The sequence below is a fragment of the Flavobacterium sp. FlaQc-28 genome (genome assembly GCF_044007415.1).
Taxonomy (GTDB): domain Bacteria; phylum Bacteroidota; class Bacteroidia; order Flavobacteriales; family Flavobacteriaceae; genus Flavobacterium.
In genome coordinates this window covers 1211103-1266640 of the sequence record NZ_JBIPCM010000001.1, presented here as the reverse complement: position 1 = coordinate 1266640, position 55538 = coordinate 1211103, and the positions used below count along the sequence as shown (strand labels likewise).

General features: G+C 33.6%; 72 protein-coding genes (2 of these 72 cut by a window edge). 11 read left to right on the top strand and 61 right to left on the bottom strand.

Annotated features, from left to right (window positions below; genetic code table 11):
• Both ACHRVL_RS05735 and ACHRVL_RS05730 read right to left on the bottom strand, forming a co-directional pair.
• Window positions 1-820, bottom strand: the 5' portion of a protein-coding gene (locus ACHRVL_RS05735) for a DUF1501 domain-containing protein (RefSeq protein WP_395411015.1). The gene continues 350 nt to the left of window position 1, outside the view; 820 of the gene's 1170 nt are visible here — the first part of the coding sequence; it begins with the start codon at window positions 818-820; the stop codon falls past the left edge of the window.
• A 12-nt stretch (window positions 821-832) separates the two neighbouring features.
• Complete coding sequence (locus ACHRVL_RS05730) at window positions 833-2200, bottom strand: DUF1800 domain-containing protein (RefSeq protein WP_395411012.1); 1368 nt, start codon at window positions 2198-2200, stop codon at window positions 833-835.
• Window positions 2201-2324: 124 nt separating this feature from the next.
• On the opposite strand from ACHRVL_RS05730, the gene ACHRVL_RS05725 reads away from it, so the two are divergent.
• Both ACHRVL_RS05725 and ACHRVL_RS05720 read left to right on the top strand, forming a co-directional pair.
• Window positions 2325-3485, top strand: coding sequence for a tyrosine-type recombinase/integrase (locus ACHRVL_RS05725; protein ID WP_395411010.1), 1161 nt, complete (start codon window positions 2325-2327; stop codon window positions 3483-3485).
• 76 nt (window positions 3486-3561) lie between these two features.
• Window positions 3562-4413 carry a hypothetical protein gene (locus tag ACHRVL_RS05720; protein ID WP_395411009.1) on the top strand — a complete coding sequence of 284 codons (852 nt, stop codon included), beginning with the start codon at window positions 3562-3564 and terminating at the stop codon, window positions 4411-4413.
• Window positions 4414-4500: 87 nt separating this feature from the next.
• On the opposite strand, the gene ACHRVL_RS05715 is transcribed toward ACHRVL_RS05720, so the two are convergent.
• The 45 genes from ACHRVL_RS05715 to ACHRVL_RS05495 all read right to left on the bottom strand — a co-directional run bounded on the left by ACHRVL_RS05715 (window position 4501) and on the right by ACHRVL_RS05495 (window position 35176).
• Window positions 4501-5166: a hypothetical protein gene (locus ACHRVL_RS05715; protein WP_395411006.1), complete on the bottom strand. Its 666-nt coding sequence runs from the start codon at window positions 5164-5166 to the stop codon at window positions 4501-4503.
• A 15-nt stretch (window positions 5167-5181) separates the two neighbouring features.
• A complete protein-coding gene (locus tag ACHRVL_RS05710; RefSeq protein WP_395411005.1) occupies window positions 5182-5556 on the bottom strand; it encodes a YcbK family protein in 375 nt (124 codons plus the stop codon).
• Between the two features lie 12 nt (window positions 5557-5568).
• Window positions 5569-5862 carry a hypothetical protein gene (locus ACHRVL_RS05705; RefSeq protein WP_370432537.1) on the bottom strand — a complete coding sequence of 98 codons (294 nt, stop codon included), beginning with the start codon at window positions 5860-5862 and terminating at the stop codon, window positions 5569-5571.
• A gap of 19 nt (window positions 5863-5881) precedes the next feature.
• Window positions 5882-6226 (bottom strand): hypothetical protein, encoded by a 345-nt coding sequence (locus tag ACHRVL_RS05700; RefSeq protein ID WP_395411002.1) that lies wholly within the window; start codon window positions 6224-6226, stop codon window positions 5882-5884.
• A gap of 43 nt (window positions 6227-6269) precedes the next feature.
• The gene (locus tag ACHRVL_RS05695; RefSeq protein ID WP_395411000.1) at window positions 6270-6998 is read right to left on the bottom strand and encodes a hypothetical protein; all 729 of its coding nucleotides are present in this window, start codon (window positions 6996-6998) and stop codon (window positions 6270-6272) included.
• The gene (locus tag ACHRVL_RS05690; RefSeq protein WP_395410998.1) at window positions 6998-9235 is read right to left on the bottom strand and encodes a pyocin knob domain-containing S74 family peptidase; all 2238 of its coding nucleotides are present in this window, start codon (window positions 9233-9235) and stop codon (window positions 6998-7000) included. Before ACHRVL_RS05690 ends, ACHRVL_RS05695 begins: the two co-directional genes overlap by 1 nt.
• Window positions 9236-9248: 13 nt before the next feature.
• Window positions 9249-9887, bottom strand: coding sequence for a hypothetical protein (locus tag ACHRVL_RS05685; RefSeq protein WP_395410997.1), 639 nt, complete (start codon window positions 9885-9887; stop codon window positions 9249-9251).
• Between the two features lie 7 nt (window positions 9888-9894).
• Window positions 9895-10410: a hypothetical protein gene (locus ACHRVL_RS05680; protein WP_395410995.1), complete on the bottom strand. Its 516-nt coding sequence runs from the start codon at window positions 10408-10410 to the stop codon at window positions 9895-9897.
• 5 nt (window positions 10411-10415) lie between these two features.
• On the bottom strand, window positions 10416-10634 hold the full coding sequence (locus ACHRVL_RS05675; RefSeq protein ID WP_395410994.1) for a hypothetical protein: 219 nt from the start codon (window positions 10632-10634) through the stop codon (window positions 10416-10418).
• Between the two features lie 2 nt (window positions 10635-10636).
• Window positions 10637-13408, bottom strand: a complete 2772-nt coding sequence (locus tag ACHRVL_RS05670; RefSeq protein ID WP_395410992.1) for a PKD domain-containing protein — start codon at window positions 13406-13408, stop codon at window positions 10637-10639.
• Entirely contained in the window at window positions 13408-15876 is a 2469-nt protein-coding gene (locus ACHRVL_RS05665) for a hypothetical protein (protein WP_395410990.1), read from the bottom strand. The genes ACHRVL_RS05670 and ACHRVL_RS05665 overlap by 1 nt, the downstream gene beginning before the upstream one ends.
• Window positions 15877-16090: 214 nt before the next feature.
• Window positions 16091-16387: a hypothetical protein gene (locus ACHRVL_RS05660; protein WP_395410988.1), complete on the bottom strand. Its 297-nt coding sequence runs from the start codon at window positions 16385-16387 to the stop codon at window positions 16091-16093.
• Window positions 16388-16464: 77 nt separating this feature from the next.
• Window positions 16465-16809, bottom strand: a complete 345-nt coding sequence (locus ACHRVL_RS05655; protein WP_395410987.1) for a hypothetical protein — start codon at window positions 16807-16809, stop codon at window positions 16465-16467.
• 1 nt (window position 16810) lies between these two features.
• A complete protein-coding gene (locus ACHRVL_RS05650) occupies window positions 16811-17230 on the bottom strand; it encodes a hypothetical protein (RefSeq protein ID WP_395410986.1) in 420 nt (139 codons plus the stop codon).
• Between the two features lie 5 nt (window positions 17231-17235).
• Complete coding sequence (locus ACHRVL_RS05645) at window positions 17236-17577, bottom strand: hypothetical protein (protein WP_395410985.1); 342 nt, start codon at window positions 17575-17577, stop codon at window positions 17236-17238.
• Window positions 17577-18125: a hypothetical protein gene (locus tag ACHRVL_RS05640; RefSeq protein ID WP_395410984.1), complete on the bottom strand. Its 549-nt coding sequence runs from the start codon at window positions 18123-18125 to the stop codon at window positions 17577-17579. The genes ACHRVL_RS05645 and ACHRVL_RS05640 overlap by 1 nt, the downstream gene beginning before the upstream one ends.
• Window positions 18118-18423, bottom strand: a complete 306-nt coding sequence (locus tag ACHRVL_RS05635) for a head-tail adaptor protein (RefSeq protein ID WP_395410981.1) — start codon at window positions 18421-18423, stop codon at window positions 18118-18120. The genes ACHRVL_RS05640 and ACHRVL_RS05635 overlap by 8 nt, the downstream gene beginning before the upstream one ends.
• A 33-nt stretch (window positions 18424-18456) precedes the next feature.
• Window positions 18457-19017, bottom strand: a complete 561-nt coding sequence (locus ACHRVL_RS05630; RefSeq protein ID WP_395410980.1) for a head-tail connector protein — start codon at window positions 19015-19017, stop codon at window positions 18457-18459.
• A gap of 17 nt (window positions 19018-19034) precedes the next feature.
• Entirely contained in the window at window positions 19035-19379 is a 345-nt protein-coding gene (locus tag ACHRVL_RS05625; RefSeq protein WP_395410979.1) for a hypothetical protein, read from the bottom strand.
• Between the two features lie 11 nt (window positions 19380-19390).
• Window positions 19391-20674 carry a phage major capsid protein gene (locus tag ACHRVL_RS05620; RefSeq protein WP_395410977.1) on the bottom strand — a complete coding sequence of 428 codons (1284 nt, stop codon included), beginning with the start codon at window positions 20672-20674 and terminating at the stop codon, window positions 19391-19393.
• 4 nt (window positions 20675-20678) lie between these two features.
• Window positions 20679-21347 carry an HK97 family phage prohead protease gene (locus ACHRVL_RS05615; protein ID WP_395410976.1) on the bottom strand — a complete coding sequence of 223 codons (669 nt, stop codon included), beginning with the start codon at window positions 21345-21347 and terminating at the stop codon, window positions 20679-20681.
• The gene (locus ACHRVL_RS05610) at window positions 21334-22557 is read right to left on the bottom strand and encodes a phage portal protein (RefSeq protein WP_395410974.1); all 1224 of its coding nucleotides are present in this window, start codon (window positions 22555-22557) and stop codon (window positions 21334-21336) included. The genes ACHRVL_RS05615 and ACHRVL_RS05610 overlap by 14 nt, the downstream gene beginning before the upstream one ends.
• 75 nt (window positions 22558-22632) lie before the next feature.
• Window positions 22633-22785 carry a hypothetical protein gene (locus tag ACHRVL_RS05605; protein WP_395410973.1) on the bottom strand — a complete coding sequence of 51 codons (153 nt, stop codon included), beginning with the start codon at window positions 22783-22785 and terminating at the stop codon, window positions 22633-22635.
• Window positions 22786-22956: 171 nt separating this feature from the next.
• Entirely contained in the window at window positions 22957-23214 is a 258-nt protein-coding gene (locus ACHRVL_RS05600; protein WP_395410971.1) for a hypothetical protein, read from the bottom strand.
• A gap of 19 nt (window positions 23215-23233) precedes the next feature.
• Window positions 23234-24967: a terminase large subunit gene (locus ACHRVL_RS05595; protein WP_395410969.1), complete on the bottom strand. Its 1734-nt coding sequence runs from the start codon at window positions 24965-24967 to the stop codon at window positions 23234-23236.
• 8 nt (window positions 24968-24975) lie between these two features.
• Window positions 24976-25218 carry a hypothetical protein gene (locus ACHRVL_RS05590; protein ID WP_395410967.1) on the bottom strand — a complete coding sequence of 81 codons (243 nt, stop codon included), beginning with the start codon at window positions 25216-25218 and terminating at the stop codon, window positions 24976-24978.
• Window positions 25215-25424, bottom strand: a complete 210-nt coding sequence (locus tag ACHRVL_RS05585; protein WP_395410965.1) for a hypothetical protein — start codon at window positions 25422-25424, stop codon at window positions 25215-25217. The genes ACHRVL_RS05590 and ACHRVL_RS05585 overlap by 4 nt, the downstream gene beginning before the upstream one ends.
• A complete protein-coding gene (locus ACHRVL_RS05580; RefSeq protein WP_395410964.1) occupies window positions 25421-25597 on the bottom strand; it encodes a hypothetical protein in 177 nt (58 codons plus the stop codon). The genes ACHRVL_RS05585 and ACHRVL_RS05580 overlap by 4 nt, the downstream gene beginning before the upstream one ends.
• 15 nt (window positions 25598-25612) lie before the next feature.
• Window positions 25613-26074: a P27 family phage terminase small subunit gene (locus tag ACHRVL_RS05575; RefSeq protein ID WP_395410962.1), complete on the bottom strand. Its 462-nt coding sequence runs from the start codon at window positions 26072-26074 to the stop codon at window positions 25613-25615.
• Between the two features lie 109 nt (window positions 26075-26183).
• Window positions 26184-26369, bottom strand: a complete 186-nt coding sequence (locus ACHRVL_RS05570; protein WP_395410960.1) for a hypothetical protein — start codon at window positions 26367-26369, stop codon at window positions 26184-26186.
• A 143-nt stretch (window positions 26370-26512) separates the two neighbouring features.
• Window positions 26513-28033: a replicative DNA helicase gene (dnaB, locus tag ACHRVL_RS05565; protein ID WP_395410958.1), complete on the bottom strand. Its 1521-nt coding sequence runs from the start codon at window positions 28031-28033 to the stop codon at window positions 26513-26515.
• Window positions 28033-28728 carry a helix-turn-helix domain-containing protein gene (locus ACHRVL_RS05560; protein WP_395410957.1) on the bottom strand — a complete coding sequence of 232 codons (696 nt, stop codon included), beginning with the start codon at window positions 28726-28728 and terminating at the stop codon, window positions 28033-28035. The genes dnaB and ACHRVL_RS05560 overlap by 1 nt, the downstream gene beginning before the upstream one ends.
• Window positions 28729-28739: 11 nt before the next feature.
• Window positions 28740-29186, bottom strand: coding sequence for a hypothetical protein (locus tag ACHRVL_RS05555; protein WP_395410955.1), 447 nt, complete (start codon window positions 29184-29186; stop codon window positions 28740-28742).
• Window positions 29161-29799 carry a hypothetical protein gene (locus tag ACHRVL_RS05550; RefSeq protein WP_395410953.1) on the bottom strand — a complete coding sequence of 213 codons (639 nt, stop codon included), beginning with the start codon at window positions 29797-29799 and terminating at the stop codon, window positions 29161-29163. Before ACHRVL_RS05550 ends, ACHRVL_RS05555 begins: the two co-directional genes overlap by 26 nt.
• Window positions 29800-29938: 139 nt before the next feature.
• Window positions 29939-30253, bottom strand: coding sequence for a hypothetical protein (locus ACHRVL_RS05545; RefSeq protein WP_395410952.1), 315 nt, complete (start codon window positions 30251-30253; stop codon window positions 29939-29941).
• 11 nt (window positions 30254-30264) lie between these two features.
• Window positions 30265-30975, bottom strand: a complete 711-nt coding sequence (locus ACHRVL_RS05540) for a hypothetical protein (RefSeq protein WP_395410950.1) — start codon at window positions 30973-30975, stop codon at window positions 30265-30267.
• 1 nt (window position 30976) lies between these two features.
• Window positions 30977-31396, bottom strand: a complete 420-nt coding sequence (locus tag ACHRVL_RS05535) for a hypothetical protein (RefSeq protein ID WP_395410948.1) — start codon at window positions 31394-31396, stop codon at window positions 30977-30979.
• 12 nt (window positions 31397-31408) lie between these two features.
• Window positions 31409-31705 carry a hypothetical protein gene (locus tag ACHRVL_RS05530; RefSeq protein WP_395410947.1) on the bottom strand — a complete coding sequence of 99 codons (297 nt, stop codon included), beginning with the start codon at window positions 31703-31705 and terminating at the stop codon, window positions 31409-31411.
• A complete protein-coding gene (locus ACHRVL_RS05525) occupies window positions 31692-32729 on the bottom strand; it encodes a reverse transcriptase domain-containing protein (RefSeq protein ID WP_395410945.1) in 1038 nt (345 codons plus the stop codon). The genes ACHRVL_RS05530 and ACHRVL_RS05525 overlap by 14 nt, the downstream gene beginning before the upstream one ends.
• Window positions 32730-32865: 136 nt before the next feature.
• Window positions 32866-33243 carry a hypothetical protein gene (locus ACHRVL_RS05520; RefSeq protein WP_395410942.1) on the bottom strand — a complete coding sequence of 126 codons (378 nt, stop codon included), beginning with the start codon at window positions 33241-33243 and terminating at the stop codon, window positions 32866-32868.
• 11 nt (window positions 33244-33254) lie between these two features.
• A complete protein-coding gene (locus tag ACHRVL_RS05515; RefSeq protein WP_395410941.1) occupies window positions 33255-33737 on the bottom strand; it encodes a hypothetical protein in 483 nt (160 codons plus the stop codon).
• 1 nt (window position 33738) lies between these two features.
• On the bottom strand, window positions 33739-34221 hold the full coding sequence (locus tag ACHRVL_RS05510; protein ID WP_395410940.1) for a hypothetical protein: 483 nt from the start codon (window positions 34219-34221) through the stop codon (window positions 33739-33741).
• A gap of 9 nt (window positions 34222-34230) precedes the next feature.
• The gene (locus ACHRVL_RS05505) at window positions 34231-34395 is read right to left on the bottom strand and encodes a hypothetical protein (protein WP_395410937.1); all 165 of its coding nucleotides are present in this window, start codon (window positions 34393-34395) and stop codon (window positions 34231-34233) included.
• A 142-nt stretch (window positions 34396-34537) separates the two neighbouring features.
• Entirely contained in the window at window positions 34538-34696 is a 159-nt protein-coding gene (locus ACHRVL_RS05500; protein ID WP_395410935.1) for a hypothetical protein, read from the bottom strand.
• A gap of 216 nt (window positions 34697-34912) precedes the next feature.
• On the bottom strand, window positions 34913-35176 hold the full coding sequence (locus ACHRVL_RS05495; protein WP_395410933.1) for a hypothetical protein: 264 nt from the start codon (window positions 35174-35176) through the stop codon (window positions 34913-34915).
• 171 nt (window positions 35177-35347) lie between these two features.
• Here ACHRVL_RS05495 and ACHRVL_RS05490 point away from each other — a divergent pair, with 171 nt between their 5' ends.
• From ACHRVL_RS05490 to ACHRVL_RS05480, 3 genes are all read left to right on the top strand, one after another.
• Window positions 35348-35698, top strand: coding sequence for a hypothetical protein (locus ACHRVL_RS05490; protein WP_395410930.1), 351 nt, complete (start codon window positions 35348-35350; stop codon window positions 35696-35698).
• A gap of 125 nt (window positions 35699-35823) precedes the next feature.
• A complete protein-coding gene (locus tag ACHRVL_RS05485) occupies window positions 35824-36282 on the top strand; it encodes a hypothetical protein (RefSeq protein ID WP_395410928.1) in 459 nt (152 codons plus the stop codon).
• Between the two features lie 28 nt (window positions 36283-36310).
• The gene (locus ACHRVL_RS05480) at window positions 36311-36679 is read left to right on the top strand and encodes a hypothetical protein (protein ID WP_395410926.1); all 369 of its coding nucleotides are present in this window, start codon (window positions 36311-36313) and stop codon (window positions 36677-36679) included.
• Between the two features lie 361 nt (window positions 36680-37040).
• Here the strand turns inward: ACHRVL_RS05480 and ACHRVL_RS05475 are convergent, their stop codons facing one another.
• The 6 genes from ACHRVL_RS05475 to ACHRVL_RS05450 all read right to left on the bottom strand — a co-directional run bounded on the left by ACHRVL_RS05475 (window position 37041) and on the right by ACHRVL_RS05450 (window position 43506).
• Window positions 37041-37346, bottom strand: a complete 306-nt coding sequence (locus tag ACHRVL_RS05475) for a helix-turn-helix domain-containing protein (protein WP_395410924.1) — start codon at window positions 37344-37346, stop codon at window positions 37041-37043.
• Complete coding sequence (locus ACHRVL_RS05470; protein WP_395410922.1) at window positions 37330-37677, bottom strand: type II toxin-antitoxin system RelE/ParE family toxin; 348 nt, start codon at window positions 37675-37677, stop codon at window positions 37330-37332. Before ACHRVL_RS05470 ends, ACHRVL_RS05475 begins: the two co-directional genes overlap by 17 nt.
• A 198-nt stretch (window positions 37678-37875) precedes the next feature.
• Window positions 37876-40269, bottom strand: coding sequence for a ribonucleoside-diphosphate reductase subunit alpha (locus ACHRVL_RS05465; protein WP_395410921.1), 2394 nt, complete (start codon window positions 40267-40269; stop codon window positions 37876-37878).
• A gap of 264 nt (window positions 40270-40533) precedes the next feature.
• Window positions 40534-41511 carry a ribonucleotide-diphosphate reductase subunit beta gene (locus ACHRVL_RS05460; protein WP_089054274.1) on the bottom strand — a complete coding sequence of 326 codons (978 nt, stop codon included), beginning with the start codon at window positions 41509-41511 and terminating at the stop codon, window positions 40534-40536.
• A gap of 336 nt (window positions 41512-41847) precedes the next feature.
• Window positions 41848-42417 (bottom strand): DUF3109 family protein, encoded by a 570-nt coding sequence (locus ACHRVL_RS05455; RefSeq protein ID WP_089054275.1) that lies wholly within the window; start codon window positions 42415-42417, stop codon window positions 41848-41850.
• Between the two features lie 288 nt (window positions 42418-42705).
• Window positions 42706-43506 (bottom strand): DUF4412 domain-containing protein, encoded by an 801-nt coding sequence (locus ACHRVL_RS05450; RefSeq protein ID WP_395410919.1) that lies wholly within the window; start codon window positions 43504-43506, stop codon window positions 42706-42708.
• A 292-nt stretch (window positions 43507-43798) separates the two neighbouring features.
• Between ACHRVL_RS05450 and ACHRVL_RS05445 the strand changes: the two genes are divergently transcribed.
• From ACHRVL_RS05445 to ACHRVL_RS05435, 3 genes are all read left to right on the top strand, one after another.
• The gene (locus tag ACHRVL_RS05445; RefSeq protein WP_129052980.1) at window positions 43799-44377 is read left to right on the top strand and encodes a MarC family protein; all 579 of its coding nucleotides are present in this window, start codon (window positions 43799-43801) and stop codon (window positions 44375-44377) included.
• A gap of 102 nt (window positions 44378-44479) precedes the next feature.
• Window positions 44480-44680 (top strand): hypothetical protein, encoded by a 201-nt coding sequence (locus ACHRVL_RS05440; protein WP_026728410.1) that lies wholly within the window; start codon window positions 44480-44482, stop codon window positions 44678-44680.
• A 3-nt stretch (window positions 44681-44683) separates the two neighbouring features.
• Complete coding sequence (locus ACHRVL_RS05435; RefSeq protein WP_395410918.1) at window positions 44684-45289, top strand: FAD-dependent oxidoreductase; 606 nt, start codon at window positions 44684-44686, stop codon at window positions 45287-45289.
• 112 nt (window positions 45290-45401) lie between these two features.
• On the opposite strand, the gene ACHRVL_RS05430 is transcribed toward ACHRVL_RS05435, so the two are convergent.
• The 5 genes from ACHRVL_RS05430 to ACHRVL_RS05410 form a co-directional block, all read right to left on the bottom strand.
• Complete coding sequence (locus ACHRVL_RS05430; RefSeq protein WP_395410915.1) at window positions 45402-45713, bottom strand: hypothetical protein; 312 nt, start codon at window positions 45711-45713, stop codon at window positions 45402-45404.
• A gap of 70 nt (window positions 45714-45783) precedes the next feature.
• Complete coding sequence (locus tag ACHRVL_RS05425; RefSeq protein WP_089054280.1) at window positions 45784-46149, bottom strand: nuclear transport factor 2 family protein; 366 nt, start codon at window positions 46147-46149, stop codon at window positions 45784-45786.
• 17 nt (window positions 46150-46166) lie between these two features.
• Window positions 46167-47744: a S41 family peptidase gene (locus ACHRVL_RS05420; RefSeq protein ID WP_395410913.1), complete on the bottom strand. Its 1578-nt coding sequence runs from the start codon at window positions 47742-47744 to the stop codon at window positions 46167-46169.
• Entirely contained in the window at window positions 47744-48175 is a 432-nt protein-coding gene (locus ACHRVL_RS05415) for a dCMP deaminase family protein (protein WP_089054282.1), read from the bottom strand. The genes ACHRVL_RS05420 and ACHRVL_RS05415 overlap by 1 nt, the downstream gene beginning before the upstream one ends.
• Before the next feature lie 5 nt (window positions 48176-48180).
• Complete coding sequence (locus ACHRVL_RS05410; RefSeq protein ID WP_089058455.1) at window positions 48181-48774, bottom strand: HupE/UreJ family protein; 594 nt, start codon at window positions 48772-48774, stop codon at window positions 48181-48183.
• A gap of 171 nt (window positions 48775-48945) precedes the next feature.
• On the opposite strand from ACHRVL_RS05410, the gene ACHRVL_RS05405 reads away from it, so the two are divergent.
• A complete protein-coding gene (locus ACHRVL_RS05405; RefSeq protein ID WP_089054284.1) occupies window positions 48946-49377 on the top strand; it encodes a TerB family tellurite resistance protein in 432 nt (143 codons plus the stop codon).
• Between the two features lie 201 nt (window positions 49378-49578).
• Here ACHRVL_RS05405 and ACHRVL_RS05400 read toward each other — a convergent pair whose 3' ends face one another.
• Together ACHRVL_RS05400 and fbp are read right to left on the bottom strand one after the other, a co-directional pair.
• Complete coding sequence (locus ACHRVL_RS05400) at window positions 49579-49956, bottom strand: hypothetical protein (RefSeq protein WP_395410912.1); 378 nt, start codon at window positions 49954-49956, stop codon at window positions 49579-49581.
• A 65-nt stretch (window positions 49957-50021) separates the two neighbouring features.
• Window positions 50022-51029, bottom strand: a complete 1008-nt coding sequence (gene fbp / locus ACHRVL_RS05395) for a class 1 fructose-bisphosphatase (protein WP_089054286.1) — start codon at window positions 51027-51029, stop codon at window positions 50022-50024.
• A gap of 239 nt (window positions 51030-51268) precedes the next feature.
• Between fbp and ACHRVL_RS05390 the strand changes: the two genes are divergently transcribed.
• Both ACHRVL_RS05390 and ACHRVL_RS05385 read left to right on the top strand, forming a co-directional pair.
• Complete coding sequence (locus tag ACHRVL_RS05390) at window positions 51269-51757, top strand: GNAT family N-acetyltransferase (RefSeq protein ID WP_129052985.1); 489 nt, start codon at window positions 51269-51271, stop codon at window positions 51755-51757.
• A 221-nt stretch (window positions 51758-51978) separates the two neighbouring features.
• On the top strand, window positions 51979-53238 hold the full coding sequence (locus tag ACHRVL_RS05385) for an aspartate kinase (protein ID WP_089054288.1): 1260 nt from the start codon (window positions 51979-51981) through the stop codon (window positions 53236-53238).
• A 74-nt stretch (window positions 53239-53312) separates the two neighbouring features.
• On the opposite strand, the gene ACHRVL_RS05380 is transcribed toward ACHRVL_RS05385, so the two are convergent.
• A protein-coding gene (locus ACHRVL_RS05380) for a TonB-dependent receptor domain-containing protein (RefSeq protein ID WP_395410908.1) crosses the window boundary here: on the bottom strand, window positions 53313-55538 show its 3' portion. It continues 168 nt past the right edge of the window; the window shows 2226 of its 2394 coding nt (coding positions 169-2394); the start codon falls outside the window, past its right edge; its stop codon occupies window positions 53313-53315.

Genomic DNA, 55538 nt, shown 5'->3' with positions numbered 1-55538 from the left:
TCTCGTGTATGGCAAGTTGATTGTCATGCGTATCAAATCCGCCAAGCGAAGTGTAATAAACTTTTGAATTCAGATTTCCTTTTATCAATCGCCCAATCCATTCTAGATTTTTGGATAATTCTGTTTTTGGATAACTAATTTCAGATTTTGATTTTGCTAATGCTTTCTGAATTTCATCTGAACCTTCGGTAACGGAATTGGCGATTTTTCGAACAAAATCCAATTGCGGATTGTCTGACAAGGTTACATTCTCTTCTTTATCTGATTTTACTTTAAATCGGTTTGGATCTTTTACGGTTATTGAATTTGGCTCCATTCCTTTTAAAGCCAGATTATCGATCGAATCCAAATTTATTCCCGCAGTTGCTTGATGTCCGTTACATTGCAAATCTAGATAACGCCCTAACCAGCCTTCATTAATATATTTATTAGAATCTGCTGCAGTCTGCCAAATTTCCTGACTGCGAAAATGGGATCGCACAGGTTCAGGATATCCAACATTCTGAATTACGGTTAAATCTCCGTTTTGCTGCATTTGAGCAAAATCTTTCAAGGATGGATGAAACGCCATTCCTTTATTTTTACCAATAACCTCATCTTTACTCAAAGCAATTTTTGTTCTCAAATCATAATACAACGGATTATCATACGGAATAAAACTATTTAAACCGTCATTTCCTCCATTCAATTGTACAAACACTATACATTGCTCACCGATTACCAAATTATTCTGCGAGCCAAAAGCATGTAAAAAATCAGGAAGCACCAGCATTCCGCCAGTAAAAGTTCCCGTAAGCGTTAGAAAATTTCTTCTGTTCATAACCGCAGTTTTCTAAATTAATTGATATTCGGGTAGTTTTGTAATGTAATCAAAGAGTCTTATTACAGCGAAATTGGCGTGCGTTTCTTTTGGATCAAAATCATATTTCAGCAAATTCTCCATATCTTTTTGCATGGTATCGTTTACATTAAACAACAATCTGTCCGACAATTCAGCTATAATCGTTTTATTATTTCCGTTCGAATCATAGTCTATTTTTATATCTAACTTTTCAAATTCTGATTTTGGTTTTTCGTTACCAGCGGTCATCGTATTCAATATTTTTCTGGTAATACTTCTTCCGCTGCAAAGCAAATCGGATGTATTGTTGCGCTGCAAATAAATTTGTGAAGTCAGCCAGGAATTTCCACCGTCCCATCCTTTCACATTTACTTGATTGTACAAATCCATTCCTTGCTGCTTGAGAAAAAACAGAATCATAGCATCGTCCAGATCATCGATATGTAATTCATCCAAAAGCTGCAGAATATAAATCAGAGGATCTTTGATCTTTGTTCCTGAATTTTCCTTTTTGTATTCTTCAGTAAAAATTTTAGTTAATAAAGGCTGAATTTCAAACTTTACTTTTCTAAAATAATCGCCATAATAGGTAACCAAATCTTCTGACGGATTATCATAAATAAACCATTCTAGTATTTTTCGAGTGATGAGATAAGGGATGTTTTTCTGCTCAAAAATAATATCAACCAGATCATCTGCTTTCCAGTTTCCGGTTTTCCCAAAGTAAGTTTTATCACTATTATCTTCAGCAAAACGCCTGTAGACTGCACCATCGTCTCCATAGTTTAATCCTGCCAAAGCTCTTGCTCCATTTTTAATGTCGCTTTCGGTATAATTTCCAATTCCGATCGTGAATAATTCGAGTAATTCACGACTTAAATTTTCATTATATTTCCCTTTTTTATTATCGACATTATCAAGGTATTTCACCATTGCATTCGATTTTATGATTTGCTTGGTCAGTTCTTTGAAATTCCCGAAAGCGTGTTCGCGCAAAATCATATTATGTTGGTAAATCCAGTAATTGACTTTTACTTTTTGAGAAGTGGAAACGAAATGATTGTGCCAAAAGCAGACCATATTTTCACGTAATGGAAATTCGTCATTTCGCATTTTAGAAATCCACCATTTTTTTAGTTCAACTGCGGAATAGATTTCTTTTTTAAGGGCTTTCTTTTTTTCTTCTGAATTAAAGTTTTTTAAAGATTCCCGAAGTTCTTTGAGTTCTAATAATGTTTTGGGATCGTCATTTAAAAAAGCAGGAAGCTGCGTGTCAAATTTTGAACTATAGGAATGTTTTAGAAATTTTTCTAATCCTAATTTTTCTATTGCAGCGGATTCGATTCCCGGCGATTCCACTATAAAGCCCTGATAATCAGGGCTTTATAAAAATAAGTCGAAAAAAGAGAACAAAAAGTGAACAGATTTAGTAAATAATTGATTTAACACTCCCGCAAGCATTTTAATTTTAAAACAAATTAAAATGAAATCAATTTACACCGCTCCAAAGGTTGTCAAGTATGACGATCTTTCAAAGCCTTGGTTTGTCTATTTTAGATACAATAGCAAACTTTTCCGCTATAAATTCGGAATCAATTACATCAACAATTATAAAAAAAGACTGATTGAAGCCAATTCAATTAGAGACGTTTTACATGACAAGCTAAAAAACGGCTGGAATCCAAACGTTCCCGACATTGTAAACACCTTCAGCTCCATGACATTTAGTGAAGCACTAGATTTTGCAATCGAAAAGAAAAGACCCCATATAGGCAAAAAAACCATGTGCGGATATGAAAGCACGGTTAAATTTATCAAGAACGCCTTAACTCCTACAAACACCAAAAACCTCCTAATCGTAGAGACCAAACGGATACACATAAAATTGATTCTTGAAAAAACCATGCAGCAACGGAAATGGTCAAATAAATCATTCAACAAAAACTTAGGATATCTAAAAGCAATTCTTTCTGAATTGATGCAGTGGGATATCATAGAAAACAATCCAGCACATGGAATAAGATCCTTAAAAGTTGGAGAAATTATGGGATTCAAACCAGCAAACGACGAAGAAGTAAAACTAATTAAAGAAAAAATCATTTCAGAATTTCCAAGTTTTTACGCTTACATAATATCGATTTTTCATACCGGAATAAGACCTCAAGAACTCCTAAACATTCAAATAAAAATGATTAATTTAGAGAAATCTCAAATAATATTACCTCCTGAAATCACAAAAACAGATATAGAAAGAATTGTTCCCATAAATCCGTTTTTAAAAATACACTTCGAAGAAATGAACCTTTCAAAACACAATCAAGAACATTACGTTTTCGGATCAAATCGCGAACATACAAATCGTGGATTAAAAAAAGAATTAGACTTTATTCCTGGTCCACGTAAACTAAACCGAGATTGCGCCTCAAAATTATGGAGAAAGCTAGTTATCAACGGACTAAAAATAAATGTAAATATGTACTCATTAAAACACCTAGGAGCTAATAAAAAAATACTTGCCGGAGTTGAATTAGATGCTCTTCGAGAACTCTATGGTCACACTTCAAAAATGATGACACTTAGATATGCAAAAGTGGTAAAAGAGATTAACCGAAAGCAGATAATGGAAAAATCACCCGATTTTTAAATAATATACCATAATATTGCAGAAAACAAAACCAAAATACATCTTTAATATTGGATCTAGGTTCAGAAAATAATTAATGAAAATAACAACAAAAACAATGTGGGAGATATTTTTTATTTGTCTAGGTGCACTAGTAACCGTAGGACTTTCGATTAATTCTGTGATTCAGAATGGAAAAAAAGACATAGAAATTAAAGCCAAAACAGATAGCTTAATAGAAGCGCAGAAAACAATAATCAATAAATCCAACGCAATAAACCAAAAATCCGACACAATAATTAAACTTCAAAGTGAGTTACAGAAAAATGCCCAAATCCAGATTAAAAGCTTGCGAAGAATAAATAATCCTATACCTAAACAATTTACATTAACCATATTTTCAAATATCGAAACAACAGATGACGAACTATCACTTTTATCAACCGCAAGCAGAATAAATGGTAATATGCTACCAATTATTAATCAAAATTCAATAGAAAGAATTGACAAGTTAAGGAACGCGCAGATAATTTTAAAGCTTATATTTAAAAAAGGCACAAAGTCTATGGAAATAATATTTTCACAAACTCCTATGCAACTTTTTGGATTCAATACAGTACAAATACCTAATGCTTTTAAATTAGCAACAGCACAAAATGAATTACAATTCAATGGCATAAATTTGTTTACTGAAAACATTACAACAAACTATTCTTCAACATCACTTTTAGATTTTGAAAAATGTGATGTCACTTTTGAAATAGATTTTCGTTTTGCTCAACGGTGGGGGATTGGCGGTCTTCAAGCAGATCTGTATGATGCTGGACTCGGTCCTGGATTAGATGTAAACTTAAAGTCTTTTTCTTTATCAACTCTAGGTCGTGCATTAACCATTACAGATATACAGAAGATTAGCAAAAATAAGTTTAAAGGAAAGTGGAATGGATAGTAAACCCACGACCAAGAATAAGAAAAACAAAAAAGCGATCCATCTCTGAACCGCTTTTTCAACTAACTAAACCAAATATAAAAAAATCTATTTTTTCACATTGAATATTGTCGCGTTATAACCTATCCAAATATTTTGTTGTGTATCGAAAGATCCTGAAATAATATTTCCTTTTTTATTTTGCAACATCAAATTTCCTTTAACATTGAAATTATTTAATTGGAGATTATTTCCAAGTTCCACACCTCCAAGCAATCGAAATGCTGTTTCTTTTTGTTTTATCTGAGCGGAAATTTCTTTTGATTTAATAGTGTAACTGGGAGTTATTTCTTGAACTTCGCCACGAACAATACCATTAATATTTAAAAGTAAATTCTCATCCTCAAACTTTGAGGAAAACTGATTTAATTCAATTGCCTTTTCATAAGTTGCTGCCTTTAGAGAATCATTCATTTTTAAATACTCCACTTTCAGTTTTTCATTTTCCTGAAGAAGTTTTGCATTCAAAGGATTGTCTAAATAAACAGTAGCTTCTTTATAAATAGTAGCTCCTTTTTCAGTTAAAATAATTGGTTTCTGATCAGGTTTTTTTGTTTCAAAATCTGCTTTGACCTCTGGCACTTTTACTTTAACTAACTCTGACGAATCTTTTTGAGTAGAACAGCCTTTAAACCATAATAAAATAAACAGAAGAATCCAACCTAAATATTTAAGAGTCTCTTTTATTGATGGATGATATAAATTAATAGACATAATATAATATTTAAATTACCACCTTGCTTTAGTTCCTCGAATATCATAATGAACGAAATTCGGATAAATACCTAGCCCTCCCTGTTTCATTTTTCCCTCTTTAATAAGAGTTTCAATTTTCACAGCAAGCAGTTTAGGCGTGTATCCCTTCGCATTAATATCTGCAGCGGAGCATGTTAAATGCTGGCTGTTTTTAGCTCCTTTAACTTTAGCATTGTGTGTAGGAGTTCGATATCCAGAACCAGTAATTGTAACCAGTACACCTAAGTAATCCCTAAGCACCTGAAGATTCTCGGCTACTTCTTTACAATTATTCATATATTTAATTGGTACGGCGGTCCCATCTTTACAATCAAATTCTTCGCTTTTAAAGTTTTTTGTTAATTGCATAATTACGTTCTTTTATTTTTTTAAATAGTTAAACATTAATCCAAAAATGCCAGCGCCAATAACAGCTGATAGCCATGTGATAATTTTAATGTAAACCGTGTTTTTAACTTTTTCTTCTGTAAGAGTTTCAATGCGCTGTTCTAATATTTCTTGCTTTGCATTTAGTACATCTATTCTACCAGCCAATCCTTTTTCACCAGATAAAGGATTCCCTAATATGGCAGATTTAATAACGGCTACATCTTTCTCAATTTGACTTACGCTATGCTCCATTTTTTTAAATTCAGTTTTTTCTTCAGCCGTCATAACTCACTCTTTTTAGTTGTTAATTATCTCTCGCTTTTTCTTGAAAAGAATACATATAAGCGATGAACTTAGGCAATCCCCACCCAATGCCCAACGCATAAAACATTGTAACTTCAACGCCAGCATATTCAACTGAGAATCTCAAAGCCAAGAAGATGGCTAATAACGAAAAAACAATATCTACCAAGTTATCTTGCAATAAGAACTTAATTGAAAATTTCTCAGGAGTAGCTTCTGAAAGTGCATTTCTTTTTTTTACTTTCCCATAGAAGTAAAATGCCAAGCCAATTAATGCGAAGATCAAGCCTGCTAAATATGTTGGCACATCAGTTGTACCTAAGACTAGGTTTAAAAATTTGTTCATAATACTATTTGAATTAATTATATAAGTTTGTTTATTAATCCTTTTAACAAGGATCGCCCACGAATTCTATCGAGGTAATCATACCGCTTCCATTCACCGAAAAAATTCTATTTCCTACCATAACATAACTACTTAATGTATAAGGTTGCGTTAATCCTGCATCATTGTATAAAAGAACATTTACATCTAAGGTAGAATTCGATGTATAAACCGTTACATTTACTTGATTTATTAAAGCAACCTGACCACCTATACATGATAAATTGCCTCTTTTTCCGTTCCATGTATAACTTGGAACACAATCAGTAATTGATGAGATTACTCCTGAGCTATTTACAGATACTAATTTATTTAAGGTTCTATATTTATAGTTCATTGCCAGTGCTGGAGTTGTTAGTTGAGTATCAAAGAATACAGAAACACCTACAGCTAAAGAAGATGCAGAACTATACAAAGGTTCTTCTATAAAAGCATTTTGACATGTTGCACTTTCTCCGTGGTCATTTACCACACAATCAAAATAATTACCAACAACACCAGTTGCCCAGTTGTTCCTTGGCACAAGTTGGTTATTGGCAAAACTACTCATGTTAGAAGCGTTTAAGTTATACTTTGTCAATGCATCACTTTTAGTCATACATTGATTTGAGGTCACATGAGATTGCCCGCTATTAAGAGAAAAACCAAGCGACTGAGCTTGTGTAAACGAAACCATTTGGTTGGGTGACTGACCGAATGAAATAAACGACCAGAGTATTAAAATATATCTCATTATTTACGTTTTTGAAGTTGTTTAATTTTCTTGTCTTGAATAGAAATTCTTTTTTCTAAGGCTCTAATTTTTTCGACTAATATCTCTACATAGTTAACAGATAGAGTTTTTTTATCGTCACTTCCTACTTGAATTTGATCGGGATTAGTTTTTTGTACTTCTTGTGCTATGTAGCCTATATGTGTTTTTAAGTCTCTTCTATCGTTCCAAGTGAAGTAAACAACGTCACCGTCTCTTTTAATGATATTTTTTAATCTTAAATCTGAATTGAAAAAACCGCCGCTTGCTGTTACTGTTCCTGAAAAAGTTGCGTTACCCCCATTTGCAATTACCAATCTATTTATAAAAGAGTTTCCTGCATCAGTATTTGCACCATTGCTCTCAGATATAATAAACGAATCAGAATTACCATATGCTAACATTGGTTGAAATCCAGCCTTCTTTACAAATCCCAACCTCCTAGATGTGCCTAAGTCCCAAGAAAATGAAGTGTTTTCTGTAGCTCCCCAAGTTGTTCCGCTTAAAGTCCCTCCTGTTAATGGCAAATAAGCGGTTGAAGTATAAGCGTTTGATCCTAAACCTAAGAACGTTTTAAGCTGATTGTCGGTGTACGGCTTTATCTGTCCCCCATTATCTCGTCCAACAACTTGGTTAAATGTGCTTCCGAAAGAGCTAAAATCTGCTGGCGCACCTCCCCAATTCGTTGCGCTACTAGCATTCCCGCTAATGTTGATTCCCCATGTACCCGTTGCTCCCCCTCCTGTTAGAGTAGGAGAATATGAACTAAAGTTTACGTCATTAAGTAGTTTTCTCCAAGTAGACCATGATGCATCATAAGACCTCGTATAAGCGTCACCCTGAGAAAGTCTAACGGCTAACTGTGCTGATATATTGCCATTATTTCCGAAGGTAGAAATAGAATAATGATGATTTGTTGGGTTATTAGCATTTGGATCGAACCTGTACGAACTACTTTGTAATTGTGCATTAGGGTCTGTCCTAGGACTTGTATCATTCAAAACATATTTGCTTGCATGATTTCCCCAAGTATATGCCGTTTGACCATTGTTTATACGGGAATCGTTTCCCTCTGCAACCGTTCCAGCCGTTGTTCCGAAATTCTTATTAAAAGCTGTGTTTTTTGAAAATGCTGGTTCATAACTTCCCGCTACCTGTTTTCCATTAAGTTGAGTTTGAATAGAGCTAGTAGCGTCATTGTATAATTTTTGTGCATCAGTTTGATAATTTTTATTTGTAGTTTCGGCTATATGTGAAGTATTTAAAACTACAATTCCCTGTTGACCGTTTACACTTACAACATTATCTGTGCCAGCCGATCTTTCCCATTTGGTGCCGTTATGAATCAAGAAATCAGCAGCTAAAAGCGTCAGGTTTCCTGATCCTAAATTAATAGTTCCGCCAACACTTACCTTGTAAACCCATCCAATAACTCCAGTTGCGTCTGAAAGTGTAGGTGTGTTTGTTGCTGCGTTAAACATTCCTTTGTAAATCATAAGTGATGCAGGAAGAACTGAAAAGGGAACCTTGCCACCTGTATCCAATGGAGCAACACCGTTATTTACTCCAATCAAGGAAAGATTGATTTTAGAATCTATTGCGGACTGTAATCCTACAACTGTAGAAATAGCCTGCGTACCTGTATGCGTAGATCTATCGCGTAACTGAGCATCTGTACTGTTGGCAGTAGCTCCACTGGCAATACCAGCAAGCTTTGTTTTTTCGGCAGTTGTATAATCTTCAGTAGATAGTCCTTTGCCCGCTACCTTGTCCACTTTTGTATCTAAAGAAGCTTGTAAACTTGTTACAGTCGAAATAGGTTGTGTTCCTGTATGATTAGCACGGTTCTTTAAATTCGCATCTGTATCATTAGCTGTTGCTCCAGTAGCCACTCCATTAAGTTTAGTTTTCTCAGTTGGACCAAATAAACCAGCATTTGTCGTTGTAGCCAATGGAATAACGGCATCATTACCAGTAGACGAAAAAACTGTTCCACCCGTTGGAGTTGCTGTAAAGTCAAGATTGGTAACTGCTTTCAATTGCGAAACAGGCAAAAATTTCATAAGTTTTGACGTTCCATCCCAAACCACAGCACTATCTTTTTTCGCTCCCAAATCAGGAATGTTCATTTGATACTTACCCGCTTTTACTATGGAAGTGTTTATTTGCCCAAAAGCTCCTTGCGTGATTAACGCAAAAAAGAATATTAGTTTTTTCATGTTTATATTTTATTTAAATTTCTACTTCTACTATTGGTGTGTAGTTAGCTCTGTCACTTCTGTCGCCGCCATTCCATATCGCACGCGTCCAGTATGTAGTGGCATCTTTCCAGCCTTCGAAGATGTCGCCAGGTTCTTCTTTATCAAGAACACCATTACCAACTCCTTTAGCCACATGTTTCAACATTAAATATTGAATAATATCATTTCCATCAACATTGGAACCTGTAATAACTGCCCCATAGACATCAATAACACCAAGCTTTATCGTTCCGTTTGGAAATAAATTTGGTTCAGTTGCTGAAGTAGGATCTTCATCACCTTTAAAAATATTGTAACCTCCTGTATTATTACCAAGCAAAACATCTTTTCGATAATAACCATCAGTCGCTGCATCTAAAACAATATCATATACAGGATTGTCCAAGAACTCAACTTGTGCAATTCGCCATTCAAAAGCGTCAGCATCAACGTGTACATTTAAAATACTGGTCTCTATGTTGCCTCTTTTCAAAACAGCATCAGGACTTTGAATACTTGTAATTCTACTGTTTAAATAAGTAAAATTCGCATTAATAATTTGACCAGCTTGTCGTGCAGGTGTTCCTGTTTTATCGTTTGGAGCATTTCCTATAAATATATCCTGTAGCATATCTTTCTTATTTATAAAGAACAATTAATTTTATATTCCAGTCCGCAGTTCCTGCCCCTCCTATTATCACATTATTTGCAGATGCCCCTGATGTCGAATTATAAGCCGTCATAATCGTTATTTGATCATTCACCATCACCTTAACAGAATCAACACTTAAATTGTTAAACTGAACCCCTATACCCTGCGCTGCTGTTCTACCGCTGTCAGTAGGATATGGCGTCGGAGCTGTAACAGTTTCTCCTGCTGCAAATCCATTATTAGAATTTTTACATACCAACATCGCAATCACACAGCCGATAACAGAATTTGCAGGTAAGCCTGTAGAAATGGAATAATTTCGATCTACTGTAAAAGATTCAAGAAACAACTCTTTAGACTTAACCACCTTACCTATTTCCTGCGAAACATAATCCATTATTTTATTCTCAACCGCCCTATGACGAAGCGCTGGTATATCTGACGCATCCTGAAGATTCTCTGCAATAAACTGTCTTACTTCATTCTCTGTAATATCTGCCATAATCTTTACTTATAATCAGGTTCTGAATAATCAACTTCTTTATAATCTCTTTTAATTTCAGGAGGAAGCTGTACAATATCAAAATCGAACATATCAACTATACTATCAAAAGTTACCGTTGTACTATCGAATGTGAATATTCCTGGTTCTGAAATCCCTACATTTTCATTTATGCCAGGAAATCTTCTATTCCCTACTCCTATTCTTTGTACATTTTTTGCCATGATTAAGGTGTTATAAAAGGATTAGGAACCGGCCATCCAACTAACGGAAGACCAACAATATTTCCAGCACCTGTTATAAATTTAATTTCATTAATAAAAACATAAGAACTCCCAAAATGAATAGCAGGAAAACGACCAGCTTGATTAATATCAAATACGATTTCACTTGTAGATATATAACCAATTTCAAAATTAGGTTCCTGGTAAGCCCACCCTAAAGCCAAATTATACTCAAATATTTTAACGCCATTTTTAAATATCTTAAACGACGCATCATTTTGATTATAATTTGACAACATCGCTCTTCCGACTAAAAGAAGATTAAATGAAGGATCTACATTTGGATCAATTCTAAACTTGTATTGAAAATGAATTCTCTCTGTACCCTCATTTCCTTCAGCTAAAATTTCATCTAAGAAAACATTGTAATTTTTTCTTCTAACAATAGAAATCATATCTACCGCCGTTGCACCATCATTATCTTTAACCTCAATTTTATATTGATACTGATCTTCAGTTAAATTTTCAAGTTTAGTAGAAAGCTGATTTGGAGATACAATAATATCACCAAAACCTCCCAGCGTTTTTGTCCATTGCTGAGAAACAATAGAACCATCAACATCATAAGCAACAGCAGTTATCTCTATAGATTTTTGATCATTCTCTAAAATTATATCAGGACCAGCATTGACAATAGGAGGTATATTTTCAGGGTTTTCTCCTGAATCTCCTGAATCACGATAAATACTTCTTGCAAGGATAAGCGTCGTTTTATTTTCATCTAAATTCCACGAACAATTAGTAACCACAAATTGCTTATCATTTACATAATGAAACAATATCAAATCATTAAACTTAACAGCATTGAGCGCCACAACATCTAACTTTTCAGATGCTTCAGCAAACATTCTTCTTATAACGTTACAGACTGTTTTTTGATAGCGGTCAGTTTCGATCTTATAAACGGAATCCGTCCATTGAAGCCATGAATTACGACCACCTAAAACATCATTATTCTTATAAACGTTTACTGAAAAATTACCTGATGATATTTCAAAATCTGTCTTTACAACCATTTCCTCTGTAGACATATAATTGTAAATCACTTCTACATTTTCCAACACATCACCATTATAAACAACCGTATTAATATTGTCCTTTATCAGATTCGCTCCTTTTAAATTGACTACCGAATAAAAATTCCCATTCTGTGAAAAAGAATACAAAACAGGAATTAAAATTGTATTAAAAACCAAATTAGCTTCATTTAATTTTGCCAATCGAAACGAATTACTAAAAGCTGAATCATCATCAGAATAGGTCAATTCAATTTCTTTGTCAACGGTAAACTCATCGGTAATGACATCAGTAACAATAAATTGCTCTTCAAAAGCTACCGGGGATATTTCGAGTTTCGTTATTTCAAACCCTTCAATATTAGTTTGATAAATTGGATCACCAGGGCGCCATAACTTAACATCCAGCAACCCATCAAAAGGAACAATCCACTCAAAATTTAATTCTGCTTTTCCTTCATCAAACAATAAGACCTCATTTTCAGGAACAACTGCTTTATGATTTGAAAAAACTGTTTCATCATTCAATAAAAATTGATACAATAAAGGATTCAAATAAGCACCAGGTAAAATACCAGTCATTTCTTTATCGTACTTAATTATTGTAAACTCAGCCTTAATAACAACTTTTTGATATTGATACAAATAAATTTTGTTTTTTAAGCTTATAAACTTAGTTTCATCAAACGGAGTAACTACAGGAATATCACCAAATGCAGGTACGTAATATTCTTTTTTTATAGAATTAATATAATTAGGAGAATAAGCTTCACAATAAAAATCAGCATTACCGCTCCAATCTGTAGCATAAATTTCACCTATTACGCCCGCAACAACAGACCAGCCCTCATTACTCTCTTTATCAATTGTTACTGGAAATGCCTGCGGCTTTCTTTCATGACTTACTGTTATAAGATTATACGGAGGTACCATCGTAATTGTTGGAGTTACCAAAGAAGTAATTCTTTTAAGCAACTTCTTATCATCAATTTCAGTCAAAAGATTCCCTTCGATGTCATACAATTTTGATTTCGAAGTTCTAACGTGTCTTTTATTTAACCCTTCAATGTTCCAACGGTTATCTGCTTGATAACAAACACACAATGTATCTTTCAAAATATCTTCTAAAACCGAATAAGCATCTTGTTTCTTTTTTTTAGCTGAATCTGTATAAAACAAAGATGTATCTAAATAAATTTGATCCCAGTCTTTTTGTATTGAATTTTCAATTGCCGGATTAAAAAAAACATTTAAACCAAGACTTGTTAAACTCAAACATTTACACAATATATCAACAACACTTTTTTCATCTCGGTAATAATCTTCAGGAAGGTATTTTCCTTTTAAACGACCAAGTCCACAAGATGCTGTTATTTTTACAAAAGTCACGCTATTAGTGTACGGTTCTGAATATGTATCAGGAATTAGAAAACCTTTCCATAATAAAGCATCATCACTTTGATTACGTAATTCTACACTAAAACGAATTTCATTGCCTGTGAAAAAATTAATAAACTTAGCATCTACTAACTCATTATGTGCTATATCAAATTCTAATGACGATCCGACAACAGAAAGATTATCTTTTGCATCTCCACCGTTCCACGCAAGAACAACACCAGCCCTTGATGTTTTTTCAATAATAAAGTGGCTTTGATTAAGTTCCTGGTCTATTATGTCAATATAATACGAATTCATTATCCTACTCTTGAATTACGTTTATCAGTTCTATCAAGAACCAACTTCAATTTATTCCCATCTAGTTCAAACCCACCACCAACCGTTACATTTACGCTTGATCCTGCAGACATAGAATTCCAAATTCTTTTTTGCTGATCTGAATTAGCAATCATTTCACCTGAATTTACTCTAGCTAAAATTTTATCACCATAATACGAAGTTCCGCTAACAATTCCCCCATTTGCAAACGCTTGAGTTTTACCAGCATTACTTAACTGTGATTTTGCTAAAGTACCTAGAGCAACAAGCGCAACTCCAGCTGCTATAGCAACATAAGGATTCAATGATTTTAAAGCCACTTTTATTGCTAAAACAGCAACACCAGTCTCAATTGCAATTTTACCAACCTGAATAGCCATGTCAGCTAATGAAGTTAAAAACAAGTTTCCAATGTTTGCTATTGATAAACCTCCTTGAGCAAATTGCCCAACCAATTCACCAAAACCTACAGCAATACTTTTTATTGTATTAAGCCAAACATCATTAAATTCTGCATTAAAATCTTGAGCATTTGAAATCATCTGCAGTTGTTCCAGACTCACACTTTCTTTTGCGCCTCTAACTGAAACAACTAACCTTTTCATCATTTCTTCTGTAGTTTCTACAGACTTAATTAATGACGACGGATCTAAATTGATTGCTTTCGCAAATTCAACACCTTTTATCAAATCATTAGCCCTTTTAACTTGCTCTGCGGTTATAGCCACTTCATCACGAAATCGAACTAATTTTGCAATTTCCGCATCATACGCCTCAGCAGTACCCGTTGATATCGGCTCTTTAATATCAATATTTAATGAACTTATATCAGCTGGTGCCTTAGCTTTTTTTTCTTTTACTGGAGCAGTTTTATCCTTAACAGTTTTATCTCCTGTCAACAATTCTAAATTAGCCTTGTTTTTATTATATATTTCAGTTAGAATTTTAGCTTCAGTATCATACTTAGCATTTTTTCGATCTAAAGCTTCGTTAGCAAATTGCATTAAACGATTATTTTCTTCATAGAATGCTTTTTCAGCTTCCCATCCCTTTGCAATTGCATTTTTACGTTTTTCATTATAATCAGCTAAAGCTTTTTCACGCTCAAAACCAGCTTTAATTTTACTAGCCTGATTCTCTTCTAACAAACGGGATGCAGCTCGTGCAGTAGCACCTGACAAAAGAGCCGCATTGTATTTTTCAATTGAAATACGTGCTTTATCAGTATTAATATTTTCTAAAGTAAGATTTCCTAAATATTCAGGCGAAATTCGATTTATAGCTTGAATAGCTTTTAATCGTTCTGCCTTAGTTTCATTTTCATTTCGAGCTGTTATCAGTAATAATTCAAGCTGTGATTTTTGATCTACAATTGACGAAGTAGCTTCATCAGTTACTTTTTGAATCAATTTTTGAGAATCTGAAAGTTCAACTACAGCCTTTGCTGTTTCGGAAAAAGCATTTTTAACAATCAAAATTACTCCCAATAAAATAGCTAATCCCGCTAAAATCGGAACAATAGAAGCTGAAATCAAAGTGAATCCAGCAACAACAGCAGGAATTACAGCTAGTATTCCACCAATTGCCAATAACAATGGACCAACAACTGCCACAAGACCAGCTACTACAACTATAACCGTTTTAGTACCTTCAGATAATTTTGAAAATGCTTTAATCTTGTCATTAACAGCAGTAATCATTTTTATAAATAAAGGCAAAACAACCGCTCCCAACTGTTGTCCAACTTGCTTTAAGCTTTCAGTAAATATTCTTGTTTGATTTGCCGCTTCACCTGAAGTACGCTGAAAATCACCTTGCGAATTTTTAGTCACAGAAAGAATATAATTATATCTCAATTGCACTTTTTCAGCTTGAGACATTACATCAAAATTCTTTTTAATTCCGCTATTCAAAGCATATTGCTTTAAATTCACTTCTGTAATTACTATTCCTAACTTTTTTAATGATTCTGTCTCTCCAGTAAATATTGCAGTTAATGCAGTATTAGCCTGATCTATACCTATATTTTTAAATGATGCCAAATCACCAGCTAACGAAACCAAAGAAGTCGACATTTTAGCCGCCTGATTTGTAGACAATCCCATACTTGTTGCCATATCTCCAAAAGCCGCCGCCATATCTAATGCAGTTCCTTCTGCAATCCCTGAAGTTTCTAGGGATGTTTTTGCAAAATCTTTTACCTGTGCAGACGAACCTTTGAAAGATGCCTCGACTTTATTTAAAGATTCTGTATAATCACTGGCAAATTTTAAAGAAGCTGCACCAGCCGCCAAAATCGGCAACGTTACATAAGTAGTTAAATTACGACCAACTGCCTGAAACTGTTTTCCTACTTTTTCAACAGTTCTCAAAGAGTTCTGCATATCTGTAGAAAACTGTTTCATATCAACAGAAATCCTAATATTTATACTAGCTAATGATGCCATTCGACTACTTATTAATTAATGCTTAAAAGTAGTTTTGGCCTAAAACTTTAATGGTTGAATAATTCAACTTTAAGTTTTAAAAACTACTTTTAATTAATGTTTAAAAGTAGTTTCATGCTAAACCTTAAAAGGTTACATTATGTAACTTTAGCAAAACAAAATCATAAAAAAAGCCAGTATTTCTACTGGCTAAAAACAAAAAAAATATCTAATCTCAACTTTTTTTTACCGCATCTTGCCTTTCCCAAAACGCATTCATTTTTTCAATATCTTCAACTAAAGTCAATGCTTTTATTTCTTTATCTTTCTGAAGCTGTTTTTGCTCCCACTGAAATACCAAAATGTCTGTTTTTTCTGTTCCCTCAGGTAAATATGGCTTCATTGCAGAAAACATTATTTCACGAGTCATTATCCATCTTTCTTTAGAATATACATCTTCTTTTTTTCGTTGACCATTTACAGCATTAAAAAATGATCTTGGTGTTAAATAATAAAATTCATCAAAAGACATTCTAAGCTCGCCAAGTGCAATTTCCTCCAGTTTATCCCAAGTTAAAAACTCTGTAGGTTCGTCGCTTTCACGACCATTTACTTTCCCTCTTCTTCCTCCGAAATATTATTAGGCAATGAATCTATCAATCCATTTTTAAATTCTTCAAGTGCATTCGGATTTTTAAAAAACTCATCAATAATATCAAAATCAGTTAGACTGTCTTTGTAACCTCCATATTCAATTGCAGAAATTAAAACCTCTTCTAAAACATCAATTTGATCAAAAGTTAATTTACCATCAACCGAATCTAAAATAGTAAGCTTTAAAACCACATCATCAATACCTGCTAATCTCCACTTTCTACCCAAAATTCTAAAAAGTCCCAAGCCGAATTTAAGCTTGAAACTTTTATTCCCTAATTGCAAAACAATTTCATCCATATCAGACAGCTACAGTCGTTACGAAATCACCATTACCTTTAAAAGACGCATCACCTGTTGCCACACCATTTGTAGGAGCAGTCATGTTGATACCTTCAATAAAGCAATTCCCTGTTATAATAACATCACCAACTATCTCTGTTGAGAATGACACTTCAACTTCTGATCCTGATTGATAAGTATCAAGTATTTGTTTAGTTCCTATTTGTGTAGAGGACGCCGCCGGAATATTAGACACTAAATAATTAGTAGAAACACCCCAAGTGTAATTACCAGGCGTAACCTGTTCACCATTTGTATCTTTAGAAGCGATACTCTCCATATTTCTTGATGTAGTAAAACTACATTCCGTAGCATGGAAGACTGTTTTCCCTCCTACTCTAATTCTTAAATTTTTCCCAGCATAGGTATTTCCTGCCATAATTTCTATAATTTATTAAAGTTAATAACACCAACAAAAGACTGATCTTCTTCAACAAATTCCACTTCAGAATTTAACCAGTCATATTTATCTTTTATAATAGGTTTCATTTGATCTAAAAATTCAACGCATTTTCTATAACAATTTTGTTCAAAATAAAAAAGCAATGTAGCTGTATACATATCCCCATCTTTACTTTCACCCGACTGCTCCCTGATAATGTAATTCGCAAAAGGATAATATTCATCAACAGATGAAACTATCGGAGATAAACGATCTTCCATTACATTTGCAAACACTGATTGAGCCAACAAAAAAGCCGTTAATTCATCTGAAAATTCTAACATTATCTACTTAATTTATCAATTCGTCTTTGTATAAATTTTGTAAGCTTGGTTTGTGCATCAGCCGTAGTTGATGATTTTGTTTCCGCATAAGCAATATCTAAATACGGAACACCTTCAACACGACCAACCGCACTTCCTTTCCTCTTCTTAGTAACACGCGCTAACACACTTTTTTTACGCCCGTTTTTCAAAATCTTTCGAGCATTTTCACTGTTTCTATAAATTGCATGCCCATCATGAACCATATGACCATACCAACCATCATTATTATTTTTAGCACGAGGACCAACTAATATTGTTGGATTATCAGCCTTTGAAAGAATCAAACCTAATGACTTTCTTAAATTACCAGGTTGAATTTTTTTTCCGCGAGCGGTATGCGATTTAGAACTAACAGGAACAGCATTTTTAGCCGCCAAAAGTGATGGTCTGGCAACTTGACGAAGAATTAGAATTATTTCTTTTTTCTTATCCTTATCATTTGACAAAAGCTTAATTTTGGTCTTTAACTCTTCAAAGCCTGTTACTTTTACATCTAGATTATTCATAATCTTTTACCACAATTAAAAGATGCGATCTACGACCTATTTCAACTACATTTATAACATTGAATAATTTTCCATCATGCAACAACCCTAATTGATTTTTCAAATCATTCACAACAGCATTATATCTAATAGTGAATTTTTTGCTAACCAAATAACGAACCTTACCCTCTACATCTTCAGTTCCAGAAACATCTTCCATGTAAGCCCATGGTGTCGCTATTACTTCCTGAGTAACCTCTTTTTCATTTGTAGAATTACGAGTTGCAACGAATTTCACAATTGAAACTTTACGGTCCATTTGTCCTATGAAAGGTTTTTTATCGTTCATGATTTAATATTTTCGATAAGCTCTAGCTAAATTGTTCGATGCTGGATTATTTCCCTGGTCACGATCTTCACGTCGTTCGTTAAAATCTGATAGCCTAAGCATCATAGCCTGTATTAAAGGAGTTGGGCATGTTGAAGCGGTAAAACCTTGCTTAACTGTGATAATCACCGCATCATCTCTTTTATCTGTAATAGGCATTGATAAAAACTTAATATCAAAACATTCTACTACAGAAGACACTTGCAGTTTGTACTGATCAGAAGGAAGTAAAGTCAATACAGTTTCTCCTGGTGCGTAATACTCAATTTTTAATATTGCATCATTTTCCCAGTTACGCTCAAAAGTTATTTTAGATTCAAATTTGTCAGCTTCCATTACGAAGTTAGATTCTGAAATTACTCTGTTGATAAAATTGGAAACAGCTCCCTGTGCAGCATCAATATAAGACAGCACCAAATCATCTTCGTACGTAACATCATCATCACTTTTGATTTGCTTCTTTGCTTTTGGCAATGTAATAATTGGAGCAGCTGCTGTTATCGTTCTATAAAAATTTGTTACCATCTTACATTAATTTTGAATTATTTACCGATTTTAAAATAACCAGCTTCATCAAGCTCGTTAGCCTGTAATTCAGGCAACGAAGCCTCTTCACCAGCATTATATGCTAACCCATACACGCCTGTAGGAGAAAGCAAAAACTTACCTTTTATCAACTTCTCTTTTGCTTTAGGCTCATTTTTAACTGTTGGCTTTACTGCATTTTCTAAAGCTTCTTTTGCCAAGTTAACAGCTGTTTGTGCTTCTTTTTTTTGATCCTCCGTTGTAGTTTCATCTAAAGCATTAAAAGCCTCTAACTTAACATCGTAATCCTTTTGTAATGCAGCTACTGCTTCAGCAGCTGCATTGTTATTTTTGTTACTCATTTTCAGAAAAATTAAGTTGTAATAATTCCTTTTACTACTGAAAAAGCTTTCGGTTGTTTTATCAAAACATCTAAAAAGATATTGATAGTAACCTCGATCAAACCTTCTTTTTTACGAGAAAATTCATCAACAGACAAATCCATGAAATTCCACTCATGAATGTTCAATTGACTAAAATCACCAAACAACAAAGCAGAAAGATTTGTACCTGTACCTTTTGTTAAATTTGCCGGAACGTGATTTGAAGTAGCTGCAGGAAATCCATTTACAGTTCCATCAGTTCCCATGATGTAATTCAAATCACCTGCATCATGCTTAGTTTTTTTGAATTTACCTCTAGTTTGAGGATTCACCACATAACTCATTTTTGCCGCACTTGCATTCGCTACAAAAACAGCAGTTTCAGAATCCACAACCATATCCCAAGAAGGAGCAGATCCATTTGCTGCAGTTGAAATAGCATTAACATTTGGATTATTCAAAATTCCTAATGGCTGACCAGTACCTGAACCATTTACCGAAGCAGCATCAATTGCGTTTTCAATCGCTAACTTCATTTCATTGATAGTGTACATCTCCAAATCAATGCTTGACTGCATTAAATTCTGTAACGAGATAGGAACAGTAACAGATAGTCTTTTTGGAATTGAATCTAAATAACCGTAAGTATTTGCTGTCTCAGGAGTTGTAGTAGTCTCACCTTCCCATGAAGCTACAATTCCGCCCTCATTTTTAGGAAATCTTAAATTTCCTGTCAAACCAGCGATATATGTAGCACCGATTTTCTTCATTAAAGGTTCAGGACGCAGAAAATTAATAGGCGACTGCAATTCAGTTGGAACTAAATTACCACCTTTTGCACCTGAATCACCAGTTACTGTCTGCATTGCTCTCAATTCAATTGCCACACCAGAAACAGGAATATTAACAGCCTGAGCAGATGCAGATGCTCTAGTATGCATATCCAATTCAGCACCTTCCAATTTCACACCACCATTAACCATCTGAGAACGGATCGCTCTGTGAATCGAAAAAACCTCTTTTCTTTCTTCAGGTTTATTTTCATCATTCAATCCTGGCTCTTCACTACCTTCTAATGAACGAAGATTTTCCTCATACGCCAAAGCATCATTCAGCTCACCAGTTAATGTTTCAATATCCGTTTGCAATGAACGAAACTCACCAGTTTCAGTTTCATTTAAACCTCTTTTTTCGCCTTCTGCTTTTGCATGAAGCGTTTTCTGAGCTTCAATCTTTTGAGCTCGTTTTTGTTTTAATTCAGCAGACTTTTTCATTTGCTTAATCTAAATTTGAGTTAATAATAATTTGAGCGTCAAAAGCGTTGAGCTCTTTATTGTTTTCTGATCTCGTTTGTAACGATTCAGGTTTTGGATTTAATTTTTCAAGATGCGCACTATGACTTCTCTTAGCAACCTCTGTATCAGCATACGCTGGATATGTAACCGGCGCTACATCATACAAAACACTAAACTTCTTAACATCTCGAAGTGGCAACTCACCTTCAACCTCATACCAAACTTGCTCTCCAATATCAAAGGCAAATGAAGACTGATTAACATCTCCAGTCTCAATTGCGTTCTCTAAATCACGCGCATATTGACGATCTGGCGTTTCATAAGAATACTTTAAACCAATTTCATCAACAGAAAGACTTAATGTTCCTTTTCCAGCCACACATCTTGCTAAAATGAAATTTGGATTATGATTAAACAAACAACGCACATCATCATTTAAAACATCATCGAATGCACCTACACTTATTTTCTCTCTGAACCATCGTCCTATAACCGTTTCATTATTGAATTTCGCGGCATACCCTTCGATAACTGAAGTTTTTTTCTCCGAATCATTTGCATTATCGGGAGATAATTTTCTTACTTCTGAAGCAAAGAATCGTCTTTCAGCCGTTTGACTTATATTTTGTATGTAATCTTTATTGCTTTCCATCTTCTTTTAAATTATTATCAATTTGTGATTCAGTAAATGTGTTTACAGGTGTCAAATACTCATTCAACAATTCAGGACCTTCATTCAGATCTTCTAATTCACGGATTTCATTTCTATGTTTCCAACCAGTCAAAACCGCACGAGCATGTGCTTCTGTTCTTGACTTAATATCAGCACGCAATAAGGAATCAATATTTGCACGGATATAGTAGCCATTCTGTAATTCAAAAGAAGTGAACAGCTTTTTAGCATACTCCTGTTCAAAGTTTGTAACATGAGGCTGTATTGTATCTGACACATGATCCATCGATTGCTGTTCGATGTTGTTGTTTGTAGATTGCTGAAGTGATTTAATTTTATGAGGTGCAATATTTAACCAGCGTGCAATATCTTCAATACTGAAACGAGCCTGTTCGATTATTTGTGCTTCCTGAGGTGTAATATTGATTGGCTCAAACTTAAAACCATCATCCAAAACAACAATTCTATCAGGTGATCTTTCACCCATAGCCGCTTTCCAGCCTGCTATAATCTTGTCTTTACCTTTTTCTATCGTTTTATCAGTCTGAATAACCCCTTGACGAACACCTTTATTTTGCAGATTAGTTGCTGAGAAGTTCTGAACTTCGATAGCAATACCAAATTGTTGTGCTGCATAAGTAATTACGCCAACGCCAACAATTCCGTTATGAGAAAAGTTTTTAAAATGTAGGACTTCAGATGCTAATAAAGGCTTATCATATCCCCTTACATCATAAAGCAACTCACCTTTTTTAAGACGAATATCCTGAACACAATCCCAATTAATAAAGTCGGTTGAAACCGGAAATCCTTTTTGATCAAAATTGATTTTAGCCAAAGCATTTCCACGAATCAAATATGATATTGCCATTGTTTTACGAAAAACAAAGGATGTCATTAAATAATTAGGAGTTGTAGCAATAAGTTTGTTTGCTGGATGTTCTGTACGAGCGATGCGGTTTTTTCCGTCTTTTTGATAGACAGCGAAAGGTATTTTTGCAATGTCGTTTGAAATTTGATCTACACCATTGTAAAACGCGGAAAGTTTTAATGCAGTCTTAGGTTTCATTCCGTACGAGTTACTTGAACCCATCGAAAAAAAGCCTCCATAGCTCCCAAAGAAAGAACTATCTGAAGAAACGCTTCTTTTTGAAGCGAACATTAAACCAAAAGCACCGCTAAAACTCATTTCACTATATGATTAATAGTGTAAAAGTATTTTAGCGGTGCTCTTTAATTGGTTGAATAATTCAACTTTGCATTTTTAAAATGCAAAATACCATTTATCGTTGTGCTTTTCAAATGTGTATTTCAGAAGTCCTACTGCAACTGTAACTGTTACAGGTTGAAATGTTTTTGGTTTTGGTAATAAAGCTATTGCTTTAGTCATATTTTCGGCTTTTAATTTTTCATCCATTTTTTTATTTTATTTCTGATTTTACATAAAAAAATCCGGTTAACAATTCAAGCAAAATTAACAGGACAACCAAAACGTATCGAACTGGATTTGCACTAAAAAAATTTAACTCTAAAAGAGCGCTCGTTGAAATTGCTATTAGGAAAGTAGCAATGATTATAAGTACTATTTTCATCTTTGTTTATTATTATAATAATTTGTCATTTTTTTAAAAGAATTCCAGTCAGAAAATCTATACTTCCCAAATAATTCAAAATACATTTCATTTAAGTCATCAAATGCTGCTTTATTTGATTTTGCAGTTGCTAACATTTTATAATACTCTTTGTAAAATCCTGATGTACTCGACAATTTCTTAAATAGTTCTAGTTGCTTTTCAATTTTCGCAATATAAATTCTCAAGGCATTCTCTTCTGCTGGTGTTAACATATTAATTTATATTTATGGGTTAACAAACGAATTCGGCATCGTCTCGGTTGTAATAACTTTCATTTGTTTCTTCAGGTTCTGACATTGAGCCACCTATTGCATTTATAGTGGCAATAATTCCATCGACGCGCCTTCCATTTGCTCCGGAACGCCCTTTATGGACCTTCATATTATCATTTGCATCATAATAAATCACGCAAGACGCAAGCATCCAAGCAAGAACCGGATTTCCGTCATGTTTTAATTTTCCCGAGAGTACCAACTTTTCAAATTCCTTAGTTGGCGCAGAAATCGTGCCTATTCCTTGCGAAAATTCCGAAACATTAAAACCTTCAGCATCCAAGTCCTGTGTTAATTTTGTGGCGTTGTATGGGTCGAACTCAAGACGGTTTACTTTATGCTCGTGATAAGTGCTGATTATAACATCCTGAATTACATTATAATCAATTACATTTCCAGGTGTTGCTGTAATCCAGCCATTATCTGCCCAATATTGATAAGGCACTCGATCCTCTTTTGAGCGTTTAACAATTGTGTCTTTAGGACAAAAGAACCAGCATTTCAAATAACGGTCTTCATTTTCGTCAGGCTCTGAAACCAATACATAAGCACTTAAGTCGATTGTTTTTGAAAGATCCAAACCTCCGAATGAGCCGAATTTTTGAAACTTTTCTAATGGAATCATATCAACTTTGTTTTTCATCCAGTCTTCATTAAAAATCCATTCCGACAATTCATCAACCCAAATATTCAAGTTTTTGGTTTTAAAATTTCGCCTTTTTGAAGGTTGATTAATTGCTTTCGTGAATTCCTTTCGAATAGCATCAATTGCCAATCCTTGAAACAGCAATGGATTTGCTTTTATCCAAAGATCCTCATTCATCCATGATTCTTCAGTTTCCAAATCCTCTTTGTCAATATTATGAATCATGATCCAAAGAGAATCATCTACATTTCGCCCTTCCAGCACTTCGATTACTGAATCTTCATAGTTTTTACAAGCTGACTGCACGTTTGATCCGGCTGTTGTAATATGATAAATCAAAGCCTGAGTTCGTTGTACAGTTGAAGATTCACAATTTTCTTTTACAGTATCATCTTTATGCGCATGGTATTCATCAATAATACCAACATGACAGTTGATTCCATCCTGAGTTTTGGAATCCCCCCCCAAAGCCATCAATGTCGAATTTGTTTTTTTGAATCCGATTATTTTTTGCTGACAAAAGAAACCCATTTTACTCAACGCTGAATTTGCGACCGGACTTTCGATATACATTTTTGCTTGTTTCCAGCATAAACGTGCCTGATCTTCCTTAGTCGCTGCAACATAAATCTCAGCTTCCATTTCTAAATCAAAACTCATACAATACAAAGCCAGTCCTGCCATTTCTGCGGTTTTTCCGTTTTTTTTGGCTCGTTTATCATAAACAGTATTTATACGGCGATATCCATTTTTTGCATTAATCCATCCAAAAATATTATACATTGTAAACTGCTGAAAAGGCGCTAAGACGAACGGCTTTCCAGCCATTTTCCCTTTTGTATGATTTAAGAACGTAGGAAAGAAACTTATTACCTTCATTCCTTTGTTATGATCTATATAAAAACCATCCTGATCTGCAGTTTCAATCCATCTATAGAAACGCTCAACAGCTTGCTTTATCCTTTTCCCTGTCACGATTTTCCCAGTGCGCACATCATCTGCATATTGGAAAGGAATAGAAGCCTGCATTTGAGAAGTTATTTGCATTTTGTTAGTTATTCTAAAATTGAGTTTTCGTTTAATTTATTTTCGAATGAGATAAACAGCATTTTTCCTCGTGGTACTCCATAGTTATCTGTACTTTCATCATCTTCATGATAATAATCCTCTATTTCGAAATTTTCTTCAGATAAATGATAATTCATATTTTCAGTTTCATCTGTTGTCAGATCCAATAATCCTACTGGCATTTCATCAGGTAAATCTTGTACGATTTTTTTTAAGTCTTTAATTTTCATGCTACTGGTTTTAAAATTTGTAAAGGTTTATTTAATCCCAATGCCAGGATTTTTCGATCTCTCGCTTTCACGGCATCTCGTTCATTGCTATAATAGCCACAATCATATTTTATTCCTTTTTCTGAAACACTTGATCTCCAAGATTGTGTTTCTCTGTTCCATCCTACTCCTGTATAAGTAGAAACCCTTTGATTAGATTTTTTCATGATACTTTACTTTTTTCTGATAAATAATCATTGATGATTTTATTTACTACATTCTGAGATAAACTGAATCTTTTAGCGATAGCAGGAATTGAGTTTAATTTACTGATTCGCCATTCCTTAACAATTTTGCTTTTAGTCTTATCAGGTACCGTTGATTTTCTGAATCTTTTCATGACAATATTTACTAACTATCCATGATTTGCTTTTAGAAAAGAATCAAACAAATCCGTTTGTGCTGGATCACCTGCTTTGATTTCCACAAACTTACTTCGGTCCTTAAAACTGAAACCGAAATGTTTTGAAAGCTCATCGATTTCTTTTATCATTTTTTCTCTGACTGTAACATATCCTGAAACATTTGTTGCACCTCCTTTGAAAGTCTGAATTAAACCACCGTCGAAACCTTTCTCATTGATTTTTTGTTCAGCCTGTACATAGTAATCAACAGATGTTGCCAAACGATGAAGGTGTATCAAATCCGGCTTTGTTAGTTTCTTAGTATCAATCAATTGCTGTCCAAAAAAGTTATACCAATATTTTTGATCCTTTGAAAGATTGAATTTTAAAATAGGCGCAGGAAGTTTTATTAAAACCTCGTAAAGATTTTTATTCACTTCGGCAACTTCGCCATCTCCTTTTATAATTTTCATATTAGACATAACCTTAACTATTAATACATTAGACCCCCCTACCAAAATAACACTGCGAGTAAAATTCAAGCTAAACAGCGATGTACGCCACGTGCGCCCTCTCGAGATTTTACCCCATACCCCCTCGATGACGTTCTTTTCCTGATTTTGAATCATGATGTTTTTTACATCTTGACTTCAACCACTTCATATCATACGGATCATCACCACGAGCAATCAGAACCTTAGCTTGTGTGTCATGATCAGCAACAGTTGCCGGAACAACATAACCTTGAGCTTCACAATCACAGCACAACGGAAAAGCGTTTAGTTGTAATTGCCGGATCTTTCGCCACTTCCTTCCATTGTAATCGAAGTCAGACTTAGTTCTTTCACGTTCAAACGCAACGCTAGGCTTAACCCAACTCCTATTAACTTTCTTTGGTTTATTTGCCATACTTAAAAAGGATTATCATCATCGTCATCATTATCACTCACATCTTCAATTGAATAAAACGCCTCTTTTGGCATTGCTTTAGGAATATCTGCCACATCAGAACTATACGAATCTTTCAATTCTTCTTTAACTTCATTATCCGTAAACTTTGTTTTATTTTCATCATAATGCAATCCAATAGTACCAACACCTCCATGTCGATACTTCGCAACAATAAACTCAGTATTACAGTCATCATCAATAACCTCATAATCAACTTCCAAACCGTAATATGCAGGTCGGTAGATAAAACACACCGCATCTGCATCCTGTTCAATGTCACCACTTTCTTTTAAGTGATGAAGTGCAGGTCTTTTATGCGAGGTCTTTTCAACCTCTCTAGACAACTGAGCCAACCCAATAACCGTTATACCTAACTCTTTTGCAATTGCTTTAAGCCCGTTTGATATCTTTCCAACCCTAACTCTGATATCCTCACTTCCATCACTTCCAGCCAATTGAATATAATCGACAATTAAGAGTTTAATATCATGCTTACGCTTGTACAGCCTTGCTTTCCTTTTAATCTCACCAATCGTTAAAGCCGGTCGGTCATCGATAAATATTGGCAAACTCTTCAATTCATTAACCTTTCTAAGCAAACCACTGAAATACTCAGGCTTTTCAAATCCGGTTTTAGTTAACTGATTCAAATGAAAATTACTTTCGTTTGCAATTGTTCTCGTTGCAAGCTGTTCAGTACTCATTTCAAGAGATATAAACCCTACGGCATCACCAGCTTTTGCAGCACCAAGCATTGTATTAGTTACAAAAGCAGTTTTTCCCATTCCAGGACGCGCACCAACAACAATAAAATCTGTTGGCTGCCAACCTCCAAAATGCTTATTTAACTTCTTAAACCCCGTATCAACTCCCGTCAAACAATTATCACTATCAGTTAACATCTGAACACGCTCAACAGCTGCATTAAGCGCATCAGCATACGTCATTTCTGATCTTCCTTTTTCAATTATCTCATTTACTTTAGCTGTTTCTACATCCATGTAATCAAACAAATGAAAAACATCAGTATCATCATCATAAGCCAGCTCGATAATATCCGAAGCAACCTGTATCGCTTTTCGTTTCATGTACTTCTGAAGAACTATTCTAGCATGAATTTCAATGTGAGCCGATGAAGCAATCTTTTGTGTCAATCCAACAAGATAAAAATCGCCTCCTGCTAAATCCAAACAACCTTTCTGTTTTAATTGATTAGAGACAGTTAAAAGGTCAATTGGCTGGGATGTTTCAGATAATACTTTTATAGCTTCAAATACATGCTTATTGCAATCTTTATAAAAAACATCCGAGTTATTAAAAACTTGCAACAATTCATCAATAGCCCTTGTATCGATCATTAAAGCTCCTAAAATCGCTTCCTCAAATTCAATTGCCTGCGGTGGCAACTTACCTTTTTCTAAAGAAATAACCTTAGTCATTTGGACTGGATTAGCTTTATAATTTTTAACTGATGACTGCATTATGATATTCTTTTTCGTGATGGAGGAACAATTTCCGATTCTATTTTCTGCAATTGCTTTACAGGCTTTTTCATATTTTCGACGTAATTAATTGCAAATCTTGTCAACCTGGCATTAATTTTTTTTGTTGTGTATTCCAATGATTCCTCATCGGCTTTTAAGTTGAATAATTCAATAAATTTTCCCCATTCAGCTTGATCAAATTCTTTTCTAAATCTCATTTGAAAAATCTCCCAATCTGAAGGTGAATTTTGTTGAAAAAAAGCGAGAGCATTTTCTTCTCTATTCACTGTATTATTAATTGTATTATTAATCCTTATATTAGAGGTGATCTTTTTGTCACTAGGTAGTGATCTTTTTGTCACTACCCTAGTGATCTTTTTGTCACTAGGTAGTGACTTTTTTGTCACTAGGTTAACACTAGAATTTGCTAAAAAAATCTTACGCTTATTTCCTTCATTTTTGAATATTTCAAGTTGAATATAATTACCTTCAACGAGCTGCGAAATCCAGCGTGAAATTGTCTTTTGATCTACTTTGTACAGATCAGCAAAATAATCGTTTCCTGCCCAGCAAAATCCGTCACGATTGCATAATGCAGTCAGTTCACCGTACAACAATTTTGCATTAGGCTTTAAATTTTCATCATAACGGACATTAGCCGGAATGATAGCGTAATAATTTGGCTGATCCATTTTTCAGTTATTTACTTCCCGTGAATTATTTTTACTAAAGCTATACGGCTATTTTCCATTCCTATGGCGGTCTGCGCCATTGACGTCAACATCTTAGCTTTAACTTCTAAGTGTTTCAAATCACCTTCACCTGCACTATCAATCGCATCAATTAATTTATCAAAACTGTCATTTAACTTTTGATATGTTTTCGGCATTTCAGGAATAAATTTCACAATATTTTGTTTTTCAGGAATAAATGACGGTTTTTGAAATACCTCAGACACCAAAACACAATTACCTCTTACTTTTTGATAAAAATCATCAAAATTGCTTGCAGGAATTTGCAACGTTTCCTTATTTGTCAAAATCATTATATTTTCATTAACCTTTTTACAGCTTTGAAAACAATAATCTTTACTGTTATGAGAGAAACTTTTATCAGTCAACAATTCAGTTAATTTTTCTATTGGATTCATTTAGTTTATTTTTTAAATTCAACATATTTTTCTTTAATTCTACAATCTCAGGATAATCATCTGCAATTTGCTGAGCCAAATCATTATCCTTAATTTTAAACAATGTCTTAATTATCGATCTAGGTAGAGCTTTATTACGAATCCCGTTCTCCGCAGTAGTTATTTTTTCCAAATGGTGTAATTCAGCAATAATTGGCGCCCCTGGAAGCGATCGAATAACATCTGTAGAACTCAACTCTCCATAAGCATTTTTCCAAAGCCATCGATTTCTCGGAATAAAACCTTTTTCCGTTTTAACAAAAGCCATTTCACAACCACCGTGAACCCAAATTCTCACATCACCAATCGCCGACACTCCACGAGTTTTCCACATATTAACAGAACATAGCGCAAATCTGCCTAATTCTATATTTCTTGCTTTTATTGCTGATATTTCTTCAGGAGATCGCTTCAAGAATAAATATCTACGCTTTTTCTCAATATGCTTTTTAGTCCAGCCTTTTCTTTTAGGAAAGTGTCTTGTAAATACTTCAGCCAATTCAGTATCCCCAACTTTCTTATAATATAATCTTAAAAATCGAACCGTCGTTTCATCCCAGTACTCCAAATTCATTCTTTTAAACCCCATACTATAACAGTGTTTTCTTGTAGTAGTTAGATTTAATCCGATAGCCTTTGCGATCTGCCTATTCGTAAGTTTAAAAAAGTTACAACGAATAAAGTTTTCTTGCTCCTTAGTAAGTATTATCAAATTAGGCGCAATGCGTTTCTTTTTCACAATTGATTGATCCATAAACTTTATTAATTTTTTCAGCAAAACCAGGAACAACTTTTTTCATATGCTCCATTTCTAAAACCACTGTTGGCACATACAAATAAGCTATTTTATATTTTATTCCTATATTCCGCTTATTAACTCCATAAATATTAACTAATAAATAAACAACCACTTTTTTAAAGAACGTATCCCTAAGACACACTATATCATAGATATTACATTGAAATACTTCGCAAACTGCTTTCTCAACAGCTTCAGCTTTTTCTATATCAAAAGTGGTTGTTTGCATAATCCATTAATTTACAGTTCGAAGATTTTAAGCTCAGGATGCAAGTCTTTTATAAGTTTTAATTGATCCCCCAAAATTTCTTTTGATTTCAAATCAATCAACTCTTTTAAATCAGGAGAGATTAACATACATTCAAAAGATGAATTAATATTAATTTCAACTTCTAATCGGATTTTTTCCTGCCCCACAAATACTGGAAGCTCCAAAAAGAATCCAGAAGGAATATTTGATTCTACAACCTGATTAATCAAGGCTCTTTTATTCCCTCTATCATCTGCTTTCGCTTCTATATCTCGATTCACCTTACCTTCAAAATTTCGTAGCTCAGAAACAAGTTTCATTGCATAATCTTTGTTTTCGAAATAATGACGATTCATTTTAATAAAATCAGATAATTCATAAGTACTATAACTTCTCCCTGAATTGATACTAAATTTTTCTAAATCCGGATGCAATTTTAACCTCCCTAAAATCACATCAGGATTACGCTCCCTAGTTGCATAATATAAATTGATATACAATTTATCGTAACAATACTCCAATTTTGAATTTTGAATTAAATCATCATCAACAACCTTTTTAGACAAGTATTCATACACTGAATTAATTGCACCATCTTTTACGTCGATTGATTTTTTATAAAATTCAGCCTCAGCCGCTCCAGTAAGAATAATCACTTTGTTATTCTCCGTACTTACTTTTAAATCTACTTTAGCCTCCATTTTAACTTGTTTTTCTTAAATGTTCTTGAATCGAATATTGTTGTTCATCAGGTCGGAGATTACGTTCAAAAACAAGATTACCATCTTTCGAATAATAACCCATTTTCCCTTCTTCCACATCTTTCAACAGATAAACATCCTCTGTAACTTCTTCAACCTGCGAACGAATCATTTGAAGATTTTTAGCAATTTGTTGCTTCACTGGCTTAGTTTCAGCTTTAAAAACTTCTTTAGCGACTTTTAAAACTTGTTCCGCACGATCTACAGTAATCATATCTTGCGACAAGTTTGATTGCAGTTCCTGAATCTCACCATTAGATAACTCTCTAGGATAAGAGAAAGATTCAACTTTGTCCGCAGAATTTTTAAGCTGTTCCAGCCGATCAGCTGGAATTTCATTTTTTAAAATTTCTTTTTCCATAATTCAATTTATTTACGCAAACTCCAAATGTTCGCCATTCTTAATAATTTTAGTTTTAAAAGGAAATCCATCTTTAGGCACTTTTTCGATTGTCTGAATTAAATATTTGCCACTCGTAAAAACAACACGATCTTCATCTTTGTACTCAATTTGAATATCCAGGCGATCGCCGCGATTCTCAAATTTTGACGGCTGAATCTTATAACCTTTTACGACTATCTCCTTATCTAATATTTTACCTGTATTAATCTTTTCTCCAACAAAATTTTCAATGACTGGAGAGATATCGAAATCTTTAAAACTTTTCATTTGGCATTAATTTTTTAATTAGGTGTTTTGAATTGCAGTGTTTTGCCCAACCCCAATAGGCAGCTAAAACACTCCTATCCTTATTTTTTGATACTGCTTTTGCAAATCGTTTCTTAATTGACTTTCGAAGCAACACATACTCATGATAAAACCTATAACCTAAAAAATCTATCCCTCTCTCACCAACAGGAAACACCTGGTAGTTTTCCTTTACATTAAGCTTTAATTTTTCGCTCAAATACATTTTAATTTCCCCTAAAAGAGAATGCAGATACTTTTTATTACCCGACAGAATCACAATATCATCTGCATATCGGAAATAATATTTAACTTTTTTATTCTCTTTTATCCAGTGATCAAATCCGGTCAAAAAGTAGTTAGCGAAATACTGACTTAAATAATTACCAATCGGCAAGCCATCGGCACTATCAATAATTTCATCCAACAACCAAAGAAGATCCTGATCTTTAATCTTTCTTCTCAGAAGCATTTTTAAAACATCATGATCAATATTTGGATAGAACTTTTTAATATCCAGTTTCAAACAGTACTTAGTACCTGGAACATCTTTCAAAGTGAACTTCAATTTATCGGATGCTGCATGTATTCCTTTTCCCTTTATGCAGCTATAAGTATCACTAGTAAAAACCGACACAAACAGCTTCTCAAGATGTATCATTATTGCATGATGCATTATTCTATCAGGAAAATATGGAAGCTTGTAAACATCCCTTTCTTTTGGTTCAAACACTTTGAAAACTTGGTATTCAGAAGTTTTATAGGTTTTGTTTTTCAGCATTTCATGAAGCTTTAAAATATCAGCTTCCTTATTCTGATTATGCAACACAACCCCATATTGCTTCTGTTTACCTTTTTGAGCAACTTCATCAGCTTTTCTAAGATTTTCTAAGCTTATTATCTTTTCGTATAAATTACTTACTCTTTTCATGCCTTGCTTAAACAGGTCGTTTTCCCATAAGTACCAACGCCCTTTTAATTGTGTGATTTTTTGCCATGCTGGCAAGGTTTGCAATGATTAAATATCTTCTTTGCTCGGTGGGAGCTGACAATCGAATTCGTATTCCAGTTATCGTAGTTGTTGTACGAAAACCTGACACCTGAAGGAGAACTGCCAGCAACTCACTGCACAACCTGTTCTTTTACTTCACTTCTCTATCGTAAACCATGAACGCTTTATAAAGATCTTCATGATTATCAAAAATTCGTTTCGCCACTTCACTTGATTCAGAAACAAGGCGGGAGCCGACAACCGAATACGTAAACCAGCGATCGCAGTAGTGGGACGAAAACCCGACACCCGAAGGAGAACCCATTTCGACATAAGGAGAATATTTAGACTCATCGTAATCAGTAAAATCAGGCTTGAAATTCGGATTATGATAATCCGTTGCAACCATAAGTTTTGCGATTGCTTTTACAGCTTCAATATGTCTTTCAGGAATCCCCGAAACAACTATTGCATTAACGTCTAAATTTTCACTTTCGAAGATTTCCTCGATTGATGCATTTTTTTTCATGATAATTGGTTTTATGTAGTTCTTGATTTTTGATACTCAGGTAAAAATTTCTTGACAGCATCCAACAGATTCAGTTTTGCATCAGGACCTACAAATACAAGGCGGGAGCCGACAATCGAAAACGAATACCAGTCAGCGTAGCCGGAGTACGAAAACCCGACACCCGAAGGAGAACCCATCTTGAAATAAGCAAAATACTTGTACTCATCTTCATTAGTCCAATCAGGAAGTCTACCTTCATTATATGCTGCAACAATAAGAACCTCTAAAGCCTGCCCGATCTCATGATCTGCAAATCCATTCCACTTACGATAGAACTCTGCTTCAGTAGTATTATTCAATTCAAAAACATCCTGAATCGTTTGGATTCTTTCTCTAATATTTTTTACAAACACTTTTTTACCGAATAGGTTTTCAAGCATCGTTTTTTGCTTTACTGTCGCTTCATCGTGCGCTTTTAGAGCATCTAATTTGTTAATTTGAATCGTTTCCATATTAAGCTGCTTCAATTATCATTAATGGTTTGTAGATTTCCTGCTCAAAAAGTTTTCCGGCATACTCAGCCAAATCACTTGATTTAAAAGCAAGGCGGGAGCCGACAACCGAATACGTACTCCAGTCATCGTAGCCGTCGTACGAAAACCCGACACCCGAAGGAGAACCCATTCTGAAATAAGGAAAGTATTTATACTGACCATCAGTCCAATCAGGAATCCAACCCTCATTAAAAACTTTTGCAACGAGTTTTGCTTTTCTATAAGCTACTTCGTCAGTTTCCAATCCATGACACGATAAATCGAAATCAGATCTCACAATATTCAGTTCTGAAAGAACATCATCAAACGACTTTATTCTTTCTTTAATTGATTTTAAGAAAACAGCTTTTCCCAGCAAGTTTTCAAGAAGCGATTTCCCTTTTGGAGTAGCTTCGTCATGCGCTTTTAACGCATCCTTTTTGTTGATTTGTAATGTTTCCATGTTTTATATTTAGTTAAGATATTTATCGAATTCGTCTGATTTTGGTTTCGGTTTTTTGATATAGATTTTGTAAAAACAAATTGACATTCCAATCACAAACCACAAAAACACAAACAATGCAGCAAAGCCAAAACAACCTAGAATCAGCCAGCCTAAAACTTTAATTACCTCCATAATGATTTTTTAATTTTAGATTCAGGAAACATCGCATAATGAAATCTTTTTTCATTTCTATAATCCAACACTGCTTTCAATAAAAACCATAGAAGAAATACAATAGCCATAAAAAGCAACATAATAACGGCATCAATATCACTTATACACATCTTCCACATATTTTACATTGTTCAATCATTTCAAAATAAGATTCAGGATCACAAACACGAATTGCATTACTACATAACACAGCATCCTTTACCTCAATCTCATTAATTGTTTCTTGCTCAGCCTCTGTTACTTCTATTTGATTTTCCATTTTGCTTTTTTAAGTAGTTAGGTTTTCTTCCTCTAATTTTTGAATCGATCATCGCAGAATATTTAATCTCTCGATCTCGCTTAGTTTCTTTTGGTGCCAAACCAGGAACTTGAATGTTCCCGGTAGCACCGTAGCGCTCTAGTATTTCAGAGGCTAATTTGAACGTCTCCCGCAAGACATTTAACTCTTTCAATGGAATTGTCACAGTTTCCATACTTATTCAGATTTTAATTTTTCAAACACATCCTCTAAAACATTATATATACTTTCATCCACTTGCCTGAAGTGCCAAAAATTCCAAAGCCTAGCTTCAGATATTTCAGGGTAATAATGACATACAATTGACTTTAAAGCATCAAATGTTTTAAAGCCTTTATTAAAGAATAACTTTAAAACTTCAGCAGATTTATGCGCTGTTTCGATTCTTTTTAAAGTCTTAATATCTCGAGGAGAATATTTGATTTTTTCATCTACTGGCATAACTTTTGTATATTTGTATTAGTTATTATGTGAATAATTACAATACAAATATAATACAAATATCGATACAAAATTACAAAGTATTGATATTAAATACATATTTATTTATAAATAATACCTAACTAATTGAAAATGTACGGATTAACAAAAAAGCAAAAACTAGATTTTATATTGGAAAAAGTTAAAGAATTAGAACTTTCAGCTTATGAAATATCAAAAGGAACAACTTTAACAGAAGCCGGAATAGCAAGAATTATAAAAAAAGTAGCAAAAAACCCCCATGAAAATTCTTTAAATCAAATTTTAGAATTTTTAGAAAGTAAAGTTTTAGGAACTAATATTGACAAGGAAAATGAAGACCCTGAAGAAGTTCACAACTCCAACAGTGGAAATGATTTAATGAAGTATGCTAAATGCTTAGAATATTCTAATAAATTAATCAGAGAAATAGTTCGACTTCAAGGATTATTAAGAGATAATAATATTGAGTTTGATAATTTCTTCGAAAATGAAAGAAAATAACTATTTTTGACTAAATTCTTATTTTTTTCACTATGAGAACAATAACACTCTTCTTTTTCATTAGTCTGTCTGCTTTATCACAAACAAAGCATACAAATACTGATTTTTTTTTAAATAATTCAAAAATGTATTGGCAACACATATACGAATTACCAAATAAAAACACAGAAGAAGCAATAAAATATTTTCAAAAAGAAGTTTTAAGTAATTTTAAACAAGATAATTTTCAGATTTTAGACAACACAATAAGCTTCGAAATTAGTGATGATAAAGTTAATTTCAAAAAATACGGAGGAACCAATATGGGCACAGCATTTTTAGCTCAATTGTACATGAAATACTTAGTAGTTATTGATTTCAAAAAAGACAAATACAGAGTAACTGTTAAAGAAATATTTCTAGACAACAAACTTTATGGACCTGGGAGAATGTCAGGTGATATATCCGAATTTTGCACAAAAAAAGACGTCACATTATTTATGACTGGAAAAAACATAACAACTGGATTAACCTACAACGATAAACATTTTTTAGAAAAGTTCAATATTGATTTAACCCAAACTACCAATAACAAAGATTGGTAACTGATAGCCTATTTTAACATATAAACACATGTCCAAAATATTATTATCATTATTATTTTCTATTTCGTTTTGCAATGCCCAAACAACAATATACAATAAAACAAAAGCAGAAGGTAAATTTACCGAATACCAAACAAAATCAGGTAATACAATAAAAATTGGCGACACAATCACTATTGGATATCCACGAGGTGAAAATTTCACATTTATAACACAAGGAAATGTTCCAGCAGCTTCTTTTTTATCAAACAACAAAGTAGCCATTACCAAAATACGCACTATTGGAAACGCAAAAAGAGGATATAAAACATATGTTTTATTTGGTGGTTATGGAATTTCCGTTTACATAGATTACGAATCAGCACTTGAAACAGGTGAGATAAAAGACCCGTTCTAAAAGAATTAAACCTCATAATAAACAAAATCACAGTGAACAAAAAAGTGAACAGAACCTAATATTAACACGTTTTAATTTGTTTGTAAAGTCAATAAAATCAATTACTTAACTTTTTAAAATCACTCGTTTCAGTTTTCTTTTCCAGAAAAACCCAACCGTAACGACCAAAGATTGCTTTTTTTCATAACACAGGAATTTGTTTAGAAATAAGACTCGACTTTCTCTTAAAGGTTTAATTTAAAGAAAGGTTCTGAGATTCTTAGATGCTAAGGTGCTAAGTTTTGAAAAAGTTTTTGGTAATAATTAAAACGGAGAGTTTTTGGGGATATTGTTATTTAGAAAAAGCATTCTTGTTTTAGATTTATAATTTAATTGACAATTCTAAATGCCCTCCAAGACCAAGCTCAACAATTTTTTGAAGTGTCGAAAATTTGACTTCTTTTACATTATTCTCAATTTTAGAAATGTATGATTTTGTTGTTCCCGCTTTTACTGCAAGTTCTTCTTGAGTCATTCCTTTCTGAAGTCTTGCCTCTTGAAGCAGCACTCCAATTTTAAAATTTTCATACCCAGCTTCAAATTCATCACGTTTTAGAGTCCCAATTTTTCCGTAATTATCTTCTACAAAATCGTCTAAGCTAACTAAGTTTTTATTTTTCGTTTTCATATTCTTTTTTAATTTTCAAAGCCTTTTTAATTTCTTTCTTTGGTGTTTTCTGGGTCTTCTTTTGAAATCCATTAGCTAAAACAACTAATTTCCCTTCATCAAAAAAACAGAAAACTCTAAATATAATACTTCCAAGCTGAATTCTAATTTCAAAAAGTCCATCGGTATTTTCAATATGTTTTAAATATGTTGACGGAATTTTTTCGGCATATTCAATTATTCTTATTGTCCAGATTATTTTTGCTTTAACTTTCTCTTCTTGCTTATCAAAAAACTTTTTAAAATAATCTTTAAAGAAAAAAACAGACCTGAACTTTGAATTATCATTCATTTAGCAAATATATAAAAGTTGTTCCCAAGTGAAACTTTTTCATTTCAAAAAGCTTCTTCAAAATAACAAATATAAGCAAAAAGCTACAAATTAAATCTTCTTGACAAAAAAAGCAGCTATCATTACAATAACTGCTTTCTATAAATTAAAGATATAGATCTTTCTTCTTTATTCTATTCTCTTTTCTCTAAAAAGAAATTAAGACCCACACATTTCGCAATCCTCAGGATCTCCAGCTTGTGCTTTTAGCAGCATTGCTTTGTAATCTTCAACGCTTATAGATTCCGTTTCTACAGCTGCTGCGGTTGGGGTTTCTTCTTTTTTATCGTTGTTTAGCGTAAACTTAATCGCATCAACTGCTGATTTTGTTCTTAAGTAATACATTCCTGTTTTTAAACCTGACTGCCAAGCGTAGAAGTGCATTGACGTAAGTTTAGAATAGTTGGCATCTTGCATAAACAAATTCAACGATTGTGATTGATCAATAAAATATCCTCTTTGACGTGACATATCGATAATATCTTTCATCGACATTTCCCAAACTGTTTTATAAAGATCTTTTAAGTCTTGCGGAATAACATCAATATTTTGAACTGATCCGTTATGACGCATAATTTCTTGTTTCAAATCTTCGTTCCATAAACCTAATTTTACTAAATCTTCTAGTAAATGCTTGTTTACTACGATAAACTCTCCAGACAATACACGACGCGTGTAAATGTTTGATGTATATGGTTCGAAAGCTTCGTTGTTTCCTAGAATTTGTGAAGTAGAAGCTGTTGGCATTGGCGCAACCAATAATGAGTTACGAACTCCATGTTCCACTACTTCTTTTCTTAATGAAGCCCAGTCCCAACGACCAGATAATTCCTCATCTTTCATTCCCCACATATTATGTTGGAATTCTCCTTGTGACATTGGCGAACCTTCAAAAGTTGAATATGGTCCTTCTTCTTTTGCCATTTCCATAGAAGCGGTTACAGCTGCGAAGTATAATGTTTCAAAAATTTCTTGATTTAGCACTTTTGCTTCATCGCTTGTAAACGGCAAACGCAACATAATAAAAGCATCTGCTAAACCTTGCACACCTAGACCTACCGGACGGTGACGCATATTTGAGTTTTCTGCTTCTTTTACAGGATAGTAATTTCTATCAATTACTTTATTTAAGTTACGAGTTACACGTTTTGTAACATTGTAAAGTGCTTCGTGGTCGAATTTTCCGTTTTCAATAAACATTGGTAACGAAATAGAAGCCAGGTTACAAACTGCAATTTCATCTTTAGAAGTGTACTCCATAATCTCTGTACACAAGTTTGAAGAACGAATTGTTCCTAAATTCTTGTGGTTCGATTTACGGTTTGCTGCATCTTTGTACAACATATAAGGTGTTCCGGTTTCAATTTGCGATTCAAGGATTTTCTCCCATAATTCACGAGCGCGGATTGTTTTTCTTCCTTTTCCTCTAAATTCGTAATCCGCATATAATGCTTCGAATTCTTCTCCGTAAACATCGTATAATCCTGGACATTCGTTAGGACACATTAAAGTCCAAGTTGTATCTTCCTGAACACGTTTCATAAACAAATCTGAAGTCCACATTGCGAAGAACAAATCTCTTGCACGCATTTCTTCTTTTCCAGTATTTTTCTTTAAATCTAGGAATTCAAAAATATCAGCATGCCAAGTTTCGATGTAAATCGCAAAACTTCCTTTACGTTTTCCACCACCTTGATCTACATAACGAGCTGTATCATTGAAAACTCTCAACATTGGAACAATTCCGTTTGAAGTTCCGTTTGTACCACGGATGTAAGATCCTGTTGCACGAACGTTATGAATAGAAAGTCCAATTCCTCCTGCTGATTGCGAGATTTTTGCTGTTTGTTTTAATGTATCGTAAATACCATCAATACTATCATCTTGCATTGCCAAAAGGAAACAAGAAGACATTTGCGGTTTTGGAGTTCCTGCGTTGAACAACGTTGGCGTTGCATGCGTAAAAAACTTTTTAGACATTAAGTCGTAAGTTTCAATTACCGATTTCAAATCGTCTAAGTGAATACCAACAGAAACACGCATTAACATGTGCTGCGGGCGCTCTACGATTTTTCCGTTTATTTTAAGAAGGTAAGAACGCTCTAAAGTTTTGAAACCAAAGTAATCGTAATTAAAATCTCTTGTGTAAATGATATGCGAATCAAGGAAAGCAGAGTTTTCCTGAATTACTTTAAATACTTCATCCGAAAGTAATGGTGCATCTTGACCATTTCTTGGATTAACGTAATTGTACATATCTTTCATCGTTTCAGAGAACGATTTTTTTGTATTTGAATGCAGGTTTGAAATCGCCACACGAGCTGCTAATTGTGCATAATCTGGGTGGGCAATAGTCATAGACGCAGCAGTTTCTGCCGCAAGATTATCCAATTCTGAAGTCGAAACTCCATCATACAATCCTTCGATAACTCTCATCGCTACCTTAACGGGATCTACAAGCTCATTTAAGCCGTAGCACAATTTTTTGATTCTTTCTGTAATCTTATCAAACATTACCGGCTCTCTGTGACCATCTCTTTTTACTACATACATAAGCTTACTATTTTAGTTATTGAAAAAATGAAAGACACTGAAAAATAAATCCCAGCACTTAAACATTGTGTGTTTTAAAATTATCTTTTTTTGAGAATTGTAGGATTCTCAATAGTTATCTGTTTCCAGTCTGAAAAACAAACCGAAAAGGCATTAAAAAATGTCATTGAATCTTCGATTGGGGAAAGAGATTCAATCTAAAAAAATACTTGTAAAAGTTTTATTCTTTTCAGAGTTTAATAACACTGAAATTATTTTTGTTGTCTAAAAATCTGCATCAAATGAAATTTTTTGAGCATCACTATCTGTGTTCATCACACCAGATTTTTGATACTCTGCAACACGTTTTTCAAAGAAATTGGTTTTTCCTTGAAGAGAGATCATGTCCATGAAATCAAACGGATTCGCTGATCCATAAACACGCTCACAGCCTAATTCTACTAATAATCTGTCAGCAACAAATTCTAAATACTGCGTCATTAAAGTAGCGTTCATTCCAATTAAACTTACCGGAAGAGATTCTGTTACAAATTCTCTTTCAATATTTAAAGCATCAACAATGATTTCTTTAATTCTGTCTTTTGGAACTTTATTCACTAAGTGATGATTGTGCAGGTGAACTGCAAAATCACAATGTACGCCTTCATCACGAGAAATCAATTCATTAGAGAAAGTTAAACCTGGCATTAAACCACGTTTTTTCAACCAATAAATCGAACAGAAAGCACCAGAGAAGAAAATACCTTCAACTGCAGCAAAAGCAATAAGTCTTTCAGCAAATGAATCAGATTCGATCCATTTTAAAGCCCATTCTGCTTTTTTACCAATTGCAGGAAAAACTTCCAAAGCATTAAATAATTCTGCTTTTTCCGCTTCGTCTTTCACGTAAGTGTCAATTAATAAAGAATACGTTTCACTATGAATGTTTTCCATCATAATCTGGAAACCATAGAAAAACTTCGCTTCAGCATATTGAACTTCGTTTACAAAATTCTCAGCAAGATTCTCATTTACGATTCCGTCAGAAGCTGCGAAGAATGCCAAAATATGTTTGATGAAATATCTTTCATCATCACTTAACTTATTATTCCAATCTGTCAAGTCTTGGTGCAAATCGATTTCTTCTGCAGTCCAGAAACTAGCCTCCATTTTCTTATACCATTCCCAAATATCATGATGTTTGATAGGAAAAATAACGAAACGATTTTTATTTTCTTGTAGTATTGGTTCGACTTGTGACATGACAATTTTTTTAATAATTTTTACTGAATTTTTTCTAATTCAATACACTACAAAGATTGTTAATTGCTGCCAAAAATAAAAGCCAAACTTATTCACAATCGGGCGTAGTTTTTAACAACGATGAAAAATTGAAATGTTTTTCATACAACAATCAATTCTCTGTAAATGAATGATTTAAATACCAAATATACATCTTGAAGCCCTGTAAAATATAGACTTTTTGAAATAAAAAGCAAGGAATTCTAAAATGTTTTTAAAGTTTTTTTTGAGGCTCGGCTTTCATTTTTCTGAGTAAAAACGAATCACTTTTCAACAACGACAAGCCTTACCGAATTTTTACGAATTTTTAAGTTCTTCGGCTACTTTTTCAAGCTCCAAATACCAATCTTCTCCAAAGCGGCGAATCAATGCTTCTTTGACAAATTTATACACTGGAACTTCTAACTCTTTACCCAAAGAACAAGCGTCATCACAAATATCCCACTTATCATAATTGACAGCAGCAAACTCTGTGAAATCTTTTACTCGAATTGGGTATAAATGACAAGAAACTGGTTTTTTCCAATCTACGATTCCTTGATTATAAGCCTGCTCAATTCCGCAAAGTGCCGTTTTTCCGTCAAAAATAACGTAAGCACAATCCTTATTATCAATCAAAGTCGTTTCCAGATCTCCGTCAGTTCCTTTTACCCAAGTTCCCTGCGCTTCGATTGCGTCGATTCCTTCTTTTCTTAAAAAAGGTTTTACTTTAGGATAAATTTCTTCTAAAATCTTAGTTTCAGCTTCACTTAAAGGCGCACCTGCATCGCCGTCGACGCAGCAAGCTCCTTTGCATGCTGATAAATTACAAACAAATTCTTTTTCGAGTATATCCTCTGATACGATGGTTTTTCCTAGTTGAAACATTTTGCAAAGGTAATTAAAGATTCAGGAAATAAAAATCACTCCCACACATATGTTCTTAAACCAAACTAATTTAGAATGTTACTATTTTATCCGCCTGTTGGACGTAATTATTCTAACACATAGAAACATAGATTTAGCTCTCTAAAAAAGGTGTTTCACTTATTTAAAGCAAACATAGCTCGCTATGTGAGAGAAACCTGTTTCTTTTTTTACTCTTTTAAAAAAAATAAAATCTATGTTTCTATGTGTTTAAAAAAAGCATCAATTACGCCGAACGGGCTATTTTATCTACATAAATTTGTAGTCGGCCTTATTAAATACGTAAGCACTTTTTTCTAAACTTACGCATTTCATTGTAGTCACTTTTCCTTTATTCTTCAAATCCTTCATCGTCATATCCATTAATAAAGTTTTATCTTCTGGTTTAAAATAATTTGTAAAAGCCTCTGGCATTTTCCATCCTTTTTGGTTTTTAAACATATCCCCAAAACTCACTTTAGCTTCGCTTGTATAGTAGCAAATAATATCATGTTCGTCATTTGTCATTTGAATTCCTTTGCAATTGTATCCTAGAAAAGTTTTATTAGGCAATGTCTTGATGGTAAATTTAGTCTTCTCACTTTCTTTTTTTGCCATTTCTGAATAATCCGGCATTTTTGAAGCCGAAGCCATTTTTTCTTTACCATTACCAAAACCCGTCACTGTTATATTATTCTTCGAATCCATAATCATCAACATATTCTGCCCTTTTCCTTGATCGATATTCATTGCAAAATAAGCCGCATTAGGTTCCAAAAAATAATCAGCATTCATCGATTTACCTTCACCGGTTTTAATTTCCATGACATATTTCCAGCTAAAATTATAGGTATTTGGCACAACTGACGGATCTACTTTATTTTTTCCATAATTCAAGATCGCATCATTCATATTTACATTTTGATCAACAGCTTTACCACTGTCGCTTTGGCCTTTTTTACCAGCCTTATCTTCTGCAGCTTTTTTAATCTGCTGCCAAATTTGAGCTTGCGAACTATTGAATGAAAACAACAGAACCAAGAGTACTACAACCAACCGCATTCTTTCCATGATCAATAAACTTAAAATTACAAACAAATTTACTAATTGATTTTCAGTAAGTTATAATTTTTAACGTTTGATTTTATCCGATTTTTTAAAAATAAGCAAGAAAAAAATTAAGTTCAAAAATAAACCGTCCCTTTTTCTCCAAATCAACAATCGAAACATTACAATGTTACAAATATCACATTTTACACGCTTAATATGTATTTTTATAACAAAAATACAGTGTAACAAAAAATCAACTAACTTTATTACCTACTTTTGCAGCAAATTATTAATCGCTTAAAATCAGAACTATATGCTAGAAATCGACTTTAAAGAAATTATTACTGTTGGAATGGTCCTTTTTGCCGTAATCGATATTGTAGGCTCTATTCCTATTATAGTAAATTTAAGAGCTAAAGTAGGCCACATCGAATCTGAAAAAGCTTCTATAGTAGCCGGTGCCATCATGATCGTTTTTCTATTTGTCGGCGAAGGTTTTTTGAGCCTGATTGGTATTGATGTACATTCATTTGCCGTTGCAGGTTCGTTTGTACTATTTTTTCTTGCTTTAGAAATGATCTTAGGAATTAGAATTTACCGTGACGAAGAACCAGGATCGGCTTCAATTGTTCCGCTTGCCTTCCCATTGATAGCCGGAGCAGGTACAATGACTACTTTACTCTCGCTTCGATCTCAATTTCATACGGTTAATATTATCATTGCAATCATACTAAACATTGTCTTAGTTTATATTGTTTTGAAATCATCTAAAAAAATCGAAAATTTATTAGGAGAAAACGGACTTGGCGTGGTTCGCAAGACATTTGGAGTCATACTTTTAGCAATTGCTGTTAAATTATTTGCTGCTAATGTTAAAGGTTTGTTTGTCTAAGATTTATTTTTATACTTTTACCTCATAAAATTTCTAAAACAGAACTTTAAGACTTTTTTACTTAAAGTTCCTTTTTATTATTTTAGACAAATAAATAAGCATATGAAAATCTTTACTTCAATCTTAGTGCTTCTGGCATTAGCTCTAATTGTTTTTAATATTACGTTATTAGACTTTAAAAACCCCTTTCAAGGTGATAGTATGGTAGCTTTTATTGGAATCGCAGCTTCTTTCTGCGCGGTATTGATTCTTTTGATTTTTAGAATTTCAAAAAGAATTGAAGAAAAAACAAACGGTCGATAATATATGTTTGACGTTTTAATTGTCGGTGGAGGAGTCTCAGGGATTTCTTGTGCCCTTGTTTTGGGTTCTGCCAAAAACAAAGCTTTTGTTACCGATAAAAAAATTGGAATCTTTACACATCAAAAGAATTCTTCTTTACAAGAGGCTATTTTTTATAATGCTTATGGTATTTCGCCTGGAAAATTAGGCTCTGAATTACTAACAGAAAGCACACAAGATTTAGCAGCTTCTTATCCGCATATTACTCAAATCGCAAATAAAAAAGTAATTAAAGTAGAAGGAACTTATCCAGAGTTTACTGTAATTACCAACAAAAACTCTTATCAAACAAAAAATATTGTTGTTGGTATTGGTTCTGCAAATACTTTTGATATTGAAGGTTTGATGCAGTATATTGAACCTCATAAAAAAGCGCTTCCCGAAAAACAACGTATTCAGCTTAAAAACGACGATCATAAAGTTGCTGACGGCATTTATGTAATTGGAACTTTGGCAGGCTGGAGAAGCCAATTGTCCATTGCGGCAGGAAGCGGTGCTGCTGTTGCCACAGATATTCTCACTTTATGGAATAACGGAGTGCAGACTCACGCACACGACAGTATTCGATAAAATCTTATAAAATTTTAAACCATATAAGTGATATAAGTACCATAGATGCTTTACGCATAGATTAAATGAACTTATAGCACTTATATGGTTTATTTATTTTAATCCGTTTCTGCTATTTTACCGAAACGATTTCTGTTACTTTGATATGTTTTTCAGTATCCGTTTTCCAGATCTCACCTTTTATAGAAACCTCATCGCCTTCTTTCAATTTCTTGTAGTTTTCTGGACCGCCAACATTTACAATGCTGATTGCAGCAAAATAAACTTCGTTTTTAGCAGTATTGATTTTCGCTGTATAACCGTCCTTTCCAAATTCAATCGACTGAACTTTTCCTGAAATTGTATTTTTATCTTTCATACTTGCACAAGAAATTGCAAAAGCTATTAGAAGCAAAAGGAAACTTATCTTTTTTAGATTTTTCATATTTTGTGATTTATCCGTAATCTTGAGAGCTAATAATTACGAAAAGTAAGCAAAGTCTTGTTTTGAAAATTTACGCTAATTGTGTGCAGCTTCCTGCGATCACTTTTAGATCTTCGCCAAACTGTTTCCAAACACGAATGTATCTCAAAACACCATCAATTGGATTGTTATCAAATTTTCCTTTTAATGAAACTGTAACAACAACGACAGCCGAATCGCCAATTAAATTAATAATTTGGTCAGAAGCCTCAATCATATCAATTTTCATTTTACCCGAACGATAGGAATCAAGATCAAATTGCTTTGTGATTGTATTGCCATCTGGCAAATTGAACAACAAATCGTCATGAAGCATTTTTTCTAATGCTAAAACATCGGCATTTTTAATCGCAGTCAGAAGTTCAATTTCGGCATTTACAACAGTTACTACTTCCATATTAAAAAGATTTATGGTTACTTTTTCGGATTTAAGATTGTTTTTATCATGGCGTCATCTTTTAAAATAACATCATAATAATACATTTCTCCATACAATTGTCGCGCAAATTCTGCAGTGATGTATCTATTTACCAACGCTTTTGTTTTATCTAGTTTTAAATCTAAACCAGTCAGTGAAATATATTTCTTGAACTTCTTAAAGTAGTCGTCAGAATTTTTCATTTGCACTAGAAACTCGTTAAAATGAATTCCTTTAAAAGCATCTCGATTTTTATCTAATTCTTCAAAAACAAAATGACCTACTATTCCAGTTTGAAGCAAATATGCCACATTCTCATTTCCGTGCTCCGCTTCCATCGGTACAAAAACATCTGGAACAATTCCGCCGCCGCCGTACACGATTTTACCTTTTGGCGTTTTAAACTTTAAAGAATCTGCGACTTTTATGCTGTCTTTTGCATACAATTCACCTGTCGTGACACGTGACTCCGATTCTTTAAAATATGCTTCATTTCCTTTTTTATATGGTTTTTGAATCGATCTTCCAGTTGGTGTATAATATCTTGCCACGGTAAGGCGAACTGCCGACCCATCGTTGAAATCCATTTCACGCTGCACCAAACCTTTTCCAAAAGAACGACGCCCAACAATAGTACCGCGATCATTGTCCTGAATTGCACCTGCCAGAATTTCGCTTGCCGAAGCACTGTTTTCATTGATTAACACATATACTTTCCCGGCTTCAAAACTTCCTGCTTTAGTAGCATATGTTTTTTCTGTTGTTCCGTTTTTATTTTTGGTAAAAACAATCAACTGCTTGTCTTTTAAGAATTCATCAGCAATAGCAATTGCTTCTTCCATATAACCGCCTCCATTATCACGAAGATCGATTACGAGCGACTGAATTCCTTTTTCTTTTAATCGTGTCAAACCCGTTTTAAACTCGTTAAAAGTAGTTTCGGCAAAACGATTTATTTTGATGTAACCTACGTTATTTCCAATCAACAAAGAAGCATCAACGCTTTTAATTGGGATAATATCTCTTTTGATTTTAAATTTCAGCTTCTTTTGTTCAGATTTTCTAAAAACAGTCAATTCAATTTCTGAACCTTTAACTCCTTTTAATTTAGAGAATAAACTGTCTGATGGGAGTTTTCGTCCGTATAATTTAGTTTTCCCTGCGAATAAAATTCGGTCGCCAGATTTCAACCCTGCTTTTGCAGAAGGCCCATTCTCAACAGGTTTTATAATGGCAACAGAATCTTTATACATATAAAAATTGATGCCTATTCCAACAAAATCACCTTTCATACTTTCGGCTACTTCAGCCTGTTCGCTTGGCGGAATATAAACGGAATGCGGATCTAATTTTGAGAGTATGTTATCGACGGTAAGATTAACAATTGAATCGGTGTTGATGCTGTCAACATATTCATTATTGATAAAATCGATAAGTTTATTGAGTTTAGTTTTGGAGTAATTTTTAGCCAAAAACTGGTCATCTGCAGAAGTGTGCATTAAACTTCCGAGTACTGTTCCTAGAGCAAAAGTGGCTCCAATAACAATGGGCAGATATTTGGGATTAAATTTCATTATTCTTCTAAAACAGGAATATGTTCTACTTCGACACCCGCTTTTATTAAAAATTGAATTCCAGAGTCATCACGATATCCGTTATGATAAACCACTCTTTTTATGCCTGATTGATGTATTAATTTACTGCATTCTTTACATGGTGAAAGTGTGATATACAAAGTTGCACCTTCACATGATTGTGTTGATCGCGCTACTTTTAAGATCGCATTTGCTTCGGCATGTAAAACATCCCAGCGTGTTAAACCATCTTCGTCTTCACAGCAATTTTCAAATCCTGAAGGCGTTCCATTATAGCCGTCAGAAATAATCATTCTGTCTTTTACGATGATAGCACCCACTTGTTTACGCTTGCAGTAAGAGAGTAAACTCCATTCTTTAGCGATTCTCAAATAGGCTTTATCGTATTTATTAAGTTTTTTTACTTCCATTTATTTTATCTGTTCCAAATTGGGCTTTCGATAATCATCGGAATTACTACTCCAATAATAAAAGCCGACATCACAAGTGCCCAGTCGCGTTTTGAAAAACGAAACACAGTCTGTACAATATATGAGATTACCAAAACCACAAAAACCACTACTAACTGCGCTGCTTCGATACCTAAAGCAAATTCTCCTAAAGGTAATAATTTTGAACTTGGCGAACCTCCTAAAATAGTTTTAAAATAATTCGAAAATCCTAGTCCGTGTATAATTCCAAAAAACAGCGTTACAAAAAATATTAAATTTATGCCGTCATTTTTAGTTGCTTTTCCTGCGGTAAAAAGATGATATAAAGCTGTAATCAAAATCGTTATCGGAATTAAAAACTCTACAAGATTTACTTTTACTGTAATTATTCCAAAAACAGAAAGTACTAACGCTACGGTATGACCGATTGTAAATAAAGAAACTAAAAGCAAAATGCGTTTCCAGTCTTTAAAAGTATACGGAACTGTTAATGCGATTAAAAAAAGAACGTGATCGTAAGCGTTGATATCTAAAACATGCTTTAAACCTATTTGAAAGTAAATCCAAAATTCTGACATAAGAACTAATAATATTTTAATGATTAGGGGTTGTAAACATACGATTTATTTTGAAGATTCAGTAAATACAGTTCTTAAAACAATGAATAAAAATAAGTTAAATTTATGAGGAATTTAAAATTGTTAAATTAAAATAAGATTTATCTTTGCGAAATAAAACACTTTTTAATTATGCCATTTTCAGAATTATTTGATAACGAATTCAAACAAAGAAACAGAGGTCATTTCTCTGCAATTGTGCGTGTAGCATTTGCTGACGGTAAAGTAAGTCCTGAGGAGAAAGACTTTTTGGACAAATTAGCTTCAAGATTAGAAATCTCGGAAGAAGAATACAGTGAAATCTTAGTTGATCCTTGGAAACACCCAATAAACCCGCCGTATTTATATGCACAACGTTTAGAGCGTTTGTTTGATTTGGCAAGAATGGTTCACGTTGATCATCATTTAGGAGATCAACAAGAAGTTATGTTGACTCGTATGGGATTAGCTTTAGGATTTACTCCAGGAAACGTAAATTACATTATTTCAAAAGCATTGTCTTTAGTAGACAAAAAAGTAGATTTAGATACTTTTGTTTTTGAAATGGAAAATATGAATAAATAACATTTAGTATTCAGTGTTCAGATTTTAGTGTTCCGTTTATATACTGACTTAAAAATTGAAAACTAAATAAAACTCAAAAATAAACCCGACTAGATTTTAAATCTTGTCGGGTTTATTTTGTTTGTACTATATTCAGATTTGTGAATTATAAAATATCAATTACTATTTAAACAATTCTATTTCATAAATCAGAATGGCGCATTAATCCTTAATTAATTTCAACCCCAATTTTCCTTGTCGTTCTTGACTTTCATTTGCAGTAATCTCATATGTATAATTCCCTTTTTCAAGAGTTGTTTCTCCAACATAATCAATAGGCTGCAATGTATATGTTTTACCATCAATTTGTAACTCAACAAATGCATAGCTATACGCGTACTCAAATACTTTGTAACTTGTTTTCTGTCCTGAACTTACATCCTCGAAATTCACATTTCCAGTTGAAGTATTTACTGTAATATTTTTAAAATTAAATTTACTTGCATTCGACAATCTAATTTTTACTCCAGAGGAATCATTATCATTAGAACAGCCAAATAAAGCTACGGTCAAGATTAACAAAATGGATAGTTTTTTCATAAGTCTTTTATTTAAAAGATGTTGAAAATGTAAAAAGGTTGCGTCGCCCCAAAAAAAATAGTTTGCTATTGTGCTTCCTTCATAAACTCCTCTGCCTTTTCTACCATTTTATAGCTTCCACAGAAAAATGGAACCCTTTGATGCAGTTCTGTCGGCTGGATTTCCATAATTCTTCCAAAACCGTCTGTTGCTTTTCCTCCAGCTTGTTCTGCAATAAACGCCATCGGGTTGCATTCATATAATAAACGTAATTTTCCTTTTGGTGCTTTTGAACTTGTTGGATAAATATAAATTCCGCCTTTAATCATATTTCGATGAAAATCTGAAACCAAACTTCCAATATATCTTGACGTATAAGGTCTGTCTTCTTCTTCACGCTGACAATATTTGATGTAATTTTTTACGCCTTGCGGAAAATGAACATAATTCCCTTCGTTTACCGAATAGATATTTCCGTTTTCAGGAAATTTCATATTTGGATGCGATAGATAAAATGTACCAATTGCCGGGTTTAGTGTAAATCCGTTCACACCATGTCCAGTGGTATACACCAACATAGTCGAAGTTCCATAAATTACATATCCTGCTGCAACTTGATTGATTCCCGGTTGTAAAAAATCCTCGCTTGTAACCGGAGTTCCTATTGGAGTAACTCTTCTAAAAACAGAAAAGATAGTTCCTAAAGAAACATTTACATCAATGTTCGATGATCCGTCAAGCGGATCCATCAAGATAACGTACTTATTATTATGACTGTTGTCGCTCCCCTGAACAGTTATAAAATCGTCGTTTTCTTCTGAAGCAATACCACAGACAATCTCACGGTTTATTAACGTCTGGATAAATACTTCGTTTGCATAGACATCTAATTTTTGCTGGTCTTCGCCTTGGATATTTTGTTCGCCTGCTGCGCCAATAATATCTACTAAACCTGCTTTGTTTACTTTATAGTTTACGACTTTCGCCGCCAAACGTATAGAGTTGATAATTCGGGAAAGCTCCCCCGACGAATACTGAAATGCTTTTTGGTTCTCAATAATAAACTCTCCCAGTGTTTTATTGCGTTCTTCCATTGCTATATCGTTATAGTTTTTAATTTTAAGTCACAAATATCGCTTATTTTGTGAGAATGATTTAAAAATTATTTTGTTAGTTTACTACTATTGTATATTTGCTAATTAATAGTAGAAAGCAGCCTATAAAAAAATGCTTTTTTAGCTAATAAACGGTTAATAATAAGAATATATGAAATTGATCTTGACAAAGACACAATATTATATAGGAGCGGTAAAAGAATAAAATTAGGATAGTTATGAATATTAGAAAAGGGAATCCTGAAGACATGAAATATGTTTTGGGATTAATACAAGAACTGGCAATATTCGAAAATGAACCTGATGCGGTTATTATAACTGAAGAGGATTTAATACGTGACGGATTTGGAGAAAAACCGCTTTTTCATGTATTTGTAGCTGAGATTACAAATGATTTAAATGAAAAGGAAATTGTTGGAATTGCATTGTATTATTACCGCTATTCGACTTGGAAGGGAAAAACAATCCACTTAGAAGATTTAGTTGTAAAAGAGAAAATGCGGGGTACTGGTCTTGGTTCTGCATTGTATGCCGAAATAATGAGACAAGGCAAAAGAGACAATGTGAGAAGGGTTGAATGGAATGTTCTCGATTGGAATACTCCTGCTGTAAAATTTTACGAGAATTCAGGTGCAAAAATTCTCGACGGCTGGCAGGTTGTTCAAATGGATGAGTTAGGAATTAATACGTTCTTAGATAAATTATAAAAATATTAGTTTGCCACGAATTTGCTTCGCCTGTTCGCTTTCGCTCGAGTCACGAATTAGCACGAATTAGCACGAATTAAATTAGTGGAAATTTGTGTAATTCGTGGCAAACTGACACAGATTGTAAAATCATTTTAATCTTATAATCTGTGGCAGAAGAATATAAAAAAATACCAGATTTCGTAATCTGAAATCTAAAATTAAAAAATCTAAAATTAAAAATGAGAGTATTTAAATTTGGTGGTGCATCTGTAAAAGATGCTGAAGGAATAAAAAACGTATACGACGTTTTACAAAAAGTAGGTTATGAAGATGTGATTTTAGTTGTTTCGGCAATGGGAAAAACCACAAATGCTCTTGAGGTTGTTATCAAGAACTATTTTGATAAATCGGCAGAGCTGAATTCATCTGTACAAGAAATAAAAAAATACCACAACCAAATCTTACTGGATTTGTTTGAAGATGAAAAACATGAGGTTTTTACAGCTGTAAATGCGCAATTCTCAGAATTAGAATATTTCTTAGCGCATAATAAATCTCCTAATTATAATTTTGTTTACGATCAAATTGTAAGTTTTGGGGAATTAATCTCGACTACTATTTTAAGTCATTTTATGAACTTCATGGGTATTCAAACACAATGGCTGGACGTTCGTAATTTCATTAAAACAAATGCAAACTATAGAGATGCCGAAGTAGATTGGGAAGCAACGCAGCAGCTTATCAGTAAAAATGTACCTCGAAAAATCTTAAACATCACGCAAGGATTTTTAGGTGCTGATGAAAATAATTTCACTACTACTCTAGGTCGTGAGGGTTCTGATTATACTGCCGGAATTTTTGCTTATTGCTTAAACGCTGAAAGTGTAACGATCTGGAAAGATGTACCAGGAGTTATGAATGCTGACCCGCGTTATTTTGAGAATGCAAGTTTGTTGAACCAAATTTCGTATCGTGAGGCAATCGAATTGGCGTTTTACGGTGCAACGGTTATTCACCCAAAAACGTTGCAGCCATTACAGAAAAAGGAAATTCCGTTGTATGTAAAATCATTTATCAACCCGTTATTAAAAGGAACTTGTGTTTCTAAAGGTGTTGATCTTGAACCACAATATCCATGTTTTATCGTAAAAAGAGAACAGCTTTTAATTTCTCTTTCTTCGATTGATTTCTCTTTTATTATGGAAGAAAATATTAGTGAGATTTTTGGGTTATTCCATGAGTTTAAAATCAAAGTAAACTTAATTCAGAATTCTGCGATTAGTTTCTCTGTTTGTGTGGAAGATAAATTTGGAAATTTCGGTGATTTGAACGCTATTCTTTCGAAAAAATTCAAAGTAGATTACAGCGAAAACGTAACTTTATATACTATTCGTCACTTTACAGAAGATGCTGCGCAAACTGTTGAAACCAACAAAGAAGTTTTACTAAAACAAGTCAGCCGCGAAACCATGCAAATTGTAACTAAAGAACTAAATTAATACTTTGTAAAAGGTAATTATTTCAATTCAAATATATTTTAAAAAGGCTTCACTTAATTGTGAAGCCTTTTTTTCTATCTCGCCCTATTATTCTCTGTCTGCTCAATTTCAGATTTCTTGTAAGTTGTCTTTTTTGAGTTCCCGAAACTATAAGTTGCAATTAGTTTAAAATAATTTGTAGTATAGGTTCTGTGGTAATAAATTTGAGTCTGCCCCACTTCATAATCACCAGAAACCATAAACTTATGAAAGATGTCATTTGCCGTAAAATTTAGTTTTAAGGCATCTTTAAAAAAGTTTCTTTCAATACCCAGCGTTACAGTTGAGCGCGGGTTTTCACTTCGCAATCCGTAACTTTTGTCGCCCAGATACCAGGCTAATAATTGAATTTTGAAAAGATCAGGAATCGTAAACGTGTTATTTGAATACAAATAAATTTGAGGTTTAACCGGACCCAAGGTATATTCATAAAAATTATCGACTGATTTGCTTAAATTCATACTCACGGTATTAGTAGAATTCCACCATTTCACATTGAAAGATCTCGAAATCGATGTAAAAAAAGTATGCTCTTTTTCGATATTTAAAGACCTTAAAATATAACTATTTGGCGTATCACCCCGCAAAGCAGCTCCAGAAATCGGATCGATTTTGTAGGTGTATCCAATTTTAAAATCAAACTTTTTGTAAATCGTACCAATTTCAAAAGCGTGCGTTTTTTCAGGAAGCAAATTTGGGTTTCCTTCTATTGTCGTAAATGGATCCTGATAAATAACATACGGGTTTAAAGCTTGATAACGAGGTCTTGTAATTCTGGAAACATACGAAAAATGCGCTTTCCAGTCTTCTGATACATTAAAATTCAAAAGTAGGTTTGGAAAAAAATTCTCATAATCTTTACCAAATTTCTGAACCCCATTTGCATTTGTATACAAATCATAACTTGTGCTTTCTACCCTTGCTCCAATAGAAAAATTTACTTTTTCACCCAGCATACTTCCAAAATTAAAATAAGCCGCACTAATCTTTTCCTTGTATGTAAAATCACTCGAAAGAGTATCGTCTAATTCAAAATCATCGGTATTAGCAATAAAAAAATCAGTTCCAGACTTTATAGCAGCATAACTAAATTTGGCTCCAAGTTCAAGTTTGGTTTTATCACTAATTTTTTTCGAATAATCAGCTTGTGACATTACAATGTTAATGGTGCTTCCAACATCATTTTTTAGAAATCTTTTGCCATCTGTTTCCTCAACAACACTATTTTCTTCAATAAAATCTCTTACCGTTCCGTTGTAATTTGAATATTGTGTTCCTATAAACAATGACGAGCCTTTGGGATCTGTTATCAGATTATAATTCAAATTAATAAACTGATTTAGCAGCACATCATTTTTGGCAATATCTGTAGCATAAAAACTATTCCCGGAATTATTCGTTATTGAATTTCTGCTTTTTACTGCTCCGCCTAAATCCTCGATATTTCCACTGTAAGCCAGCGAAATATAACTATTCATCGAAAAAGTATACTGAATTCCGGCTCCAAAATTGGAGTAATTATTAAATTGCCTTTGCCAATCTGTAGTTAGAGCAGACTTCATATATACATCCGGATTTGGACGTGTTCTAGTGGTGTACAACAATTCTCGACCTTTGCCCAATTGCAATCCGTAATTGGTTATAAAAGAAAATTTACCTTTGGTATAATTAAAATCTAAAAGGGTATTGGTGCTTGTTCCTGCAAATTTAGAAACGGTAACATGCTGGCTTGCCGTTCCCATTATACCATTTTCGATGTTTTGTTTTGTAATAATATTGACAACCGCTTTCCCCTCGGCATCGTACTTTGACGATGGATTTGAAATTACTTCAATTTTTGCAATCTGCGAAACTGGAATCGCCGCAAAACGTTCGTAATTTATCAAAATTCCATTGAGATAAATAATGGCTTCACCTTTGCCCAGAACGCTTATTTGCCCCTCGGCAACTACAACATTTGGAACTCGCCCTAACAATTCATTTACAGAACTGCTCGCTGCCAGAACAGTTCCTGTTACATTAACATCGATTGTACCGTTTGCACCGTATTTAAGTAATGACGGTTGACTTTTTACTACTACTTCGTTTAATTGATTGTTACTTTCTAAAACGATAATCGAGCTCAAATCAATATTTTCGGCATTTGAATAGTTTATGTTCAAATGCTTATCTGCAAATTCTGCTGAAGTCAATTTTAAAATTACTTCTTTTTGATTAATATCAGATAATTGAAAAACTCCATCTAAAAAATCCTGTTGTTT

Bases quoted from the DNA above. Each gene is read 5' to 3' on its own strand.
- ACHRVL_RS05725 (WP_395411010.1), top strand. From the start codon at position 2,325: ATGAAATCAATTTACACCGCTCCAAAGGTTGTCAAGTATGACGATCTT.
- ACHRVL_RS05720 (WP_395411009.1), top strand. From the start codon at position 3,562: ATGAAAATAACAACAAAAACAATGTGGGAGATATTTTTTATTTGTCTA.
- ACHRVL_RS05715 (WP_395411006.1), bottom strand. From the start codon at position 5,166: ATGTCTATTAATTTATATCATCCATCAATAAAAGAGACTCTTAAATAT.
- ACHRVL_RS05710 (WP_395411005.1), bottom strand. From the start codon at position 5,556: ATGCAATTAACAAAAAACTTTAAAAGCGAAGAATTTGATTGTAAAGAT.
- ACHRVL_RS05705 (WP_370432537.1), bottom strand. From the start codon at position 5,862: ATGACGGCTGAAGAAAAAACTGAATTTAAAAAAATGGAGCATAGCGTA.
- ACHRVL_RS05700 (WP_395411002.1), bottom strand. From the start codon at position 6,226: ATGAACAAATTTTTAAACCTAGTCTTAGGTACAACTGATGTGCCAACA.
- ACHRVL_RS05695 (WP_395411000.1), bottom strand. From the start codon at position 6,998: ATGAGATATATTTTAATACTCTGGTCGTTTATTTCATTCGGTCAGTCA.
- ACHRVL_RS05690 (WP_395410998.1), bottom strand. From the start codon at position 9,235: ATGAAAAAACTAATATTCTTTTTTGCGTTAATCACGCAAGGAGCTTTT.
- ACHRVL_RS05685 (WP_395410997.1), bottom strand. From the start codon at position 9,887: ATGCTACAGGATATATTTATAGGAAATGCTCCAAACGATAAAACAGGA.
- ACHRVL_RS05680 (WP_395410995.1), bottom strand. From the start codon at position 10,410: ATGGCAGATATTACAGAGAATGAAGTAAGACAGTTTATTGCAGAGAAT.
- ACHRVL_RS05675 (WP_395410994.1), bottom strand. From the start codon at position 10,634: ATGGCAAAAAATGTACAAAGAATAGGAGTAGGGAATAGAAGATTTCCT.
- ACHRVL_RS05670 (WP_395410992.1), bottom strand. From the start codon at position 13,408: ATGAATTCGTATTATATTGACATAATAGACCAGGAACTTAATCAAAGC.
- ACHRVL_RS05665 (WP_395410990.1), bottom strand. From the start codon at position 15,876: ATGGCATCATTAGCTAGTATAAATATTAGGATTTCTGTTGATATGAAA.
- ACHRVL_RS05660 (WP_395410988.1), bottom strand. From the start codon at position 16,387: ATGTCTTTTGATGAATTTTATTATTTAACACCAAGATCATTTTTTAAT.
- ACHRVL_RS05655 (WP_395410987.1), bottom strand. From the start codon at position 16,809: ATGGATGAAATTGTTTTGCAATTAGGGAATAAAAGTTTCAAGCTTAAA.
- ACHRVL_RS05650 (WP_395410986.1), bottom strand. From the start codon at position 17,230: ATGGCAGGAAATACCTATGCTGGGAAAAATTTAAGAATTAGAGTAGGA.
- ACHRVL_RS05645 (WP_395410985.1), bottom strand. From the start codon at position 17,577: ATGTTAGAATTTTCAGATGAATTAACGGCTTTTTTGTTGGCTCAATCA.
- ACHRVL_RS05640 (WP_395410984.1), bottom strand. From the start codon at position 18,125: ATGAATAATCTAGATGTAAAAGTAACAGGCTTTGAAGAGTTAAAGACC.
- ACHRVL_RS05635 (WP_395410981.1), bottom strand. From the start codon at position 18,423: ATGGACCGTAAAGTTTCAATTGTGAAATTCGTTGCAACTCGTAATTCT.
- ACHRVL_RS05630 (WP_395410980.1), bottom strand. From the start codon at position 19,017: ATGGTAACAAATTTTTATAGAACGATAACAGCAGCTGCTCCAATTATT.
- ACHRVL_RS05625 (WP_395410979.1), bottom strand. From the start codon at position 19,379: ATGAGTAACAAAAATAACAATGCAGCTGCTGAAGCAGTAGCTGCATTA.
- ACHRVL_RS05620 (WP_395410977.1), bottom strand. From the start codon at position 20,674: ATGAAAAAGTCTGCTGAATTAAAACAAAAACGAGCTCAAAAGATTGAA.
- ACHRVL_RS05615 (WP_395410976.1), bottom strand. From the start codon at position 21,347: ATGGAAAGCAATAAAGATTACATACAAAATATAAGTCAAACGGCTGAA.
- ACHRVL_RS05610 (WP_395410974.1), bottom strand. From the start codon at position 22,557: ATGAGTTTTAGCGGTGCTTTTGGTTTAATGTTCGCTTCAAAAAGAAGC.
- ACHRVL_RS05605 (WP_395410973.1), bottom strand. From the start codon at position 22,785: ATGGATGAAAAATTAAAAGCCGAAAATATGACTAAAGCAATAGCTTTA.
- ACHRVL_RS05600 (WP_395410971.1), bottom strand. From the start codon at position 23,214: ATGTTAACACCAGCAGAAGAGAATGCCTTGAGAATTTATATTGCGAAA.
- ACHRVL_RS05595 (WP_395410969.1), bottom strand. From the start codon at position 24,967: ATGCAAATAACTTCTCAAATGCAGGCTTCTATTCCTTTCCAATATGCA.
- ACHRVL_RS05590 (WP_395410967.1), bottom strand. From the start codon at position 25,218: ATGAAAATTAAAGACTTAAAAAAAATCGTACAAGATTTACCTGATGAA.
- ACHRVL_RS05585 (WP_395410965.1), bottom strand. From the start codon at position 25,424: ATGAAAAAATCTAATCAAAGGGTTTCTACTTATACAGGAGTAGGATGG.
- ACHRVL_RS05580 (WP_395410964.1), bottom strand. From the start codon at position 25,597: ATGAAAAGATTCAGAAAATCAACGGTACCTGATAAGACTAAAAGCAAA.
- ACHRVL_RS05575 (WP_395410962.1), bottom strand. From the start codon at position 26,074: ATGAAAATTATAAAAGGAGATGGCGAAGTTGCCGAAGTGAATAAAAAT.
- dnaB (WP_395410958.1), bottom strand. From the start codon at position 28,033: ATGCAGTCATCAGTTAAAAATTATAAAGCTAATCCAGTCCAAATGACT.
- ACHRVL_RS05560 (WP_395410957.1), bottom strand. From the start codon at position 28,728: ATGGATCAGCCAAATTATTACGCTATCATTCCGGCTAATGTCCGTTAT.
- ACHRVL_RS05555 (WP_395410955.1), bottom strand. From the start codon at position 29,186: ATGAATCCAATAGAAAAATTAACTGAATTGTTGACTGATAAAAGTTTC.
- ACHRVL_RS05550 (WP_395410953.1), bottom strand. From the start codon at position 29,799: ATGAATTTGGAGTACTGGGATGAAACGACGGTTCGATTTTTAAGATTA.
- ACHRVL_RS05545 (WP_395410952.1), bottom strand. From the start codon at position 30,253: ATGCAAACAACCACTTTTGATATAGAAAAAGCTGAAGCTGTTGAGAAA.
- ACHRVL_RS05540 (WP_395410950.1), bottom strand. From the start codon at position 30,975: ATGGAGGCTAAAGTAGATTTAAAAGTAAGTACGGAGAATAACAAAGTG.
- ACHRVL_RS05535 (WP_395410948.1), bottom strand. From the start codon at position 31,396: ATGGAAAAAGAAATTTTAAAAAATGAAATTCCAGCTGATCGGCTGGAA.
- ACHRVL_RS05530 (WP_395410947.1), bottom strand. From the start codon at position 31,705: ATGAAAAGTTTTAAAGATTTCGATATCTCTCCAGTCATTGAAAATTTT.
- ACHRVL_RS05520 (WP_395410942.1), bottom strand. From the start codon at position 33,243: ATGAAAAAAAATGCATCAATCGAGGAAATCTTCGAAAGTGAAAATTTA.
- ACHRVL_RS05515 (WP_395410941.1), bottom strand. From the start codon at position 33,737: ATGGAAACGATTCAAATTAACAAATTAGATGCTCTAAAAGCGCACGAT.
- ACHRVL_RS05510 (WP_395410940.1), bottom strand. From the start codon at position 34,221: ATGGAAACATTACAAATCAACAAAAAGGATGCGTTAAAAGCGCATGAC.
- ACHRVL_RS05505 (WP_395410937.1), bottom strand. From the start codon at position 34,395: ATGGAGGTAATTAAAGTTTTAGGCTGGCTGATTCTAGGTTGTTTTGGC.
- ACHRVL_RS05500 (WP_395410935.1), bottom strand. From the start codon at position 34,696: ATGGAAAATCAAATAGAAGTAACAGAGGCTGAGCAAGAAACAATTAAT.
- ACHRVL_RS05495 (WP_395410933.1), bottom strand. From the start codon at position 35,176: ATGCCAGTAGATGAAAAAATCAAATATTCTCCTCGAGATATTAAGACT.
- ACHRVL_RS05485 (WP_395410928.1), top strand. From the start codon at position 35,824: ATGTATTGGCAACACATATACGAATTACCAAATAAAAACACAGAAGAA.
- ACHRVL_RS05480 (WP_395410926.1), top strand. From the start codon at position 36,311: ATGTCCAAAATATTATTATCATTATTATTTTCTATTTCGTTTTGCAAT.
- ACHRVL_RS05475 (WP_395410924.1), bottom strand. From the start codon at position 37,346: ATGAAAACGAAAAATAAAAACTTAGTTAGCTTAGACGATTTTGTAGAA.
- ACHRVL_RS05470 (WP_395410922.1), bottom strand. From the start codon at position 37,677: ATGAATGATAATTCAAAGTTCAGGTCTGTTTTTTTCTTTAAAGATTAT.
- ACHRVL_RS05465 (WP_395410921.1), bottom strand. From the start codon at position 40,269: ATGTATGTAGTAAAAAGAGATGGTCACAGAGAGCCGGTAATGTTTGAT.
- ACHRVL_RS05460 (WP_089054274.1), bottom strand. From the start codon at position 41,511: ATGTCACAAGTCGAACCAATACTACAAGAAAATAAAAATCGTTTCGTT.
- ACHRVL_RS05455 (WP_089054275.1), bottom strand. From the start codon at position 42,417: ATGTTTCAACTAGGAAAAACCATCGTATCAGAGGATATACTCGAAAAA.
- ACHRVL_RS05450 (WP_395410919.1), bottom strand. From the start codon at position 43,506: ATGGAAAGAATGCGGTTGGTTGTAGTACTCTTGGTTCTGTTGTTTTCA.
- ACHRVL_RS05445 (WP_129052980.1), top strand. From the start codon at position 43,799: ATGCTAGAAATCGACTTTAAAGAAATTATTACTGTTGGAATGGTCCTT.
- ACHRVL_RS05440 (WP_026728410.1), top strand. From the start codon at position 44,480: ATGAAAATCTTTACTTCAATCTTAGTGCTTCTGGCATTAGCTCTAATT.
- ACHRVL_RS05435 (WP_395410918.1), top strand. From the start codon at position 44,684: ATGTTTGACGTTTTAATTGTCGGTGGAGGAGTCTCAGGGATTTCTTGT.
- ACHRVL_RS05430 (WP_395410915.1), bottom strand. From the start codon at position 45,713: ATGAAAAATCTAAAAAAGATAAGTTTCCTTTTGCTTCTAATAGCTTTT.
- ACHRVL_RS05425 (WP_089054280.1), bottom strand. From the start codon at position 46,149: ATGGAAGTAGTAACTGTTGTAAATGCCGAAATTGAACTTCTGACTGCG.
- ACHRVL_RS05420 (WP_395410913.1), bottom strand. From the start codon at position 47,744: ATGAAATTTAATCCCAAATATCTGCCCATTGTTATTGGAGCCACTTTT.
- ACHRVL_RS05415 (WP_089054282.1), bottom strand. From the start codon at position 48,175: ATGGAAGTAAAAAAACTTAATAAATACGATAAAGCCTATTTGAGAATC.
- ACHRVL_RS05410 (WP_089058455.1), bottom strand. From the start codon at position 48,774: ATGTCAGAATTTTGGATTTACTTTCAAATAGGTTTAAAGCATGTTTTA.
- ACHRVL_RS05405 (WP_089054284.1), top strand. From the start codon at position 48,946: ATGCCATTTTCAGAATTATTTGATAACGAATTCAAACAAAGAAACAGA.
- ACHRVL_RS05400 (WP_395410912.1), bottom strand. From the start codon at position 49,956: ATGAAAAAACTATCCATTTTGTTAATCTTGACCGTAGCTTTATTTGGC.
- fbp (WP_089054286.1), bottom strand. From the start codon at position 51,029: ATGGAAGAACGCAATAAAACACTGGGAGAGTTTATTATTGAGAACCAA.
- ACHRVL_RS05390 (WP_129052985.1), top strand. From the start codon at position 51,269: ATGAATATTAGAAAAGGGAATCCTGAAGACATGAAATATGTTTTGGGA.
- ACHRVL_RS05385 (WP_089054288.1), top strand. From the start codon at position 51,979: ATGAGAGTATTTAAATTTGGTGGTGCATCTGTAAAAGATGCTGAAGGA.